The organism is Bradyrhizobium sp. 1(2017), from assembly GCF_011602485.2.
GTDB lineage: Bacteria > Pseudomonadota > Alphaproteobacteria > Rhizobiales > Xanthobacteraceae > Bradyrhizobium.
The window spans coordinates 6,465,171-6,520,215 of record NZ_CP050022.2; the positions used below are offsets into that span (position 1 = coordinate 6,465,171).

Below are 55,045 nucleotides of genomic sequence, written 5' to 3' on the forward strand. Positions count from 1 at the left end.
ACACCAATTAAACCGGAGGATCCCATGAACATCCGCTCCAACCCCGACAAGACTGTCCCCGCCGTCACCACCGGCCCGCTCCCCTCCTCGCGAAAAATCTTCGCCTCGCCTGACGCCGCGCCCGACCTGCGCGTCCCCCTGCGCGAGATCATCCTCTCCGAAGGCGCGGGCGAGCCGAACCTGCCGGTCTACGACACCTCGGGCCCCTACACCGATCCGTCCGTGACCATCGACGTCAACGCCGGCCTCGCCCGGAGCCGCAAGCAATGGGTGCTGGAGCGCGGCGGCGTCGAGGAATATGACGGACGCCAGATCAAGCCGGAGGACAATGGCAGCGTCTCCACCGACAAGGCCGCGCGCGCCTTCTCGGCCTATCACAAGCCGCTGCGTGGCCTCGACGGCCACAAGATCACCCAGCTCGAATTCGCCCGCGCCGGCATCGTCACCAAGGAGATGATCTACGTCGCGGCCCGCGAGAACCTCGGCCGCAAGCAGCAGCTCGAGCGCGCGGAAGCCGCCCTCGCCGACGGGGAAAGTTTTGGCGCCGCCGTGCCCGCCTTCATCACGCCTGAGTTCGTCCGCGACGAGATCGCGCGCGGCCGCGCCATCATCCCCTCCAACATCAACCACAGTGAGCTCGAGCCGATGATCATCGGCCGCAACTTCCTGACCAAGATCAACGCCAATATCGGCAACTCGGCGGTGACGTCGTCGGTCGAGGAAGAGGTCGAGAAGATGGTGTGGGCGATCCGCTGGGGCGCCGACACCGTGATGGACCTCTCGACGGGCCGCAACATCCACACCACGCGCGAGTGGATCCTGCGCAACTCCCCGGTGCCAATCGGCACCGTGCCGATCTACCAGGCGCTGGAGAAGTGCAACGGCGATCCCGTCAAGCTGACCTGGGAGCTCTACAAAGACACCCTGATCGAGCAGTGCGAGCAGGGCGTCGACTATTTCACCATCCACGCCGGCGTGCGCCTGCAATACATCCACCTCACCGCGAGCCGCGTCACCGGCATCGTCTCGCGCGGCGGCTCGATCATGGCGAAGTGGTGCCTGGCGCATCACAAGGAGAGCTTCCTCTACACCCATTTCGACGAGATCTGCGACCTCATGCGCAAGTATGACGTCTCGTTCTCGCTCGGCGACGGCCTGCGCCCGGGCTCGATCGCCGACGCCAACGACCGCGCGCAATTTGCCGAACTCGAAACCCTCGGCGAGCTGACAAAAATCGCGTGGGACAAGGGCTGCCAGGTCATGATCGAAGGCCCCGGCCACGTGCCGATGCACAAGATCAAGATCAACATGGACAAGCAGCTCAAGGAATGCGGCGAAGCGCCGTTCTACACGCTTGGACCGCTGACCACCGACATCGCGCCGGGCTATGACCACATCACCTCAGGCATCGGCGCCGCCATGATCGGCTGGTTCGGCTGCGCCATGCTCTGCTACGTCACGCCGAAGGAGCATCTCGGCCTGCCCGACCGCAACGACGTCAAGACCGGCGTCATCACCTACAAGATCGCCGCCCACGCCTCCGACCTCGCCAAGGGCCACCCCGCCGCGCAACTGCGCGACGACGCCCTCTCCCGTGCCCGCTTCGAATTCCGCTGGACCGACCAGTTCAACCTCGGCCTCGATCCGGACACCGCAAAAAGCTTCCACGACGAGACCCTGCCCAAGGAAGCCCACAAGGTCGCGCATTTCTGCTCGATGTGCGGCCCAAAGTTCTGCTCGATGAAGATCACGCAGGACGTGCGGGATTACGCCGCGACGCTGAACGATCCGAACTCGGTTGGCATGTCGATGAGCGGGACGGCCGAGGACGGAATGGCGAAGATGAGCGCGAAGTTCAAGGAGATGGGGAGCAGCGTTTATCTCGATGCGGAGAAGGTGAAGGAGAGCAATCGGGTTTTGTGACCTGCCGGCAGCAACACTTCAACCTCAAAAGGGGCGATCGAGCGATCGCCCCTTTTTCATTGCACCCATAACTATGTTCGCACTATGGTTGTAGACGCTATGTGAGAAATTGCCGTTAGAGATGCTTTAGGGGCGGGGACCGGGATGGCTGGCGTAATTTATATTCTCACGAATGTAGCGATGCCTGGCATCATCAAGATCGGCATAACCGAAGGTGACATTGCGGATCGAGTCAGGGGCTTAGATAACACCTCCGTACCCCTGCCATTTGAATGCTTTTATGCAGCTCAAGTCGCTGAACCTTGGAAGGTGGAGAAAGCGATACACGAGGCTTTCGGCGACAATCGCATTCGTAAGAGTCGTGAGTTCTTTCGAATTTCACCAGACAAGCCCAAAGCGGTCGTTGAGCTACTCTGCCAAAAGAACGTAACTCCCGGGCAAGAGATCCTGAGTGAGGCCGACGATCAAGAGGCATTGAACGAAGAACGAAAACGCAGGGCCAATTTCCGTTTCTCTTTAATAGGCATCAAGCCCGGCACAGAATTACAATCGGTTTTTGACGATAACATCACTTGCAGAGTGAAGAACGATCGCTGGGTCGAATTTCGTGGCGAGGAACACAGCCTCTCAAGCTCTGCGCTAATAGTTGCTCACGAAAAGGGACTCGGATGGGCAGCCATACAGGGACCGCAGTACTGGAAACACAACGGCAAGACTCTTGCAGAACTGCGCGAGGAAACGGCGCAAGAGGATTAAGGACAACGTTCAGGAGTGGACCGCCGAGCATCGGAGAAGCGATGACAACCGTAGAGGCCCTTGCGCTGGGGACAAAGTACGTAGTACTTCCTCTTGCGAGTGCGGCCTTTTGGGGCTGCGATAAAAGGATGGATCGAGAATCGACGCTTCCTAAAGCTTGAGGCTTCCCGAAATATCGCTGGGCGCTCGCGAGGAGAGCTAAGGTATATCAAGCCGAGATGGCCTGCAGAATAGATCGAGATAGAGTTTTACCGGTGTCGGTTTTGACATTTGGCTCATTGGCTGGATTCGAAGTTCATCAGAGGGGTGGTGCGCTCTGGAGACAACAAAGAAGAGGATTTGTTCATTCGAGGTGGCTTCTACTAACCTGACCAACTTCTGCTGGACTATCAAATCACGCAGAACAACAGGAGACAATTCGGGAGTGTGGTCCTAAAGTTGGACGCAAGTGGTAGGACTTTGGTTGGGAGTTTCATTGGTCATTACGACGAGCCTTTGGGGGGCATATTGTCTCTTCAGAAAATGGCCTGAGATTTGGGTCGCCCGGATGAACGGACTACGCGCTGTGGATGATTGATCGGTCTACCTCCCCCCACCGCCTCCCCGACCAGCTCCGTCCCGACCTCCGCCTCGTCTTCGTCGGCACCGCCGCCTCGACGCGTTCGGCCGAGGTCGGGCACTATTACGCGCATCCCGGCAATCGGTTCTGGCGTGCGATCCATGAGGCCGGGATCACGCCGCGGCGGTATCAGCCGAGCGAGTTCGCATCGCTGATCGAGCTCGGGATCGGCTTCACCGATCTCTCCAAGACGGGCGTCGGGATGGATCACCAGATCGTGGCGGAGACGATCGACGTATCAGGCTTCAGGGCGAAGATCGACAAGTACCGGCCGCGGACGATTGCGTTCACGAGCAAGAAGGCGGCGAGCTTGTTTTATGGCCGGCCGTCGAGCGGGATTTCGCTGGGGCGGCAGAAGCGCGACGATTGTCCGGCGGAGATATTCGTGCTGCCGTCGCCCTCGGGTGCGGCGTCGGGGCAGTGGACGCTGGAGCCGTGGCGGGAGCTGGCGGCGTGGATCGCGGCGTAGCACACTCGCCGCCCCGCACTCCGTCGTCGTCCTGGCGAAAGCCAGGACCCATTACCACCACGGGGCATTTGGCGAAGATTGATAACGCCGATCCTGCACGACAACTGCTCCCTGGGGTAATGGGTCCTGGCTTTTCGCCAGGACGACACCGCTGATAACTCGTAGCCCGGATGAGCGAAGCGATATCCGGGGTCGGCGGTTGACCCGCATATCGCTTCGCTCATGCGGGCTACAGGTCCTGCGAAGCCGCCTGTCGGAATCCACCCCCGCCGTTCGTCCTCCGGACAAACCGCGACCACCCGGAGCCGCCGATGCCCACCATCACCGCCTTCGAAAACTCCCCCGACCGCGGCCGGGGGCAGGCGCGCGACATGCGGGTGCGCTGGGCGCTGGAGGAGGCCGGGCAGCCCTATGACGTCCGCCTCGTCTCCTTCGCCGCGATGAAGGCGCCCGCGCATCTCGCGCTGCATCCGTTCGGGCAGATTCCGACCTATGAGGACGGCGACCTCGCTTTGTTCGAGTCCGGCGCGATCGTGCTCCACATCGCCGAACGTCATGCCGGGCTGCTGCCAGCCGAGCCGAACGCACGGAGCCGCGCCATCGCGTGGATGTTCGCCGCGCTGAGCACGGTGGAGCCGCCGATCGTCGAGCTGACGATGGCGTTGCTGTTCGAGCGCGACAGGAGCTGGCACAAACAGCGCCTGCCCATGCTGCAGGAGCGCGTCCGCATCAGGCTCGGCGAATTGTCCCGCCACATCAGTGGTGCCGACTGGCTCGATGGCGCGTTCAGTGCCGGCGATCTCATGATGGTGACGGTGCTGCGGCGGCTGAACACGTCGGGGCTGCTGGACGAGCATCCCACGATCGCCGCCTACGTCGCACGCGGCGAGGCACGGCCGGCCTTCAGGCGGGCCTTCGATGCGCAGCTGGCGGTGTTCGACACGGCGTCGCGTTCGTAGGGAGCCGGGCCACACCCTCGGCGGTCGTCCCGGCCTAGTGCGCAATTGCGCACGGGAGCCGGGACCCATAACCTCAGGGAGAAGTTTGGCGAAGACTCGTCGTTCGGTACTGCGCCCGCGTGCAACAGATAGATCACGCGGTATGGGTCCCGGCTTTCGTCGGGACGACACCGTGGACTTGACGAACCCTGCTGCCCATTGCGCCGGTCGCGCCACCCCTGCATTCTAGGCTCCGCCAACAGAGGAGCCCGCCCATGCTGACCCTCTATTCCTACCCGCAATTGTTCGGCGTCGCCGACAACAACGGCTACGGCCTCAAGGTCTATGCCTTCCTCAGACTCGCGGGCGTGCCGTTCGTGCATGAGCACGTCTTCGATGCCTCCGCCGCGCCGCGCGGGCAGCTGCCTTACATCGTCGACGACGGCGAAACCGTCGGCGACAGCGAGACCATCATCGCCTACGCGACCACGAAATATCGCCTCACGATCGATGCCGGCCTGTCACCGGACCAGCGCCGCACCAACCATTTCGTCACGCGCATGCTGGACGATCTCTACTGGGTGATGTCCTATTCGCGCTGGAAGGACGAGCGCTTCTATCCGGCGTTCCGCGACGGCTTCATCGCGCAGCATCCGCAGATCGACGCTGATGGCTTCGAGAAGGCCAAGGCCTACAACGCGCAGCGCTATCACTACCAGGGCATCGGCCGCTACACGCCCGAGCAGGCTTACGCGCGGGGGCTCGCTGACTTACAGGTGCTCGCGGAAATCGTGCCCGCGCAGGGCTTCGTCCATGGCGCGGCGCCGACCAGCTGTGATGCCGGCATCTACGGCTTCGTCGCCAACATCTATTTCTTTCCGATCCCGACGCCGCTGAAGGCGTTCGTCGATGCGCACGCAAACCTCGTCGCGCATTGCGAGCGGATTCATGCAGCGGTCGGCGGGAAATAGGGTGGGTTTGACAGGCTATCGCCCAAAATCAGCCCCAGAGTTTCCATGCCTTAGTCTTGCTTTGGTCAAAGCTGCACGAGGGAGTGGGCAATGCGGAAGTCGGACGACCAACCTCATTCAGCGTCAACCCGGGCAGGAGGCGCAGATGCAGTCCACGCTGGAAATGCAGTCCACCCCCGACGTCAAGCCAGCCGATCCACCCGCCGTCGATCCGGGGCCCTCCACGCAGAGATCGAAACTGTCCGAGCCGGACAAGGAGCTGGTTGCACGCGCCGATGAAAGGCTCGCGCATGCCTATCAACAGATCGCGCTCGCCGATGAACAACTCGCACGTATGAACCAGCAGATGTCCAGATTGGGGCCTGAGCCGGGCCGCCAGCCCAACCGCCGCTCCTCCCGGCACCGGTCGATGCTGCGCGGTTTGATCGGGCTCTCGTTGGCAGCGTGCATCTTCAGCGCTGCCTTTGCCTCGCAGTTCGCCGGCGAAGCGACCCAGCAGATGATTTCCCGCTGGGCTCCGCCAGCGGTTTCGGCGTCCGTGCTGCCGAACGAAACAACGCAGCCCTCCATCCAGCCGGACGCGCCTTCCGTTCGGTTGGCTGCGGCTGACGCGCCCCTTCCGCAAGCCCTGCCTGCGGCTCAGACGACACAGCAGGAGACGGTGCCAACCGCTGCCGCGATACCGGCCGAGCTGACACAGTTGCTCGAGACGATGTCGCGCGATCTCGCCAGCGTGCTGCAAAAGATCGACGAGCTCAAAGCCAGCCAGGACCAGCTGGCCCGCGACCAGGCGAATACCGCCGAGCAGGTCAAGGCCAATCAGGAACAGGTGGCGCGTCTCGTTGCCACGCGCGCCGAGCAGCGAGCGGCGACCGTGACACCCTTGCCACGGCCAGTGACCGCCCCTGCGCGCACGCCAACGCCGCCGACGCAGGCCAGAGCGCAGCGGGAGGCGCCAGTGCAATTGCGGCCGCAGGTGCGGTAGCAAGGTTCGCGCTACGCACCGGCAGGCTTCGCCGCACGCTACCGCATCGTGATCGCAAGGCCGCTGAGATCGGCATTCGCCATCAGGCCGACCTGGTGGCCGGTCAGCTCAAGCACGGCGCCCTTCTGGTTGGTCAGCACGATGGCGCGGGCGCCGCGGCCGACGGCAAGGCCGGCGCCGGCCGCGCCATAGACGCCGGCAACATCGGAGGGGCGGTTGATGTTGGAGACGCGGCCGCGCAGCACGGTCTTGGAGCCGCCGAAGACGAGGCCGTAGTCGAGCCCACCGGTCGAGAGCGCATAGGAGCGGCCGCGGAAGTTCAGCACGCCCGAGCCGCCGGAACCGCCGATGATCCAGCCCGCCTTGTAGATCGTCAGCGTCACGAAGCCGCCGTCGGCCTGCGCCGCGGTCGAGAGGCCGGCCAAAGCGGCGATGGCCACAAACGCGGCGCGGAAGGTGGATGCGAACTTCATGGGGCGTCTCCGGGGGCTATTTTTCAAGGCAGGATTCGAATCAGACGCGGCGAATCTATCCGATCGATCGCGGCGGCAACATGATGGAAGCGCCGCGCATGACGCGCAACTGCGCGCAGCGGGCGCACCTCGCCCCCCCTGCGGAGCCGAGCAAGCGCCTCGTCCTTCGGGATGGGCCGCGGGGAGCTTTCCGCGATTGCGCTGCGCGCGGGGCCGGGGCGAACCAGTCGCCGCTCCCGCCCATCACCATTCTGCCAGTGTTTTGCCCGACGGGTCAACATTTAATTCTGATTTTCAGAACACATTGACACGCCGCGCCTTTTCTACTGTGCATGGGGTTGTTTTCGCACTTTTTGTTTTGAGTGCCGCTTCGCCTGCCGCTACGCTCGTGCATCAGCGACCGTCTCCGAGGTGATCCCATGCCGATCCAGCATTTCGCGCCCCCACCGCACATCAAGGCACCGCCGCTGTCTTTTGCCACCCGCGTCGGCGACCTCCTGTTCGTCTCAGGCATACCCGGCTTCGACGCCCATGGCGCGCTGCCCGAAGGCTTCGAGACTCAGTTCGCCAATGTCGTCGTCAACATCCGGCGCGTGCTGGACGAGGCGGGCGCGACGTTCCGCGACCTCGTCAAGGTCAACGTGCTCCTGACCCGCGCCTCCGATGTCGCCGCCATGAACGCGCTCTATGCCGGCGCCTTTGGCCCGGCGCCCTACCCCGCGCGCACGACTTGCGTGGTGCAGGCGCTGCCCGATCCGAGGATGCTGATCGAGATCGAGGCGGTGGCGTCGCTCTCAAAGTGAGCCACGCCGAATGCTTGTGACTTGTCGGGCACGCGGCCAAACCAAGTGCACCGCTGCATCTGACATGTCCGTGAACGGCCGCTCCCCCCGGCTTGCAAAGGACCTGCTTTTACCGCACGAATTTTCGCATCCCACATCCCCTCAAGGAGATACTTCATGCGTCGCGTTCTCGCCCTCTGTGCCGTTGCCGGCATCGCCAGTTCCGTGTTTGCCGTGCCCGCCTCGGCGCAGGTCGGCTATTACGTGATCCGCTGGGACAACACCGGCATCTGCCAGGTCTGGAACGAGGACCTGAAGTACAAGCCGTTCCAGTTTGGGGTGTCGACCTACAAGGTGGTCAGCAAGCCGCTCCCGACCTTCCAGCAGGCCTCCGATCTGCAGATCAAGCTGCGCTCCGAGCGCCGCTGCACGCTCTGAGCGCTGCACCACGAATTGGGTTCGAAGGGCGGGTCGCGCGGGCGATCCGCCCTTTCCTTTTGCGATGGCCCCCGGCGTTTTCCGGCCGAAATCACGCATTTTCCGCGCGCGTTCTTTGAACCTCGGCGGCCGGCGGAACTACTCACATCTTGTCCGGGGCGCCTGCCAAGCGCGTCCCGCACCAGCCCTCCCCATCATTGGCGGGAGGCGCATCCCATCTTTCATTTGAGGAGCTGATCATGCGTCGTATTTCCATGCTGTGCGCTGCCGCGGGCCTTGCCGTCACTGCGTTCGTCGCAGCGAGCCCCGCCGAAGCCAGCTATCACCTGATCCGCTGGCAGGACAGCGGCTTCTGCCAGATCTGGGACGAGAGCATCCCGACGACGCCGTGGCCGGCCGGCTATCATCGCGCCAGCGCGAGCGTGCCGACATTCATCGACGCCCTCGCGGTGAAGGACGCCGCGCTCAAGAGCGGCGGCTGCACCTGGTAAGATTTCGATCGGCGGACGAAGAGCCGGGCAAGGACGCTTGGCGTCCTTGCCCGGTTTGTTTTTGCGTTGCGTGAACGAGAGCTGAGGCGCGCTCACGCGTCCTTGTGCGCGCCGGGATGGATCAGGATATCGCGCGCGGCGGCGAGGTCGATGAAGGCTTCCGCGCTGCCGCCGTGATCGGGATGCATGCCCTTGGCGGCCCGGCGATAGGCCTGGTTGATGTCCTCGCAGGTGAGCTGCACGGCGAGCGGCAGGCCGAGCACCTTGCGGGCGCGATCCTCGCTCGACAGCTTCTTCGGCATGGCATTGCGGCGTCCGAAGCGCGGCGCGCTCAGGTCATGAATGACCTCGAGCACCACGCCGACGCGGCGCTGCGCCGCCAGCGTGACGCTGTGATCGTCATTGTCTACGGCCTGTCGCAGCACCGGAAGCGCCTGCTCCGCCGCCTGGCGCAGCGTGACGTCCATGCTCATCCGCACGATCTCGGCGACGATCCGGCCGGCCTCGGCCCAGTCGGCCGATTGCGCCGCCCGCTGGCGTTCGAGTGCGAGTTTCCAGGTTTCGAGCCGTTCCATCATGCGCGCAACGTTTAGCAATGAGGATCAGTATGCCAAGGCCGCCGTTTCCGACCCCTTAATTTCGAGTTAGCCTTTCATGAAACTTCGCAACGAAATCGGGAGGAAATTGTCATGGCATTGCTCGCAAACCACATCGCCGTCGTCACCGGCGCCGGCTCCGGCATCGGCCGGGCGATTGCGGCCGGCTACGCGCGGGAAGGTGCGCAAGTGGTGTTGCTGGACGTCAATGCCGAGACCGTCGCGGAGGCCGCCGGGGAGATCCGCAAGGCCGGCGGCAAGGCCGAGAGCTTCGCGCTCGACGTGACCCGGCGCGAGGACTGCTTCGCGCTGGCCAAGCAGGTCGCGGACAAGGTCGGGCAGGTCTCGATCCTCGTCAACAATGCCGGCATCACCCGCCGCAACGCCTTCACCGCCGAGACCGAGACGGTGGCGAAGGACTGGAACGACATCATCTCGCTCAATCTCAACGGCGTCTTCAACATGACGCAGGCGTTCCTCGCACCGTTGCGCGCGAGCAAAGGCCGCATCGTCAATATCGGCTCGATCCAGTCCTTCGTGCATCTGCGCACGCCGAGCTCGGCGGCCTACACCACTTCGAAACACGGCGTGCTCGGCTTCACCAAAGCGCTGGCGGTCGAGCTCGGCAAGGAAGGCGTGCGCGTCAACGCAATCGGACCCGGCTTTATCGAGACCAACATCAACGCCAATGTGCGCGCGACCAATCCGGCGCTGGTGCAGGCCTTCGTCGATCACACCCCGCTCGCCCGCACCGGCAAGCCCGAGGACATCGTGGGGCCCGCGATCTTCCTCGCATCGGATCTGTCGGCCTATGTCACGGGGACGATCGTGATGGTGGACGGCGGATACCGGACGGTCTGATCAGCGCGAGACAGGTCCGCATCACTTCGCATCCTCCGCCAATCGCGGCAGCTTCGCGGCATTCTCGGGGTCAATTGGTGCGATCGCCCGCGATTAACCTTTCGTTAACCAAACCCGCCCACCGTGGATCTACGGCTTGGGGGTCGTTTGTTCTCGATCCGCTTCCAACGGTGGAAGCGGGCGTTGGTCGGGGAGTATATTGATGACCACTGTTCATGTCGCTGCGCCCGAGCAGGGCGCCCAATTCCTTGCACCCAACCAGATCGTTCCGTTGCTGATCGGCGCAACCGTCGACGAGGTCGAGCGTGAGCTCGTGCTCCAGACGCTGGCACGCTGCGACGGCAACCGCACGCGCGCCTCGCGCGTGCTCGGCCTGTCGGTGCGCACGCTGCGCAACAAGATCCGGATCTATGCCGCGTCCGGAATCGAAGTGCCCGCCTATCAGGATTAGCGCGCGCGACGACGTGCCGATTGATGTTGATCATTCGCGGCGCGATGCGCCGGCGGAATTGCTGCTGTCGTCAAACGCCGCTAAGTAGCTTGCTTCCGTGACAGGGAGCGGTGGCGTGGCAGACGATCAGGGACGACGGCAGGGACCTCAGGGACCGCGCGGGCGGCCGGGCGAGCCGGGACGGCCGGGGCCGCAGGGTCATCCGGGCCGGCGCGGCCCCGACGGCGCGCGCGGCAAGCCGGGTCCGCAGGGCAAGCCCGGGCCGGCCGGAAAGGCAGGACCTCAAGGCAAGTCCGGTCCGCAAGGCAAGCCGGGCGAAGCCGGCCCCCGCGGGGCCGTCGGCGCGCAGGGACCTGCCGGATCGCAAGGGCCGGCAGGACCGCAAGGCCCGCGCGGCGAGCCGGGACCTGCCGGTCAGCTGCCGTCGATCGATCAGGTGCTGCCGTGGCTGGACCAGTTGTTCGACGCCTGGGACGAACGCCGCCGCCAGCGCGAACGTGAGGCCGCCGAGCGCGAGGCGCTGGAGGCTGCCGTGCAGGAAACTGACGAGCCGGTCGTCGATGACGAGAGCGACGACGACGACGGCGGCGATATCAGGAAAAAGAAGAAAAAGAAGAAGCACGGCAAGGATTAGCGCGGCTTCGTGAGCTGAGTCCCAGCTCTGCCGTCGCACCGCTATTGGGCTGCGCCGGGACCGGGACACGAAGCCTCGGTCTAGGAAGCCGCCGAGGAATCATCCTTGCGCGGCAGCATGCCCATGCGCTCGAACTGCCAGCGCATGGCGCGGTACCAGAGATAGCCCACCAACGTGCCGAGCAGCGTCAGGATGACGAGGTTGACGCTGCTGGAAGATCCGCTCCACCACATCATCCAGGCGATCCACAGCACCGTGAAGGTGACGGCACCTGCTTTCAGAGGAAGAAGGGGGCGGCTCATGTTCCTGCTCCGGGCTGTCAATCCCGGTGAGCATCATCGCACGGTCAGCCGGCCTCTTCCGTGAGCCAGATCACGCAATGGGCCATCGCAAAAGCTAACCGAACCGCAGCCGCGAGCGCTCCTTGGCCTTTTCCGCCTCGATTTCACGGTCGCGCGCCGGCGCATGGGTGTGCAGCGAGGCCAGCAGCTTTCGCGCGGCCTCCGACACCTCGGCCACCGCACGCTCGAACACCTCCTCATTGGCCTGCGACGGCTTGTTGAAGCCCGACAGCTTGCGCACGAATTGAAGTGCGGAAGCATGAATCTCGTCCTCCGTCGCCGGCGGCTCGAAGTTGAACAGCGTCTTGATGTTGCGGCACATGCAGTCTCTCCGGATATGTCCCAAGGACGATCGGCGGCGACGAAATCCTACATCCTTCCCCGCGCTTCTGTTAAGTTCCGCGGCAACGCGGCCGCCGAACACGAGCCGCATCGGGGAGAGGACCATGAGAGCTTCTTGCGCGGCACTGTCGGCCGTCCTGCTATCCATCGCGACGTCGGCATGGGCAGCCGATTATCCGGCGCCGAAGCAGGGCGACTGGACCGCCAAGGACTTCAAGTTCCACACCGGCGAGGTCATGCCGGAACTGCGGCTGCACTACACCACCGTGGGGGAGCCCTCGGGCCAGCCGGTGCTTGTGCTGCACGGAACAGGCGGCTCGGGCGCGAGCATGCTGACGCCCGCCTTTGGCGGCGAGCTGTTCGGCGCCGGGCAACCGCTCGACGCCTCGAAATACTACATCATCATTCCCGACAATATCGGCCACGGCAAATCGTCGAAACCGTCCGACGGCATGAAGACGAGCTTCCCGAAATACAATTACGACGACATGGTCGAGGCGCAGTATCGCCTGGTGACGGAAGGGCTCGGCATCAAGCATCTGCGGCTCATCATCGGCAATTCGATGGGCGGCATGCACACCTGGCTGTGGGGCGAGAAATATCCGAAGGCGATGGATGCGCTGGTCCCGATGGCCTCGCAACCGACCGAGATGGCATCGCGCAACTGGATGCTGCGGCGGATCATGCTCGACACCATCCGCAACGATCCCGACTACAATAACGGCGATTACACCAGCCAGCCGCGCACGATGAAATACGCCATCACCGCCTATGGCATCGCCAGTATCGGCGGCACGCTGGCCTATCAGTCGCAGGCGCCGACGGCGGCGAAGGCCGACAAGATCGTGGACGACCGGCTGGCGATGCCGATCACGGCGGATGCCAACGACTTCGTCTATCAGTGGGAGTCCTCGCACGACTACAATGCCGGCGAGAGGCTGGAGGCAATCGAAGCGCCGCTGCTGCTGATCAATTCCGCCGACGACGAGCGCAACCCGCCCGAGACAGGCGTCACGGACGCCGCGATGAAGCGGGTCAAGAACGGGCGCCTCTTCCTGATCCCCGCGAGCACCGAGACGCGCGGCCACGGCACCACCGGCAATGCAAGATTCTACAGCGGGCAGGTCCGGCAATTGCTGCAAACCGCGCCGCAGCGGACGATGTAAGACGCGCCGCGAAACAGCATGTCGAAGGCGCGCTTTCGCAAGACCGCGCTCGCGCTTCCAGGCGCCATCGAAGGCGCGCATCACGGCCATGCCGACTTCCGCGTCGGCAAGCGTGTGTTCGCGACGCTGGGCTATCCCGATCACGAATGGGGCATGGTGAAGCTCACTCCGGATCAGCAGACCCTGCTCGTCGATGCGGAGCCGGAGATGTTTCGTCCGGTGCCCGGCGCCTGGGGCAAGAGCGGCAGCACGAATGTGAGGCTGGCGAAGATCGATCCGGAGACCTTGCGGAGCGCGCTCGAGATGGCTTGGCGCAATGTCGCGCCGAAATCGCTGCTCGCATCGCTCGATACGCGATAGCGAATACCGCAACGCATCAGATACGGCGCCCTTCGCGCCGCATATTATTTGAGCATGCAATGTGCTGACAGCTCGGGCTTAATCGCATCAACGATACGAATCGAGACGCGACGGAGGATCGCATGCACAGACTCGTACTGTGCGTTTGGCTGGCCGCGATGACCGCGCTGACGAGCGCCGCGTTCGCGTTCGACAACGGGCAATATGATCACGTCCCGCCCGACATTCGCGCCTGGTTCAAGAGCGTGATCGCGCCGAACGGCGTTCCCTGCTGCGACGTTTCCGACGGCCATCGCACCGAATACGACGTGCGCGGCGGCGCATATTGGGTACCGATCGAGGGACAATGGATGGAGGTGCCCGAGCGCTCCATCATCCGCGATCGCGGCAATCCTGTCGGCCAGGCCGTGGTGTGGTACGTCCACCACCGGGGCGCCATCATCATCAGCTGCTTCGTGCCGGCGGATGCGGTGTAGAGCATGATCCGGAAAGTGTGCAGCGGTTCTCCGAAGGATCATGTTCAAAAGATCAAACATCATGGATTTCGTTGGCTGAAGGCGCATGATCGGGTAGCTTGAGGCCATGCTGATACGGAGGCACGCCGTTGACCGATCTTAGCGCCGAAGACCTCGCCGCCATCTATGCCAAGCCGACCCCGCGCGTGATCGCGAAGGCACGGCCCGCGATCGATGCACATGCGAAGAAGTTCATCGAGATGTCGCCGTTCTGCGTGCTCGCGACGTCGGGCGCGGACGGCAGCGTCGACGCGTCGCCGCGCGGCGGCGGCATCGGGTTCGTCCATGTCAGCGGCCCCAACCAGCTGTTGATGCCCGATCGCTCCGGCAACAACCGGATCGACAGCTTTCGGAACGTCGTCGAAGGCTCGGGCTTCGTGCACCTGTTGTTCTTCGTGCCGGGGATCGACGAGACGCTGCGCGTCGGCGGACGCGGCACGCTGTCGGTCGCCCCCGATCTGCTCGCCTCGATGGTGGAGTTCGGCAAGCCGCCGCGCGCGGTGCTGAACGTCGCGGTCAGCGAAGTCTATTTTCACTGCGGCAAGGCACTGATGCGCTCGAAACTATGGTCGCCCGAGAAAGTGCAGCGCTCGGTGATGCCGAGCATCAGCGAGGTCATCCACGATCAGACCAGCCTCGGCGAGCCCGAGAGCCAGGAGATCGTGGAGGAACGCTACAAGACGCAGCTGTAGGCCGTGCTGCGACTACGGCCGTCGTCCAGGCGAAGGCCGGGACCCATAACCACTAACTTCGGTTTGGCGAAGACTCGTGGTTAGCAGCCGTGTGCCACACTTCTCGCTCGGAGTATGGGTCCCGGCCTTCGCCGGGACGACACGGGAATATGCGGCTAATGTCGGAGCCTAATGCCCCTCGCCTTCGAGACCGCCGACGTGCTTCTGGGTGTAGAGCTCGAGGCCGATGCGACCGATCAAGTCGAGCTGGGTTTCGAGGAAGTCGATATGGTGCTCCTCGTCGCTCATCAGCTTCTCGAACAGGTCACGCGTGACGTAGTCCTTGGCGCCGTGGCAGTAGGTCGCCGCTTCCTGATAGAGCGCCCGCGCGCTCATCTCGGCGGCGAGGTCGCATTCGATGATCTCCTTGACGTTCTGGCCGATACGCAGGGGATCGAGCACCTGCATGTTCGGGAAGCCGTCGAGGAACAGGATGCGCGCGGTGAGCTTGTCGGCGTGCTCCATCTCCTCGATGGATTCCTTGCGCCAGACCTTGGCCATCTCCAGCAGGCCCCAATTGTCGAGGAAACGGTAGTGGAGCCAGTACTGGTTGATCGCAGTCAGCTCGTGACGCAGCGCCTTGTTGAGATAGTCGATGACTTTTGCGTCGCCCTGCATGGTTCACTCCAGCTCTTGCAGTCCAAATCGGCCCTAAACCGAGTTTAGAACGCTTCTAAATGAGATTGCAGGTGAGGGCAACCGGCCACGGAGCCGCAGCCGGGGAAAAACCTTAGCCGACCGTCGGGAGGGTTCAGCAAGCCGCGAGTGCGAACTGAGCGGGTTCGGAGATCTCGTCGTTGGCGGCCACAGTGTGGCTGTGCGGACAGCCGGCACAGCAGGACTGGGCGCAGGGGCCCAGCGCTTCGTCGATGATGGTCTTGATGGTCCGGGCACAGCGGCCGCACTCGGCGCTGCAGCCGAGGCATCCATAGACCTGCTTGGCATGGCGCACGGCGTCGTCGGACTCGGCGACGGCGGCGCGAATGTCGTCATCGCTCAGCACGTTACAGGAACAAACGATCATGGAAGCGGCAGGCCCTTCGGTGATGCGCCATCATCGATATTTAAGCGGCCGGCCGGATGCAAAAGGAAAAACCGGTATTTCAAGCTATTCCAAACTAGCCTGGAAACAGCCTAGAACGGCTCTAAAGTAGGCCATTGAGCTGGATCAAGATCGCGGCGGATCTAGTCGCCACCACCGCCTCCGCCACCATCACCGCCCCCTCCGCAATCCCCGCCGCTGCTGCCGCCATCGCTGCTGGAACAGCTGCCATTGTCAGTCGAGCTCCCGGAACCGCTGCTTGAAAACCAGCTTCCCAGCGAGACGCCGTCGCTCGTCCCGGAACTGCTGGCGCTGCCGCTACTTCCGCCGTCGCTGCCGGCCATCGCGCGGGAGCGCCGGCCGCGGTTCTGGAGATGTGTGATCCAGCCGTAGCCGATCGCGAAAACGATACCAGCAGCAATCAGAGCATTGACCATCGCGTTGCCCATCATCGTCTCCCGGTGGAGCTGCGGTCCTATATCATTTGGTCGCCCCCGGCAGAGGGGCCGTTCATTGATCATTCAAGCGAAGTATGGAACCTTGCGTCCCAAAGAGTTCCGCATGTTTGTGCGAAAGGTCGAGCCGCCCATGAAGAAGTCGCTCCTGGCAGTCGCTGCCATCGTTACCCTGGCCCTGACGGCCGGGACCCCGGCCCATGCCCAACGCGGCGTCGCCGCAGGCGTGGCGGCCGGGATCATCGGCGGCGCCATTGTCGGTGGCGCGCTGGCCTCTCCGTATTATTACGGACCCGGCCCGGGCTATTACGAGCCGGGCTACTATCCGCCGCGCTACTACGCGCCCGGTCCGGGCTATGTCTCCGACGACTATTACGGCGGCTGCGTCTGGCAGAAGCAACGCTTCTGGGACGGTTATGCCTGGCGCGTTCGCCGCGTCAGAGTCTGCGGCTGAGGCGCCGTAAACCGGTTCACTACGGATGCGCCGTTCATCTCCGGGCCCGAAAAAGACCGCTTTTTCTCGTCACAGCTCCGTGTGCGTTTACCGTGGATTGACCATTTGCGCGCTTCCTAGCCCAACGGCCATTTCCATCAGAGTGTGCGTGAACCTTTGAAAAACCCGGCCACCCTCACGAGGGGAGCCCCTTCTCCCAGGAGAGCCAAGAGCATGAAGAAGACTTTAGTTGCTGCCCTCACGGTCGCGACGGTTGCCGGTTCGCTGGTGACCGCCAGCCCGTCCGCGAAGGCCCATGACGGCCTCGGCGCCGGCCTCGCAGCCGGCCTGATCGGCGGTGCGATCGTCGGCGGCGCCATCGCGTCGAGCCGCCCCGCCTATGGCGGCCCGGTTTACGTGGCCGAGCCCCCGCCGCCGGCGCCCTGCTATTGGCGCCGTGAGCGGTATTGGGACGGCTACGGCTGGGTCAGCCGCCCGATTCGCGTCTGCTACTGATCCGATCGCTGCGCGCGCATCCGCGCCACGATCGAAGCCCGGCCGAGACCATCGGCCGGGCTTTTCTTTTGGCCGAAGAGACCCGCTATCGCGCAGCCTGGATCGAGCGCAGCACCTCTTCGCTGGGCCAGCAATCGACCTTGAGGCCGGCCGACTTCTGGTAGGCGCCGAGCGCGGCGCGGGTCTGCATGCCCGCCTTGCCGTCGATCTTGTCCTTGTAGAGCCCGACGCGCGTGAGTCCGCGCTGCATGGTCTCAACGTCTGTCGTGCGCAGTTGCTTCGAAGCCGACCAGGGCGTTGCGAAAGGCAGCGGGCTGGTCATGCGGTCGCTGAGATGGCCGACGAACAGCACGTAGAGATCGGAGAAATTGTATTCCTTGATGACGAAGTAGTTTTTCGTGGTCAGGAACGACGGACCATAAATGCCCTCGGGCTGCAGCAACGAGGCCGGCTGCGCCTGCTCGGCGGCGCTGAGCCTCTGCCCACGCACCGGCACAAAACCTTCGCGCAGCCACTGGCTGATCGGCTTCGTCACCTCGGGCACGCCGGTGGTGCAATCGACCTTGGCCGGCGCCTGCACCTCGTAGGCCCAGCGCACACCGCTTTGCCAACCCTTGTTGACGAGTTGCTGCGCGGCAGAGGCCAGCGCATCCGGCACCGAACGCCAGATGTCGATGCGGCCGTCGCCGTCGAAGTCGACACCATGCTTGTAATATTCGGACGGAAGGAACTGCGTCAGCCCGGTCGCGCCGGCCCAGGAGGAGCGCATGTCCTTGCGCGTAACCACGCCGTCGCCAAGGAGCTTCAGCGAAAGGATGAACTCGTTGCGATACTGATCCTTGCGGCGGCCGACATAGGCCTGCGTCGCCAGCACGCGGACGAGATCGTAAGGCAGCGTGTAGCGACCATAGTCCGTCTCGCGGCCCCAGATCGCGAGCATGACGGTCGCCGGCACGCCGGACTTCTTCTCGATCTCGTTCAGCGAGGCGCGATATTTTTGCAGCAGCCGCTGCCCCTCGCCTGCGAGCCGCGCGATCGAGGATTCCCTGACGTAGTCGGCCGGCACCTGCACGAACTCGGCCTGCGACGGCGCGCCGGTGGCAGGGCGGCCCGGCAGCAGCAGATCGGGCAGCTTGTAGTCAGGCTCGAGTCCGCGCGTCTCTCGCTCGAACGTCGCTCGCGACACGCCCGCCGCCTGCGCCTCCGGCCAGAGCGACGCGATGAATTGCGTGAAGGCGGCGTCGGCGGCGCCGGCGGACGAGCAGCCGCAGGTGACCACGATCACCGCAGCGATGAGCGCCCGCCGCATCATGCCGGGATCACCGCGTCAGCTTCTTGTACTTCACGCGGTGCGGAATGATGCTGTCCTGGCCGAGCCGGCGCATCTTGTCCTTCTCGTAATCCTGGAAGTTGCCCTCGAACCATTCGACGTGGCTGTCGCCTTCGAACGCCAGGATGTGGGTCGCGATGCGGTCGAGGAACCAGCGATCGTGGCTGATGATGACGGCGCAGCCGGCGAAATCCTCCAGCGCCTCTTCGAGCGCGCGCAGCGTGTCGACATCGAGGTCGTTGGTGGGTTCGTCGAGCAGAAGGACGTTGGCGCCCGACTTCAGCATCTTGGCGAGATGGACGCGGTTGCGTTCACCGCCGGAGAGCGCACCGACCTTCTTCTGCTGGTCGGCGCCCTTGAAGTTGAACGACGAGCAATAGCCGCGCGAGTTCACTTCCTTCTTGCCGAGCAGGATCAGTTCGTTGCCGCCGGAGATCTCCTCCCACACGTTCTTGTTGCCGTCGAGCGCGTCGCGCGACTGGTCGACATAGCCGAGATGCACGGTCTCGCCGACCGTGATCGTGCCCTTGTCCGGCGTCTCCTGCTTCGTGATCATCTTGAACAGCGTGGTCTTGCCGGCGCCGTTGGCGCCGATCACGCCGACGATGCCGCCGGGCGGCAGCTTGAAGGTGAGATCGTCGATCAAAAGGCGATCGCCATAGCCTTTGCTGAGCGTTTCGAAATCGACCACATTGGCGCCGAGGCGCTCGGCGACTGGGATGATGATCTGCGCGGTCTGGGTCTGCTTCTCGCTCGCCTGCTTGAGCAACTCCTCATAGCGCTGGTAGCGCGCCTTCGACTTGGCCTGACGCGCCTTCGGCGAGGACGCGACCCATTCCTGCTCGCGCGCGATGGTCTTCTGATGCGCGGCGTCCTCGCGGCCCTCCTGCTCGAGGCGCTTCTGCTTCTGCACCAGCCAGGACGAGTAGTTGCCCTCGTAGGGAATGCCCTTGCCGCGATCGAGCTCGAGGATCCAGCTCGTGACGTTGTCGAGGAAGTAGCGATCGTGGGTGACGATCAGGATTGCGCCGGGATAGTTGCGCAAATGGCCTTCGAGCCACGACACGGATTCAGCATCGAGATGGTTGGTCGGCTCGTCCAGCAGCAGCAGTTCGGGCTGGTCGAGCAGAAGCCGGCACAGCGCGACGCGGCGGCGCTCGCCGCCGGAGAGTTTCGTGACGTCGGCATCGTCGGGCGGACAGCGCAGCGCGTCCATGGCCTGGTCGACCTTGCTGTCGAGATCCCAGAGGCCCTGGGCCTCGATCTCGTCCTGAAGCTTGGTCATCTCGTCGGCGGTTTCCTCGGAGTAGTTCATCGCCAGTTCGTTGTAGCGATCGAGGATCGCCTTCTGCTTGGCGACGCCCAGCATGACGTTCTCGCGCACGGAGAGCGCAGGATCGAGATGCGGTTCCTGCTCGAGATAGCCGACGCGGGCGCCTTGGGCGACCCAGGCCTCGCCGTTATATTCCTTGTCGAGGCCGGCCATGATCTTGAGGAGCGTCGACTTGCCCGAGCCGTTGACGCCGAGCACGCCGATCTTGGCGTCCGGGTAGAAGCTCAAGTGAATGTTATCGAGCACCTTCCGGGTCGGGTAGCTCTTGGTCAGGCCCTGCATGAAATAGATGAACTGGCGCGCCATCGGTCCCGTGAAACCTTCAATTTGAGGAGATTTGCTTAGCCAGCGATGTAGCGATCCCGCCCCCAAAGGGCAACGTTTTCCCTCCGTTCACCACGGATGAATACGGTCCGGATACCATCCGGCCCCCCGATCCGGACAATTGAAACTATCTTTTAATAAATCAGGCCAAAGCTCGGTTTCGCGCGGAAACAGCGCCACCCGCTCAGAATGATCGGGCAGCACGGCGAGACAGCGTCATGGCCATGATCGAAACCAACTCCCTTCCTGTGCCGGCAGAAGCCGGACACGTCTCCGGATTCGTCTCGGAAATCCAGAGCTTCTGGAAGCGCTTCTTCGCCACGGCGTTCAACCCGTACCGGCCCGAACTGCACTACATGCGCGGCCCCGGCCCGGCCTGGCGCGCCAAGCACGGCATGGATGCGCCGTTCCGCCTGAAGCCCCGCTACCTCTAAGCCCCCGCCTCCTGTCGGATTTTTGAAGACCCAAGCTGCTTGCGCGCAGGCGTGATTGCGCGCAACCATGGCCCGGTTCCGGACGATGGCGCCTTCGCCTGGCACCGTCACCTCTCGCCATGGATGAACGCTGATGACGCGGCTGCGCTGTGCAATTCTCGACGACTATTTCAACCTCGCCCTCGATGTTGCCGACTGGCCGAAACTGTCCGACCGCGTCGACGTCGCCGTGTTCAGCCATCCTTTCGCCTCGGAGCAGGCCGCAGCAAGTGCGCTGGCCGATTTCGAGATCGTCTGTGCGATGCGCGAGCGCACCCCGTTCCCGAAGAGCCTGCTCAATGGCTTGCCGAAGCTGAAGCTGCTGCTCACCTCCGGCATGCGCAACGCCGCGATCGACATGGAAGCCGCCAAGGCGCGTGGCGTCACCATCGGCGGCACGCAATACTCGCGCGACCCGACCGCCCCGCTCACCATGGGCCTGATCCTGGAGCTGACCCGCGGCATCGGCCGCGAGAATGCGCGCATGCACGCCGGCGAGCCCTGGCAAACCTTTGCCGGCGTCGAGATCGAGGGACTGACGCTCGGCATCGTCGGGCTCGGCAAGCTCGGCAGCAAGATGGCCGGGATCGCCAAGGCGTTCGGCATGAACGTGATCGCCTGGAGCCCGAATCTGACGCCGGAGAAATGCGCCGCGGCCGGCGTCGGCTACGCCACCAAGGACGAGCTGTTCGCAAAAGCCGACATCGTCACCATCCACGTCGTGCTGAGCGAGCGCTCGCGCGGACTGGTTGGCCGCGCCGATCTCGCGCGGATGAAGCCAACCGCCTTTCTCGTCAACACCGCGCGCGGGCCGATCGTGGACGAGCAGGCGCTGCTCGAGGCCTTGCAGCAGAGGAAGATCGCAGGCGCCGGCATCGACGTTTTCTCGGTCGAGCCGCTGCCGGTCGACCATCCCTTCCGCAAGCTCGACAATCTCGTGCTGACGCCGCATCTCGGCTACGCGACCTCGGACGGCCTGCGCATCCATTACGGCCAGATGGTCGAGGCGATCGATGCCTTCATCAAGGGCGGCGAGCTGCCGCGGAGGCTGACCTGAACGACAAAGGGCGTGCCGACGGCACGCCCTTCTTCAGTCTGAATATTTTCGACCCGCTCAGCGCACGGTGACCGGCGCGGGCAGCGGCGGCACCACGGTCGGCTGCGTGCCTGGCACGGGGCCAGCCTGCGCCGCCATCGGAGCCGGACCGGCAGCACCGGAGGTCGGCGCGGCGGAGGCGGTCGCCGTTCCCGGCGGCGGACCGCCCGGCATCACCACCACGCGGGTGCCGACCTTGACGCGATCGAACAGGTCGGAGACGTCCTCGTTCAGCATGCCGATGCAGCCGGACGACACGAACTTGCCGATCGTCGAGGGCTGGTTGGTGCCGTGGATGCGGTAGACGGTCGAGCCGAGATACATCGCGCGGGCACCGAGCGGATTGCCGGGGCCGCCGGCCATGAAGCGCGGCAGATAGGGCTGGCGCTCGATCATCTCGGTCGGCGGATGCCAATCCGGCCATTCGGCCTTGCGGGTGATCTTCTGCACGCCGGTCCAGGTGAAGCCGTCGCGGCCGACGCGGACGCCGTAGCGGATCGCACGGCCGCCTCCGAGCACGTAATAGAGGTAGGTGTTCGGCGTATCGACCACGAGGGTGCCGGCGGGCTCCTTGGTCTGGAACGCGACTTCCTGGCGGCGCAGGTTCTGCGGCAATTGCGCGGGAGCCGCATCGGGCTGCTCCTCGGGCGGCAGCGAAGCGATCGTCATCGGCCGGCCATCGGCACCGACGGGCGGCTGCCCGGCTTGGACCGTTCCGGTCGCGGCGGGACCGCCGATGGCTTCCGGCGGACGCAGGCCGTCATTGGCCGGCGCCTGGCCCTGACCGGGACGATTGGCGTAGATCACCGGCGGCGGACCGGCGGGCCGGCCGTAGCGGGGATCGTCGGGCGACATCACGGGGCCTTGCGGTGCGGCCGAATAGACCGGCGGAGCGCCAGCCGGGCGGCCATAGCGCGGATCATCCGGCGACATCACGGGGCCCTGCGGCGGGGCCGCCGAATAGACCGGAGGAGCACCCATCGGGCGGCCATAGCGCGGATCGTCGACCGGGCCGGGCGGCGGCAGCGAGGCCTGCGGCATCGCGTCGTCGTCATCCTCCAGCGCGTCAAAATTCGGCGTGCGGTCGCCGGGCCGATATTCAGCCGGGGCGCCATAGCCGGGTGCCTGCTGGACTGGATAGCTCTGAGCCTGTGCGAGCGAGGTTCCCGCCGCAGCGACTGTCGCGGCAGCGCATATCGTCAGAAAATGTTTGATCATCATCGCTCTTTTATAGTCCCCAAGCCCGTCCGGACCGTTAACGGCCAGATGACCGAAGATAGCGGCACATTCAAGACATATCAGGCCTGCTTGCGCCGGATTTGCCGATTTGTGATCCGCAAAACTACCGTTGCCCCGTTGCATCACGGGGTGGAAATCGCCTCGCTCCGTCAGTTGCCGGAGTCTTCGGCCCGAATTTTTGGGAACGCAGGAGGGGCGTTGCGATATGGTCGAATCAGCCTGATTCGCCACCGCTTCGAGCTCCGATCACCGCGTGGCGAACGCGGCAATCAGTAACGTCACCGCGTTCAGATGGCTCATGGGCCCTGGCCACCTCGCCGCCGGGGCGGAAATTCGTAACCCGTCCGATGCTTCCCGGCTTTCGCTTCCTGTTTGCCGCGATCCTGCTGTCAACCTCCATCCTGGTGTTCGGCCTAGGGGCCGCCGCGCTGCTGCGGGCGAGCCATGAGCAGTATGTCAGCAACCCCTCCTGGCGGAACGGCCCGAAGGAGCAGGTGTTTGCGCAAGCCCCCGAGCCGACCCAGCCGGTGCTCGCAGTGTTGCGGGCGGAGCCGATCGAGCCTGCGGTCGCCGAGCCGGAGCCGTCGCTGCGCGACCAGATGCCGACCATTGCGCTGCCGGTGAGCGAGCCGGAGCAGGTCGCCGCGGTGGCGAGCGAGGCCGAAGCTCAGCCCCCCGTCGTTGCTCCGCCGGCTGAGGTCCAGGCCGTCGAACCCGCCACGCCCGAACCAGCCGTGGAGGTCGCGGCAGCGCCCGCCGACACACTCACCCCTGCCGACACCACGGCCACGATCCCCGAAGCCAAGCCGGCCAGCGAGCCCGCGCCGGCCGACCTCGATGCCGCCCTCGCCTCCTCGGCGCTCGACGTCGCCTCCGCGAAGCTGGCCGCGCTGAACGATCCGGTGGCGACGTCGGTGAATGACACGGCCGCGAAAGCCAAGACCGACGTCAAGACTGACGTCATGACCGACAACAAGGCAACCAAGCCCAAGGCGAAGGCCAAGAAGCGGCAGCGCGTGGTGCGGCGTCCGCCGCCTCAGCGGTTGCAGCAACAGCTCGATCCGTTCGGTCAGCCGACCTTCGCGACGACGACCACGCGCACGCGGTGATGCACCTTCTTCGCCCCTCCCCGCTTGCGGGGAGAGGGAGCTCGCTGCGGTGACGAGGCTACGCCGGCCCGGTCGCGATCGGCGGGCCCTTCTCCTGGCCCCATTCCGACCATGAGCCGTCATAGAGCGCGGTGTCGGTGATCCCGAGGCGATAGAGCGCGAGCGTCAGCACGCCGGCCGACACGCCCGAGCCGCAGCTCGTCACGATCGGCGCCTCTAACTTGACGCCGGCGCCGGTGAAGGCGGCGCGGAGATCGTCGAGCGGCTTCATCGTGCCGGTCGCGGCATCGAACAGCAGATTGTAGGGCACGTTGCGGGCGCCTGGGATGTGTCCGGAGCGGATGCCCGGCCTCGGCTCCGGCGCGCGGCCTTCGAAACGGTCGGCGGCGCGCGCGTCGATCACCTGCTCGGCCCGGCTTTCGACGTTGGCGACGAGCTGCTGCATGCTGCGCACGCGCTTGGCATCGTAGCTCGCCTTGAAGCTCGCCGGCTTGGGTTTCACCTCGCCGCTTTCGACGGGGCGCCCCTCGGCACGCCATTTCTTCAGCCCGCCATTGAGGATGCGCACGTTGTTGTGGCCGAAGGCCAGGAACATCCACCAAGCGCGGGGAGCTGCGACCCAGCCGCCGGCATCGTAGAGCACGACGGTGTCGCTATTTCCGATGCCGAGATTGCCGATGTCGCGGCCGAACTGCTCGGCGCTCGGATACATGTGCGGCAGCGGGTTGGAATGGTCCGACACCGCATCGACGTCGAAGAAGGCCGCGCCCGGCAGATGCGCGGCGAGATAGTCGTCCTTCGGCAGCGGCAGCACGCCCGGCAGCTTGAAGCTGGCGTCGAGGATCTTGACGTTGGCGTCCTTGATGTGGGCGGCGAGCCATTCGGTGGAGACGAGGGGGTCGGTAGTCATCGGTGTTTCCTTGTGGTCATTCCGGGGCGCCCGGAGGGCGAGCCCGCAATCCATCGCGCGGCTGAGAAGGTGGATGAATGGATTCCGGGTTCGCGCTTCGCGCGCCCCGGAATGACGAAGAGAGAGTTACCCCTTCTTCTTCGGCACCCACTGTTCCGTCGGACCGCCGGCATCGCGCCAGGCGGCGTAGCCGCCGGCGATGTGAGCGACGGGCTTCAGGCCCATGTCCTGCGCGGTCTTGGCGGCGAGCGCGGAGCGGAGGCCCCCGGCGCAGTGGAAGACGAACTTCTTGTCCTCCTGGAAGATCGGCTTGGCATAGGGGCTCTGCGGGTCGATCCAGAATTCGAGCATGCCGCGGGTGCAGGCGAACGCGCCCGGGATGCGGCCGTCGCGCTCGATCTCGCGGGGATCGCGGATGTCGACGATGACGACGTCGCCGTTCTTGGAGATCTCGATGGCGTCCCTGGCGTTGAGCGTCTCGATTTCGGCATTGGCCTCGTCGATCAGCGCCTTGATGCCGCGGGTGATGGTCTGGGGCATGTGGTTCTCCCTCTTGTCTTGCTCGTCGTTCCGGGGCGATGCGAAGCATCGAACCTGAAACCTCGATCGTCGTACACCATCTCGAGATTCCGGATCGGCCGCTTTGCGGCCGTCCGGAATGACGGCTACAGCGCTAGTGCGTCAACTCCTTCATCGCGCCCTCGAGTCCCTCGATCGTGATCGGGTACATCCGGTTGGCGAAGATGCGCTTGATGATGGTGGTCGATTCCGAATAGTCCCAATGCTTCTGCTGCACCGGGTTCAGCCACACCGCGTGCGGATAGGTGCGGATGATGCGATCGAGCCAGACCGAGCCCGGCTCCTCGTTGACGTGCTCGACCGAGCCGCCGGGCACCATGATCTCGTAGGGCGACATCGAGGCGTCGCCGACGAACACGACCTTGTAGTCGTGCGGGTATTTGTGCAGCACATCCCAGGTCGGCGTGCGATCGGTGAAGCGGCGCTTGTTCTGCTTCCACACACCCTCATAGAGGCAGTTGTGGAAGTAGAAATACTCCATGTGCTTGAACTCGCTCTTCGCCGCCGAGAACAGCTCCTCGACCTGCTCGATATGCGCGTCCATCGAGCCACCGATGTCGAAGAACACCAGAAGCTTCACCGCATTTCGCCGCTCAGGCCGCATGTGCACGTCGAGATAGCCGTGATTGGCGGTCTCGCGGATCGTGGTGTCGAGGTCAAGCTCATCGGGCGCGCCAGTGCGCGCGAATTTGCGCAGGCGGCGCAGCGCCACCTTGATGTTGCGGATGCCGAGCTCGACATTGCCGTCGAGATCCTTGAACTCGCGCTTGTCCCACACCTTCACGGCGCGGTTGTTGCGGTTCTTCTCCTGGCCGATGCGCACGCCCTCGGGGTTGTAACCGTGGGCGCCGAATGGCGAGGTGCCGGCGGTGCCGATCCACTTCGAGCCGCCCTGGTGCCGTCCCTTCTGCTCCTCGAGGCGCTTCTTGAGCGTCTCCATGAGCTTGTCCCAGCCCATGGCCTCGATCTGCTTCTTCTCTTCTTCCGTCAGGTACTTTTCGGCGAGCTTCTTCAGCCACTCCTCGGGGATCTCCGCCTTGTCCATGGCTTCGAGCAGGCTTTCCAGCCCCTTGAACACCGTGCCGAAGACGCGATCGAACTTGTCGAGATTGCGCTCGTCCTTCACCAGCGAGGCGCGGGACAGATAATAGAAATTCTCGACCGTGTAGTCCGCAAGGTCGGCGTCGAGCGCCTCCATCAGCGTGAGGTATTCGCGCAGCGTCACGGGGACCTGCGCGTCGCGCAGAGAGGTGAAGAATTGCAGGAACATAGGTGACAGATTGCCCGTCGGGTGGCTGACGTCAAGGGGCGGAAGCCCCCGCTCCGCACTGGACCGAGAGGCATTTTGCTCTAGAATTGATGCCATACGGGGTTGTTTTGGGGACGTTTGCAATGGGAATTCTCGCAGCGCTCATCATCGGCGCCATCGCAGGCTGGCTTGCGGGCAAGATTGTTCACGGGGCGGGATTTGGGCTGGTCGGCAACATCGTCGTCGGCATCATCGGTGCGCTGGTTGCGAGCTGGATCCTGCCTCAGCTGCACATCCAGCTGGCAACGGGCACGATCGGCGCCATCGTCGATGCCACGATCGGCGCGGTGATTGTGCTCGTCATCCTTTCGCTGATAAAACGGGTCTGAAAGCCTGACCGAACCAGGAACGGCCGCCATGCGCGGCCGTTCCCTTGTCGCGACCGGAGCTTGCGCTCCGCGCCGACGATCACCTAAGGACACGCAATGAAATTTACCGGCACCAAGGACTATGTTGCGACCGACGATCTCAAGGTTGCCGTCAACGCCTCGATCGTGTTGGAGCGCCCGCTGCTCATCAAGGGCGAGCCCGGCACCGGCAAGACGGTGCTGGCGGAGGAAGTGGCGAAGGCGCTGAACGCGCCGCTTCTGACCTGGCACATCAAGTCCACCACCAAGGCGCAGCAGGGCCTCTACGAATACGACGCGGTCTCGCGCCTCCGCGATAGCCAGCTCGGCGACGCCCGCGTGTCCGACATCAGGAACTACATCAAGCGCGGCAAGCTGTGGGAAGCCTTCACGGCCGAGCAGCGCCCGGTGCTCTTGATCGACGAGATCGACAAGGCCGACATCGAATTCCCGAACGACCTCCTGCTCGAGCTCGACCGCATGGAATTCCACGTCTACGAAACCGGCGAGACGATCAAGGCGAAGCAGCGCCCGATCATGATGATCACGTCCAACAACGAGAAGGAGCTGCCGGACGCCTTCCTGCGCCGCTGCTTCTTCCACTACATCAAGTTTCCCGATGCCGACACCATGCATCGCATCGTCGACGTCCACTTCCCCGGCATCAAGAAGCGCCTGGTGGAAGAGGCGCTGCGCATCTTCTTCGAGGTGCGCGAGGTGCCCGGCCTGAAGAAGAAGCCGTCCACGTCGGAGCTCCTGGACTGGCTCAAGCTGCTGCTCAACGAGGACATGAGCGCCGAGCAGCTTAGGGAACGCGACCCGCGCAAGCTGATCCCGCCGCTGCATGGCGCGCTGCTCAAGAACGAGCAGGACGTGCATTTATTCGAGCGGCTGGCGTTTTTGAGCCGACGGGAAGTGTAGGGCTCTCGTGTCCCGGACGCGCTGCAGTGTGAAACGCTGCTGCGCAGAGCCGGGGCCCGAGAGCAAGATGCGACGCACCGCTCTCTCCACGTCATTGCGAGGAGCGTAGCGACAAAGCAATCCAGAATCCCTCCGCGGAAAGACTCTGGATTGCTTCGCTGCGCTCGCAATGACGGAGTTTGAGGCGACAGCCTCGCTCTTCCAATTCGCATTTTGCAGACACACTCTCGCATCCTCGCGGCGCATTTCGCCCGAGCTTTGCTTCATTCCATTGCCCCCGAGGAAAGAGGGCGCAGGGAAGGCCGGGTGCCGGCTGGCACCCGCGGTCTGCTGCGCGAATGTAGCGCAGAAAAACCGCACAACAGCATACAGGTGAAGCCCAACACACGGCCTTCCCTGCGCGATGGTCGGACGGCTTATGCCGTGCTCTCCCGGGAGCCGAATTCCCTCAGGCCTCCCTCACTCTCACGGAATTCGCCGGCACCGCGCCGGTTGACGCCAGTGCCGCATCCGCAAGAGCTTGACCGTAGCAACGACGGCCAGGACCACACGGTTTTGCCGTACGCTTTCAGCGCCGTCCGTCCGCACGAAGCCTGAGGGCTCACGGAGAGCAATCCGCCCTGCCCGGACATCTCGCGCCCGACGCTGCCGCGTCCACCGCAACCCGGCCCGCGTTTCGAACGACTCGCGAACCGCCCCTCTTCGTCGGGCCGGGCTGCTTTGATCTATGCCGCAATTCCGAATTTCGGTAAAGTGGAATATTTTTGCGAGAGGGGATTGACGAGGGCGACACAGCAGATCTCGTAGGGTGGTTAGCCGGAGGCGTAACCCACCACTTTTATCGCGGCACGAGAAGAGGTGGGTTACGCTTCGCTAACTCACCTTACACAGCTGAATCTACGCCACCGCCGCGTCCGGTATCCGCACGGATTCCATCGGCGCCTTGCCGCGGATCAGGTCCGAGGCACGGTCGGCGATCATCATGGTGGAAGCATTGAGGTTCGCCGAGACCATGCGTGGCATCACCGAGGCGTCGATGACGCGGAGACCCTCCAACCCGTGGACGCGGAGCTGGTCGTCGACGACGGCCCAGCTCGAATTCGCCGGGCCCATGCGGCAGGTGCAGCCGGGGTGGAAGGTGGTGGTGCCGCGCTCGGTGGCGGCGTGGAGGAATTCGTCGTCGGTGTTGACGTTGGGACCGGGGAAATCCTCGTAGGCGTAATAGGGCGACAGCGGCGCGGACTTCAACAGATTGCGCGCGAGCTTCATGCCGCCGACGATGACACGGCGGTCGAGCTCGGCATCGAGATAGTTGGTCTGGATGATCGGCGGCGCGAACGGATCATTGGAGCGGATGTGGACATATCCGCGGCTCTCGGGACGCTGCTGCCAGGAGGCGACGGTCATTCCGGGCTCATCCTCGAGCTGGCCCTGCACGCCTTCCTTGTAGCTCGCCGGCGTGAAGGTGAGCTGGAGGTCGGACGAGTCGGCGCTCTCGCCGGAATGCCAGAAGCAATAGACCATCGTCGGCGACAGCGAGAGCAGGCCGCGGCGCGCGGTCGCCCATTTCAGCGCCTCGATCCACAGCGAGAGGCCGCGGCGAAGCTCGTTGATGGTCTTGATGTCCTTGACGCGGGCCACCGTGCGCGGCGCGTAGTGGTCCTGAAGGCCTTCGCCGACCGGGAGGGCGTGACGCACCGCGATGCCGTGCTGCTGCAACAGATCGGGCGAGCCGACGCCGGAGAGCTGCAGGAGCTGCGGCGAATTATAAGTGCCGCCGGACAGGATCACTTCCTTGTTGGCGCGCACCTCGACAGGACGACCGCCGCGGCCGCCCTTCATGCAGCGCACGCCGACGGCGCGCTTGCCCTCGAAGATGATCTCGGTGGCGTGCGCATGGGTGTGGACATGCACGTTGGGCCGCTTCATCGCGGGCTTGAGGAACGCGGTGGAGCCGGAGACGCGCAGGCCCTTGTCGATGGTGCGCTGGCAGTAGGAGACGCCTTCCTGGGTCTTGCCGTTGTAGTCCGGGTTGCGGGGAATGCCGAGCGAGACCGCGCCTTCCATGAAGGCTTCGCAGAGCGGATCGCGCCAGTCCATGGTGGTGACGATGAGGTTGCCGTCACGGCCGCGGAAAGTGTTGTCGCCCTCGCCGACCCGCTTCTCCAGGCGCTTGAAGTAAGGCAGCACGTCGGCATAGCCCCAGCCGCGGTTGCCCATCTGCGCCCAGGTGTCGAAATCCATGCGCTGGCCGCGGTTGTAGATGTGACCGTTGATCGAGGACGAGCCGCCGAGCGTCTTGCCGCGCGGAGCGTATATGCTGCGCCCGCCGGTCCAGGGCCCGACCTCCTGCTGGTAGGCCCAGTTGATGCTCTTCATATGGAAGGTCTTGATGAAGCCCGCCGGCAGATGGATGTAAGGGTGCCAGTCGGACGGACCCGCTTCGAGCACGCAGACGCTGGTGTTGGGATCTTCGCTGAGCCTGGAGGTGAGGATGCACCCGGCAGAGCCCGCGCCGATGATCACATAATCGAATCTGTCCATGGTGCCTCGGCCGCCCCTAGCGCGGCTTGTCGTTGAGTTGATATTCGAGATGCGCCTTCACGGTCGGCCATTCGGCGGCGGTGATGCTGTACACGACCGTGTCGCGCAGCGTTCCGTTCGGCGCGACCTGGTGGCTGCGCAGGATGCCATCCTGCTTGGCACCCAGACGCTCGATGGCGTTGCGGCTCTGAAGGTTGAAGAAGTGCGTGCGGAATTCGACCGCAATGCAGTTCAGCGTCCCGAAGGCGTGGGTCAGCAGCAGCAGCTTGCACTGGGTATTGAGCGGCCCGCGCTGCGCGCTCTTGCCGTACCAGGTCGAACCGATCTCGACGCGACGGTTGGCGGCATCGATGTTCATGTAGGTGGTCTGGCCGACGATCCTGCCGCCGGCGTCAAACACGGTGAACGGCAGCATCGAGCCCGCGGCCTGCAGGCCGAGGCGGCGGTCTATCTCCTTGGCGACGTTCTCCGGCGTCGGGATCAGGGTGTACCAGATCTTGTAGAGATCACCGTCCTTGACGGCCTCCACCAGCCCCTCGCGGTGCTCCTTCGACAGCGGCTCGAGACGGGCGTGCTGTCCCCGCAGGGTGATGGGATCGGGCCAGGGCATTTGAAGTCTCTCCTACGTCATTGCGAGGAGCGAAGCGACGAAGCAATCCAGACCATCTCCGCGGAGGCATTCCTGGATTGCTTCGCTTCGCTCGCAATGACGGTAATTAGCACCGTTTATTTGTTTAGGAAATTGAGGGGCAAACCGCCGCGGGGCCAGTCCATGGCGATCAGCTCGCCTTTGCCCGACAGCGTGATATAGGCGGTCTTCAGCTCGGGGCCGCCGAAGGCGATGTTGGTGGTGACGCGATCGCCGGTCGGCACCTGCTCCACCAGCGTACCGTCGGGCGCGATCACCGAGATGCAGCCTGAGACGAGGGTGGCGACACAGACATTGCCGTTCGCCTCCACCGCGAGCGAATCGAACATCTGGTAGCCGCCGAGGCCGCAGATCGGCTTGCCCCGCTCGCCGCGATAGATCACCTCGCGCGGCTTCAGCGTGCCGGGCGCGGAGAGCTCGTAGGCCCAAAGCCGGCCTGTCGGCGTCTCCGCGATATAGACGGTGTTCTCGTCCGGCGAGAGCCCGATGCCGTTGGCCGGCAGCACGCCGTGCAGGACCTCGACGATCTCCGTCATGCCGGGCTTGAGATAGTACATGCCGCCGACGTCCATTTCGCGCGCGCGGCGTTTGCCGAGCTCGGAGAACCACAGGCCGCCGTGCTTGTCGAAGACGAGATCGTTCGGCCCGCGCAGATCGTGCGCGCCGCTTTTGCTCACGACGGTCTCGACCTTGCCGGATTGCAAATCGACGCGCTGGATCGAGCCGCCGCGATAATCGTCCGGTTGCGGACCCGGCATGATCATCTTGCCGGCCGGAAGCCAGGAGAAGCCGCCATTGTTGCAGATGTACATCTTGCCGTCCGGCCCGAGGGCGGCGCCGTTGGGTCCTCCCGGTACCTTCGCGACGATCTCCTTGCGGCCGTCAGGATAAACACGCGTCAGGCGCTGGCCGCGGATTTCCACCAGCACGACGGAGCCGTCCGGCATCACGACCGGCCCTTCGGGAAATTCGAGGTCGGTGGCGAGAACGCGGATATTGGACATGTGGGACCCTCCCGGCTGCTTGTTATGACTTGCACGGGATGTCCGGCGCGGGCCCCGCAGGCAAGATTTGCCTGCGGTTATGACAAAGTCACCGGGGCTTGCCAAGCAAGCGGGATGGTATGCCAGCGTTGCGCTGCAGAGCGCGATGAGGGTCATCGCGCTCTGCGTCATCGTTTGAGCATGATCCTTTCGGAAAACCGCTGCACACTTTTCGCGAACGCGGCCCTTCGGGTCCGGATCATGCTACTGCCTCACCGGCAGCCAGATCTCGAAGCCGCCATTGCCGGTTGCAGGATCGAACGTCACATCGTAGCGCTCGAAGTTCGGCGCGTCCGCGGCCTTGAAGCCGGATGCCGGCAGCCACTGATTCCAGATCGTGTTCACGGTGCGTCGGATCGACGCGATGTGATCCTTGTGCGTGAAGACGGCATAGTGCTGCTCGGGAATGCGGATGCGACTGAAGCGGCGCGGCAGGTCGGAGAAATCGGTGACTTCGGCTCCGGCGATGTAGTCGAAATTGCCGGCATCGTCGCCGTTGCAGCAGATCCCGTAGGCGACGTTGCCGACGCGCGCGGGAACGTCGGCGATCTCCCGATGGAAGCGTTGCCACAGACCTGGGATCATCGCGCCGTTGTCACAGGAGATGCGCTCGCCGGGACCGGCGACGAGGAAGGCCTTCGCCATTTCGAAACGCGGCGGTGGAAGGTGGTCGAGCATGGTGGAGTCCATGAGGATCGGCTCCTGAAGCTTGAGGTGGCTTACGCACGTTGCCGCCCTCACCGCTTCGGGCGTGGTGCCGAAATGGTCGCGGAACGCGCGGGTGAAGGCTTCGTGCGAGCCGTAGTCGGCCTCCAGCGCCAGCGACAGGATGTCGGGTGCGCCCTTTGCCAGGCTGCGCGCCGCCTCCGTCAGCCGTCGCGCGCGCACGTAACGCATCACGGGAAGACCGGTGGCGGCAGCAAACGCGCGCACAATATGGAACCGCGACACGCCGGATATCTCCGCGATCTCGTCGAGCGTCATCGGCTCGGCCAGATGGCTCTCGATATACCAGAGCGCGCGTTGGGCTGGATTCACGGCCATCGTCCCTATTTCGAAGCACGGCAAGGATACGCCGGCCATCCCCCTTCGCTTGACCGGCGTTGCTGTCCTCGCGCGAGGATAGTCCCGGAATGGCCACTGGCAACCTCCTCGCGTTCGCGGCTACACTGCCGGGAGCTTATGAACCGCTCACAAGAAAGCACGGGGGGAACCGCGTCATGGAAATCACCGATGTGCGGGCGCACCATATCCGCATCCCCTATGACGCCGGCGTCGCCAGCTTTCGCCAGGGCGCATCCGCGATCTCTGCGCTCGACATGGTGCTGGTCGAGGTCACGACCGATGCCGGTCTGACCGGCTGGGGCGATGCCTTCGCCTATGTCTGCCCCCGCACCGCGCACAGCGCGGTCGAGGAGATGATCGCGCCACAGGCGCGTGGGCTGAAGGTGCCTGATGCGGCCGGAATCCCGGGAGTGATGGAGCAGATCCAGCGCAATCTGCATCTGTTCGGCCGCTACGGCGTCACCATGTTCGCGATCTCCGCACTCGACATCGCATTGTGGGACCTTGCCGCGAAGATCGAGGGCGTCCCGTTGCACCGCCTGCTCGGCGAGACCAGGCGCACGGCCATTCCGGCCTATGCAAGCCTGCTGCGGATCGGCTCGCCCGACAACATCGCGAGCGAATGCAGGAAGGCGCTCGCGCTCGGCTATGGCGCGATCAAGCTGCACGAGACCACGGCACCGGCCGTGTTTGCCGCGCGCGAGGCGATCGGCCCCAGCATTCCGCTGATGGTCGACATGAACTGTCCGCTGACGGCGGGGCAGGCGATCGCCTTCGCGCAGACATGTGCGGATGCGCAGCCGATGTTCCTGGAGGAGCCGGTGTGGCCGCCGGAAGATTTTGCCGCGCTCGCCGACGTCCGCAGCAAGGGCGGGCTCGGCATTGCCGCCGGCGAGAACGCATGCACGGAGTATCAATTCCGCCAGATGATGGAAGCGGGTGCGGTCAGCCACGCCCAACCCTCGGTCACCAAGGTCGGCGGCATCACGGAGTTCTTGAAGGTCGCTGCGCTGGCGGACCGGCTCGGCGTCAAGGTCGTGCCGCACTCGCCCTATTTCGGTCCGGGCCTGCTGGCGACGCTGCACTTGCTTGCGACACGCGAGGATGGACTCGTCGAGATGTTCTATCTCAAGCGCGAGGCCTGCCTCTGGGGCGGCCGCGCCGATGTCGATGCGACCGGCCATGTCGCAGTGCCCACAGATCCCGGACTAGGCTACGAGCCCGATCGCGGCGTGATGGAGCGATATGGCGTCGCGTGATCGCGGCGCCTATTTCGAATCCTTCGCTGCCGGCGCGTCCTGCTTCTTCTTCGGATCCTCCGCCGTCTTCGCTTGCGTGGCCTGGAGGTCGGCGAGCGTCTTCTGCAAGCCGGCCACCGTCGTCTTCAAGGCGTCGATCTGGCGATTGGCCGCATCCAGCTTCTGCTGCTGATCGAGCGTGAGCTTGGTGATGGTCTTCTGGAGGAAATCGACATTGGACTGGAGACAGCTCGTGCGCCGCTCCATGGTCTTCTCGACGGTGCAAATCTCGATGCCGGGCACGTCCTGCGCGTGCGCCGGCACGGTCGCCAGCGTGGCGGGCAGCAACATCGCGAAACAAACGCCGGCGCTTCGAAACAGCATGCAGGTTCCTCGTCAAATGGATCACGGCAATGTGCGCTGTTTAAGCGCAGTCGCGTGAGGCTACCACACTCGTACCGCATTCTCGCGTTGAGCTTGCACCTGTTCCCTCGGACGGGGAACGATGATCGGCACACGGAAAGAAGTGGGCGCTCTTTCCGCGGCTTTGTTTAGGGGAGATTTTTGGAATGGCAACGCGCGATAGACGTCTGGCGGAATTCGATGGCGCCGGCGAGCCACCACCGGGCCTTGCGGTCGAAGTGCTGTGCGAAGACCACAGCGGCACGTACCAGCTGCCGTTCGCCTGCCGTTATGTGGAGGGCCGCTGGCGGAACCACGAGGCCGGCATCGCGGTCGAAGCAACCGTCATCGGCTGGCGCATGCCGCGCGTGAAGCATTCGGGCGTGGCCTGAGCCTCTGCGGCTGTTTCAAAACGCGACGGGGCCGCGCTCCATCTTAACCTTCGGAACGCGGCCCGAACGAATCACGTCCGAATCGGCCGTACGGCGTCGTACGCAGCTGTTCACGACTAGATGTCGCTGGCTCGGCGCCCGAGCGCACAATATCTGCGCAGCGCAGGATCGGATCTGGGCCGGAGATGGGCGGCAAAAGTTAACAGCATCAAAGACATGGGCGGGGCTCGCTTTGCGCTTGCCCGATGACAGTCCCCAGCCGCCGAAACGAGCAGGATGGCGCGAGCTGCCTAATATTCGACCTCGAGCTCCTCGATCTCGGCCGGCTCTTCCCGGGCCGCCGCGATCCATTCCTGCATCTCGGGCATGGCCATGATGGTGTCGGCGTAAGCCTTCAGCGGCGGCGCGAGCTTGACGTCATAGGTGACGAAGCGCGTCACCACGGGAGCGTACATCGCGTCCGCCATGGTGCGCTTGTCGCCGAACAGGAAGGGGCCGCCCGATTTCTCCAGGCAATCGCGCCAGATGAACAAGACGCGGTCGATGTCGGCCTGCGCGCGCGACCAGATCTTGAAGCCCGGGAAGTGACCCTTCAGGTTGACCGGCAGCGAGGCCCGCAGCGTCGTGAAGCCGGAATGGATTTCGCCCGAGATCGAGCGGCAATGCGCGCGCTGGATGCGGTCGGCCGGCAGGAGCCCGGCCTCCGGCATCGCCTCGTTGAGATATTCGGCGATCGCCAGCGTATCCCAGATCACGGCACCCTCGTGCCGCAGGCACGGCACCAGGATCGAGGACGACAGCAAAAGGATCTCGGCGCGCGCGGACGCGTCGTCAGGCGCGGTGACGATCTCCTCGAAATCGAGGCCGGAGAATTTTGTCAGCAGCCAGCCACGCAGCGACCAGGACGAGTAGTTCTTGCTGCTGATGGTCAGTGTCGCCTTCGCCATATCGCCCCTTCCCTCGCGCCTGAATTCCTGACGCCACCGTGCCGGTAGGCGCGGGCCCAAAGTTCATGCCCGTAGTCCACAGCAAGCGACATGCCAGTTCTCGGGGCGAATTGACTCGAATCTGGCGTCGTTATTGCATGAGGCTTGGGGTCAGGGTGGGCGTTTCAGTAATGATGTCGATGTACTATCAGGCCTTTCAGAACCACATGGATCTGACGGAGCCATGGCGGGCGGGGGCTTCGTCTGCCCTCAGATACCTCAACCTGGTGCCCCAGGGCATGTCGCATCAGGTGGTCGGCCGGCTCTCGGCCGCGCTGGAGCTGATCTCGCGCTCCACCCTCACCTATGACCGTCCGGCCTACGGCATCGACAGCGTGATGGTCGGCAACCGCGAAATCGCCGTCACCGAGGAGATCGCCTACGCAACACCGTTCGGCTCGCTGCTGCACTTTCGCAAGGACGGCGTGGGCGAGCAGCCGCGCATGCTGCTGGTGGCGCCGATGTCCGGCCATTTCGCGACGCTTCTGCGTGGCACCGTGCAGACGCTGCTCCAGGACCACGACGTCTACATCACCGACTGGCACAATCCACGCGACATTCCCCGCAGCGAAGGCCGCTTCGGGCTCGACGACTACACCGAGCATCTGATCGACTTCCTCGGACAGCTCGGCCCGCGCCCGCATATGGTCGCGATCTGCCAGCCGTCGGTGTCGGCGCTCGCGGCCGCCGCGATCATGTGCGAGGACAACCATCCCTCACGCCCGGCGACGCTGACGCTGATGGCGGGCCCGATCGACACGAGGATCCAGCCGACCAGGGTCAACGATTTCGCCAAGAGCAAGCCGATCGAATGGTTCGAGCGCAACTTGATCAACTACGTGCCGGTGCAATGCCGCGGCGCCTTGCGCAAGGTCTATCCGGGCTTCGTGCAGCTCACCGCCTTCGTCTCGATGAACCTGGAGCGGCACATCAAGCAGCATCTCGACCTCGCCAATCACATCGCCAAGGGCGAGAAGGACAAGGCCGCGACGATCAAGACCTTCTACGACGAATATTTCGCCGTGATGGACCTGCCGGCCGAGTTCTACATCGAGACCGTGCGCGACGTGTTCCAGGAGCACCTCTTGCCGCAGGGCCGACTGATGCATCGCGGCCGCCCCGTGAACACCAAAGCTGTCAGCCGCATGGGGCTGATGACCGTCGAGGGCGAGAAGGACGACATCTGCTCGATCGGCCAGACGCTCGCCGCGCAAGACCTCTGCACCGGCGTGCGCGCCTATCGCCGCGTCCACCACATGCAGGCCGGCGTCGGCCATTACGGCGTGTTCTCGGGCAAGCGCTGGAACAACGAGATCTATCCACTGCTGCGGGATTTCGTGCACGTCAATTCGTGATCGTCATTCCCTGACCAGCAAAGGGAGTCGCGGCCGAAAAGTCGCCGTCGACGTGGTACGCCCCGCGCCGACGGCGTTCTATCGTGTGAATTCAGTTGGCCTTGACCACCTGCGGCACCTTCCAGCTTCCATCGATGATCGAAGGCGGAGTGTCCTTCGGCCAGTACATCCGCAGCATCAGGACGAAGTCGCCCTTCGGCGCCGGCAGCCAGTTGGCTACTTTGTCCGCGCCCGGGGACTCGTTTTGGAAGTAGAGGGTCAGCGAGCCGTCGGCATTGAACTTCGGATTATCGCGCATGCTGACGGTGAACCTGTTCAGCGGATTGGGAACGAACCACCAGCCCTGATCGATCATGTACATGGTGAAGGACCAGAAGCCGTTGACGGGCGGTGTCTCGCCCTTCTGGAAGGTCAAGGTGTACTTGTTCGCACCACTCAGCTTCTGCCCGGCCGAATCCTTTTCGGTATTCGGGTAGACGGCGTCACGCTCCTGGTTAGCGGGCCAGCCGAAGGCCGCCACCACTGCTCGCTTCATGTAGTCGGAGGGGCCATAGGTACCGAGACCTTTCGTGATCGACCAGCCGTCGACCACGCCGCCCAGGTTCTCCTTGTTGGCCTCGATCTTTTTCAGAGCTGTCTGGGGAATGTCCTTCAGCGCTTGCTGCACGGCTGGATCAAGCTTGCTCATCTCGAACGGTTTGCCGGGCACGATGCCGAGCTTCGCCATGCTCGCGAGCATCGGCGCATCCGCCGCCGGCGCTGGCGCCGCCGCAGCCATCAGTTGGGCCATGAGATTGAAGTATCCCTCCGTCCCCATGCCGAGAATGACCGTCTGCGGCTTGTCGCTCATGCTGAAGCCGGGATTGGGATTCACCGGCGGCGCCACCGGACTGTATGGCTTGCCCCAGGCGGCCAGCGGCGTGATCTTGTATTGCGCCTGCAGTGCATTGACGGCCTTGTAGTCAGCTTCGGTACCATCGGCATAGGTGCGGCCGAGGATGACCATGTAGCGTGTCGCCATCGGGACGTGCTTCATGTCCGCCGGCACCTCCCCCTTCCAGCCCGGAGCAGTGAACAGGTAGTTGGCGGCCTTTCCGTTGGCTGTCCGCTTGCTCGGCGAGTGCTCGGAATCCGACATCCAGAGATCAGTGATCTCGAAGAGGTAGAAGCGGTCGCCCATATCGGGATGACTGAACACCTGCGGCTCGGCGAGATCGAGCCAGGCAACCGAATAGAGCGTGTCGGCATTGGGCGCGGAAACGCCGCGATAATCCGCCGGCGGATAACGGGGAACGTTGACGAATTGCCCGGTCGGGCTTGTGAAGCCCTCTACCTTCGGCACGTTGCTCATCTGCACCCGCGTAACTTCGGTTGTAACGAGTGAGTAGCCATAGACGTAGGCATCCTCTGCAATCTTTTGTGCTTCAGTCGGCGATATGGATTGCGCGTTTGCGGATGGGATCGCCGTAAAGCAAGCCAGGCCGATAGCAAGGACTAGACGTCGATAAATTGCGTGCATGAAGTCCACCTTTTTACTGGAGAAGCTCCGTTGCAGATAATGAGATGAGGCGTCGAAATAGATGCATCAAACAAGAACTCCACCGAGCAGATTCCATTGATTCAGATCAAAGAACGTCCGGTGCGGGACTTGGCCGTGTAAAAACGGCGACCGTTTCCGCGCAGCTGGTTGATGTCCGGAGGGCAAGGGCAGGCGCAAATTTCGTTGATTACGCGGCCCAGAGAAACGTCACGCGCCTACCGCTCCTGCTTGAGCAGCTCTTTCGCCTGCACGACTTCGGAAAGATCTCGCTCCACATCGAATTCGGCGAGCACGGGGGCGAGCACTTCAGATGCCGCACCCGCTCGACCATTCGTCTTGTGCAGGCGCGCTAGTCCAAGGGCGCTGCGCAGCGCGAACGTCTTCGTCTGCTGCCCTCGCGCGATCTCCAGGGATCGCGTGAGGGCATTCTCGGCGCCGGAATCATCCGGAGAGACCAGGCGCAACAAGAGTTCACCGCGGACGCGGTGCAATTCGGCATCAAGCCAATGCTGACCGGTCTGTCCGGTCCGGGCGATCAATTCGTTCAGGATGTCCAGTCCGGTTTCGACTTGGCCCACCTCTGCATTCGCCACGGCAACATGCATCCCCCAAAACGGCTCGCAGAGGTAGCAATCGTTCTCCTGCAGCAAGGTCCAGCCGTGACGCATGTCCGCCAGTCCGGCTATTCGATCGCCGGCACGCCACCTGGCCAGGCCATTCAAGTAGGTGCCCGCAGCCACGTACAGTGGCATCGTGTGGTCGCGCGCGAGACCAAGCGCCAGGATCGTCTCTGTCTGCTGCAGCATGCCCCCGCATACCCCGTCGAACACGGCGCGATGAACCAGCGCATTGGCTTGGGAAAGCACCCGCTTTTCGCCCGAGGCACCCACCGCTTCGGCGGCAAGCCTGCGCGCACGAGCAGTGATACCGAGCGGCCAGAGCACCAGAGCAAGGAATCTCATGATCACGAACGGCAGATCCAGCGTCGAAGCCCGGAATGCCGCGGGATCCGGCTCGGCACCGTAGATCGCCAGCGCCTGCTCAAGATGCGTCCTTGCGTTCAAATAGTCGCCCCCGAACCAGCAGGTGACGCCGCCCGTCCAATGGGCGACGACGGCGGCCACGGGTGAGTCCGATCGCCGGTCGGCGGCGCTCCTGATGGCATCCGCCAGCTCCCGCATCGGAGCGAGCTCGCCGTGCGTCAGGCAGGCGTTGAAGAGTCCGGAATGAACAGGCGCGAGTTCAACGGGATCATCGATGTCGGCTGCGAACTGGCGCGCCCGCGTCCATGCTGCGATCGTTTCGGGAGCGCTGTGCCCGCGGCTGCCTCTTAATGCACGGCCATACGAGATCTGAAGGTGCAGCCTGCTCGTCATCCGGCGGGGATCGTCAGGGAGTTCGTCAACCGTCGCAATGGCCTTGCCGAGATGGGCAACCGCCTCGGAATAGGCAGAGCGTTTCAGCGCCTGCTGACCCGCCTTGCGCCACCATTCGAGGGCGACCTCGCTCAGCCCCGCTTCGGTGAAGTGGTGCGCCAGAACTTCCGGCTCGGTCTCGGCGATGACGGGAAACCTCTCGCGCAGGACCTCGCCAATTCGCGTGTGAAGCAGCTGCCGTTTGCTCTTGAGCAGACTCTCGTAGGCCGCTTCCTGAACAAGGGCGTGCCTGAAACTGTAGTTTGCCTCGGGCGGAGCTCCGCGGCGAAGCAGCAGTTCGGCCTCTTCGAGTTGCGCTAGCGCAGCGCTCAGCGTCAGATCATCGCGTCCCGCCACGTATTTCAGCAGTGCATATGAGAAGTCGCGGCCGATGGCGGCGCCTATCTGCGCCACCTCCTTGACGGGAGCGAGCCGGTCGAGCCGCGCCATCAGCGAATCCTGCAGCGTGGCGGGAATAGCAAGCGGCGGAAGCGGACTAGTCAGGCGATAGCGTCCGGCATCTTCGACGAGCAGGCCGGACTCCAGCACCATCTTGGTCAATTCCTCGACGAATAGCGGGACGCCATCCGTCTTGTCGATGATCTGCTGCATCATCTCGCGCGGCAGCTGGCGACCGACCGCCACCTGTTCGACCAGCGCGCGCGTGTCCTGCCGATCGAGCCGGTCGAGCCGCAACAGGCTGACATTCGCAAGGCCCGACCAAGACGGCTCGAACTCTGGCCGGGAGGTCGTAAGTACGAGTATCGGCAGTCCCCTGATCCGATCGACGGCGAGGTCGAACAGTTCAAGTGTTGTGGCATCGGCCCAATGCATGTCCTCGCAGATGATCAGCAAAGGTTGATTGCGCGCCAGCCCCTCGAGCTGATCGAGAAGGACAGCAAATGTCTGTCGACGCTGCTGCGCCGGGCTCAGAGCGAGCGGTGGACAGCGGTTTCCGGGTGGAATCGAAAGGAGAGCCGCAATGAGCTGGGTCGCTTGAGCGACCTGCTGTGTTCCGAGCGCCAGCATCGCCTCGAGCTTATCGAGCTTTTGCCCGGGCGTGTCGTGCGAGCGGATACCGGCGGCGCGTTCGAGCTGCGCGACAAACGGATGAAGCGCACTGTTGGTATGGTAAGGCGAACATTGATATCGCACCCGGCGGTGCGCCCCCAATGCGGGGCTTTCGGAGAGCGTTGCGACTATGCGCGACTTGCCGATGCCCGCTTCACCAGAAATCAGTACCATCCGGCCCTGGCCCTGCCATGCCTCCCGCTGGCGCGAGAGGATGAATTCGATCTCGCTCTTGCGGCCGACAAAGCCGATCGAGCGCGCGGCGCGGACTGCCTCGAAGCGGCTCTCGGATGCGGCCGCGCCTTCTACCGCCCAGACTGCGATGGGTTCTGCTATTCCCTTGACCTCCCGGCGACCGAGATTGCGAAGGGTGAAGAGATCGCCAAGCAGCCGGCGCGTCGACGAAGCAACGACCACGACACCCGGTTCCGCCAGGCTCTGGAGCCGAGCAGCGAGGTTTGGTGTATCGCCGATGGTTGCGTGCTCCTCCGACGCATCTCCGCTTATGAGGTCGCCGACCACCACAAGTCCGGTCGCGATTGCGATCCGCAGTTCGGCCCGTTCGCCGGCGCCTGTCTTGAGCTGGCGAATCGCGGCGATGGTATCAAGGCCCGCGCGCACCGCGCGTTCCGCATCGTCTTCGTGGGCACGGGGATAACCGAAATAGACGAGTATTCCGTCACCGACGAACCGAGCTATCCTGCCATCATAAGCCGTAACAACGCTCGCGCAGGCAGCACGGTACGCCCGGATCACCTCCCACATATCCTCGGGATCGAGACGCGCCGAGAGCGCGGTCGAGCCGACCAAATCGCAAAACATGACGGTGAGGTGGCGCCGCTCGGCGTCGTGAGGGGGAGCGGGCGATGCGATCAACGCGGCCGGATCGAGGTCGGCGATGGCACGCAGCATTTTGCGGCGGTGACCGAGCAGGACTCCGAGCTTGTCAAAGTCCTCGTCCATCAACTCGGGGAGGACGCCCACGTCGATCCCGTTTTGGGCAAAACGCTCGGCGTATTGTCCAAGCCCCAACTTCTCGAGCCACTCCGCGATCTGCATGGCTCCACCGATCTTGTGGCTAGCGGTTAGCAGAATGTTGGACCACGGCCGCGCGGAGACAATATCCCAACGTCACCACGATGGCACGTCTTGTCTGTTGTACGAAAACTTAGGTTACTAGGTACCGGCACGGTTCGTGCCAGGACACTGATCGATGCGAACGACTGCACCACCAAACATCGCAGACGCGCAGCGTTGGACGGCTGAGGTTGCGATGAGACTGTCACTGCTCACTCCAGACCCGAAGCCGAACCAGCACGGCGGCCTGTGCTCACGTACGTGCAAGCAGACGATTTTCCGTGAGCGTGCTTCCTTCATTGCTCGTTCGTGGGTGCATCTTGGCTGCGAGCCATCGTGCCCGCCGCAACTTGAAGCGAAGAACCCACCACCCAGCAGCCGGCAACAAAGCCTATCAGGCCGTTGGGCAGATTTTGATCAAGGACAAGGATGCTGACGGACAGAGTAGCCGCAATCGCCGCGCCGAACGTTCCGGCCGCACTCATGATCTCAGCCGGCTCGGAGCCGTTCCATTCTTCCGAAATGCTCGATGACGAATTCCGTGCGACTTTGCCGGACAAATCAATACCGACATAATAGCTCAGAGCTCCATAGACCATTGTTATCAGCACGATCCAGCCGCTTTCAAACAGCCCGCCTTTCTGACGCAGCAGGGTCGCACCCACATAGAGGCCGCAGGAGGCCCCAACGGCCGCCAGCCCAATTCTTTCAAGGATATGGGCCGACTTGATCAGACTGGAACGGGCGATCCGAACACTGCCGACGCGCCTTGCTAAGGAAAAGGTGTTGGAAATTGCGCTGCTTATCTTCATTGGGGGCTCCTTCTGAGTAAGTAGCAGCCGACCGGCCGCTCCCGAATAGAGCTGCCAGGACGCGTTTCTCGATGCCCTTGATTCCAATTTCTGAAAAAGCTGTGCTGAGTGATGGGACTGGCTTTGCTCGTCAGCAAGGCGAGGAGCCAATCCAAAGCTGCGAGCACGCGGCTGCGCAGGCATTGCATCTCACCCGCGTTCGTCAGTTAGATCCGGGTGCGGCAATTTCTTGCGGCAGTGGTAGTTCAGAAAGAAAGTGATCGAGTATGAAGCGGTTCACATACCGCTTTTTCCCGACACTGCATCCGGTCACGATTTCCGGAGGACGCGCGAAGCTCGCAGTCAGGCCGATCACTCCTCGCCTCACACCTGCACCACGTGGCCAGGCTATCCAGGATCTGCCCCCGGATGGTGACGCAGCGGCGGAAGAAGGTTTTCCGCGTCAACTCATCCTGCGCCGCAGCGTCGCCGAAGGCGTTTCACCAAATTTTGCGCGATAGGCACCGGCCATGCGGCCGAGATGGGTGAAGCCGAGATCGAATGCGATCTCCGTGATGGAGGCGTCGGGCGCGGCCTGCGCGAGGCGGGCATTCAGTCCGGCGAGGCGCATGTCGAGCAGCATCTGCGAGATCGACAGGCCAAAGTGACGGCGGAAGCCAAGTTGCAGCGCACGGATGCCGATGCCGGATGCGCAGGCGAGCTGAACGAGGTCGAGCGGCTCGTCGGCATTGTCGGCCAGGTAATCCCGCGCCGCGCGGAGCGCACGCGGCAGACGCTCGGCGCGGCCGGAGAACGTTTGAATTGCATCCGACAGGCCGTGGCGTTGGCCGTTGAGGAGGTGATCGAGCAAGACCTCGCGCCAATCGGCCATCGCGACCGGCGACAGCCGGCCGGAAGGTCCGAGCCGTTCGGCCAGCGTCATCAACCCGGCAAGGCTCGTCCGCAAGGCCCGCCCGGAGGGCGCATCCAGGTCGATCTCCGGATCGAACTCGACCACCCCGGCCGCCCTGCCCGACAGCGCCGCGGCGCGCTGCTCGACCATGCGGCGATCGAGCAGCAGGATCGCCTGTGCACAATCGCTCCACATCATCCGGGTGGGGATCGTCGGCGACAGCAGCGACGCGGTCCGGTCCGGCGCGACATCGAGCTCGCAGGCCCCCGCACGAATGCGGGCGGTGCCGGTGAGCGGGATCTGCACCAGGAAGAAGCGATCGAGACAGCCGGGATCGATGCTGACCGATCCGCCATAGGCGACGTAGTTGACGGAAAAACCGTCGAACGCCGCGCAATTGTGCCGGGCGGAAAAGCCGGCTGCGCGCGCCTGTGCCGGCTTCAGATCATGCGGGCAGAAGATGCGCCCGATCTGCTCGGCCGCATCGTCGACATCATCCGTGGTGACGCGGGCGAAGTCCGCAAGCCGTTCGGCTGCGGACGCGCTTGCGCTCATTTCCAGCTCGGCTGCGGACATCGTCGACCATGCTTCGCGCCCGGAATTGCTTTAAGCCTATAATAGTTCCGGGGGGCCGGAAAGGGCCGCAGCTGCAAAATCATCGTGCTGCAGGGCAACAGCGGGGTGCGGATTCGTTTAGCGGATAGACAGGCGGCCCGTTACGGGCCGATGCTCCATCCCCGCCGGAATCCAGAGGAGGCGAGCATGACTGCACTCGAAAAGGGCATTACCGCAAACGGCACGGGCTATGGCGGCAAGAGCTGGAACATCCTGGGCCAGGTCTATTTCCCCAAGGCCGTCACCGATTCCACCTTCGCGTTCGAGACTAACAGCGATCCCGGCCAGTTCGTGCCGGTGCATATCCACCCAACCCAGGACGAGTTCATCCTGGTGCAGGAGGGCACGCTCGATCTCAAGCTCGACGGCAAATGGGTCAAGGCCCATGCCGGCGATCTCGTGCGCATGCCGCGCGGCATTCCGCACGGCTATTTCAACAAGTCCGACAAGCCGTGCCGCGCGCTGTTCTGGGTCTCGCCGATGCAGAAGCTGGAGGCGCTGTTCAACCAGCTCCACAATCTGACCGACCCCGCCGAGGTCGTGCGCATCTCGGCGCTGCATGAGGTCGATTTCCTGCCGCCCGAGGCCAACGAGTAAGCGACCGTCTCCTCGTCCACCTTCATCTGCTGGCAGCTCCGGCGGCCGCCTTGTGGCCGATCGCGGTTGCTTGCGTACGAAACACATTGATTGCGAGCCATCCCATGGTCAGTCCCAAGCATGTCTGCGTGATCGGCGCCGGCGTCTCCGGCCTTGCCGCCGCAAGGGCGTTCTCCGCCCGCGGCCACCGCGTCACCATCGTCGAGCGCAGCGGCGATCTCGGCGGCGTCTGGGAGCCGGCGCGCTCCTATCCTGACGTGCAGACGCAGAGCCCGAAGGAGCTTTACCGCTACACCGACCGCGCCATGCCGGATGCCTATCCGGAATGGCCGACCGGGCCGCAGGTCCATGCCTATCTCGCCGACTACGCCAGGGGCTTCGGTCTCGACCGCATGCTGCGCCTCGACACGGCAGTCTCCGGCATGGCGCGGCGCACCGACGGCAGGCCCGGCTGGACGCTCGCGCTGAAGGGAAAGGACGGCGCGACCACGAACGAGGACTTCGATTTCGTGGCGGTCTGCACCGGCCAGTTCAACGAGCCGCGCGAGCTGCATTGCCCGGGCGAAGAAGGCTTTGTGGCCCAGGGCGGCCAGATCCTGCATTCGTCGAAATACAATGACGCCGCCCTGGCAAAGGGACGCCGCGTCGTCGTGCTCGGCGGATCGAAATCCGCGACCGACATCGCCGTGAACGCGGTCAAGGCGGGCGCGCGCGAGGTGACGATCGTGATGCGCGAGCCGGTCTGGCGCATTCCCTATTTCATCGGCGGGCTCGTGAACTTCAAGCGCATCCTCTACATCCGCGCGCAGGAAGAGATGTTTCCGGGCTGGGGCATCGGGACGATGGCGCGGCTCGCCCATCGCCTCGCCGCGCCACTGGTCTGGGCGAACTGGCGCGGCCTGGAGAGCCTGCTCAAGACGCAGCTCAAGCTTGGCCGCTGCAACATGGTGCCGAAAGAGCGGATCGAGGACGGCGTCAACTGCTCGGTGCCGATCGCAACGCCGGGCTTCTATCCGATGGTCGCCGACGGCCGCATCAAGGCCGTGTTCGGCACGTTCGACCATTATGAAGGCGACGGCATCGTGATGAGCGGCGGCGAGCGCATCGGCGCCGACCTCGCCGTGCTCGCGATCGGCTACAAGCTCGGCGTGCCGTTCCTGCCCGCGGCTTACCAGCAGAAACTGGTGGATGCCGACGGGCAGTACCGGCTCTATCGCCTGATCGCCAATCCCGATCTGCCCGAGCTCGGCTTTGTCGGCTTCAATTCGTCGTTCTGCACCGTGCTCTGCGCCGATCTCGCCGCGAACTGGCTGGTGCGCTATGCCGACGGCCAGCTCGCCAATCAGCCGACGGCGCAACAGATGCGCGACAACATCGAGATGATGCTGCACTTCAAGCGCGTCGAACGGCCGGCTGCGGGCGTCTATGGCGGCCTGTGCGTTGCCCCCTACCACTACCGCCATTTCGACGAGCTGATGGCCGACATCGGCGCGAAGAACCAGAAGCGCGGCGGGCTTGCCGGGCGCTTCTCGCCGCCGGATGCGGATGCCTATGCGAAGTTCCTGGCCACGGCGCCGGATTACCGGGCGGCGTGAGGCGAAGATTCGCGGCTGAGCGGGATTTGCGTCTCGCCAGCCTGTGCCTCCGATGTTTACGATCTCCCGGGCCACCGAATCGACAGGAACCGGCCATGGGATTGAGACGTCTTGCCGCCGCAGCGGTGCTCGCCTTCCTTGTCACCACACCCGCCGTCGGGCAGCAACGCGAGCTTACCCCCCAGCAAGCAGCGGCGCTCGCCGCCTATGATCGCGCGCTCACCGATTTCAAATCCATCCTGGCCGAGCGACGGCGCCAGATCGATGCGAAAGAGCCCCTGCCGAACCTGCCGGGGCAAGCGCTGTACCTGGCGCGCGTTGCCGTCATCAGCTCCTACAAGGATCTCACAGACGCCGTTCCTTCCCGAATTGGAAAGCCCAACAAGTTCGAAATTCCGCCGGCCTATTTCGATGCCGCCATCGAGCCGCTGATCGACGAATACGCGGCGCTGTTCGAGATCATGGAGGCGCCACCCGCCGGTGCGCAGAAATCGCCGACGCCGTTCAAGGACGTCGTCGATCTTGCCATTGCGATTGCACGCGCCAAGGGGCTGGCACCGGATCACGCCGAAATTGCAGGACGCATCAGCCTCGGGCTGTACTTTGCGGAAACCAACGGCAAGCAGAACGTCCGCAATGCGCGCTCGAATACTTACATGGGCAGCTTCCAGACCGGCCCCTCCGAAGACCGCAACGGCCGCAGGAAATGGGAGAAGATCAAGGGCGATATCGCAGCGATCGATCCCGAACTGAGCGCGCGCGACGACAAGGAAGAGGCGCGGGCCCGCGGCACCGATCACCGCTTCAACCACTGGACCAATGTCCGTAACGGCCTGATGAACGCGCACGCAGACATTTTCCGGGAGATCCCGGGAATCGTGAAGACGCTGCCCGACCCGATCGACCAGATGAAGCTGTTCGAGTTGATCCAGATCGTTCCGACCCCGACCAGGTCTGCGCTCAGATCGGGCGATCTCCTGAACTACAGGGTGTCCAACCCCACCATCATGAAGCACCTGCGCAACAACAGCATCTTCGCCTTCGGACAGGCCGACCGCGCGCGGACCTCGGCAAGCTTCCGGGAGATCCTTGCCGCGATGTGGCTGTTCAACCGGAAGTTCGAGAAAGCGATGGCGAAATATGCGGAGATCAGGACGCGCTGAGACGCCGGTCGCGACGTCTACCGGACGTCGTAGGCTCTCGGTCCCCCGGCTTGTCGCAACCCCTGCGTTCCCTGCCCTACTCCGTCCGGATCGGCGAGTCCTTCAAGCCATTATTGTCATAGGCCTTGCGCAGCAAGCCGTTGGTCGTAGCGTCCGTCATGAATTTTGTGACGAACGCCGATGCCTGGCTGTGACCGAGCGGCACGGCGACGGCGGTCACCGTCTTCTTGAAGGTCTCGTTCAGCACGCGCGTCCCTGGAATTTTCTGCGCCATCTTGTTGAGCTGATCGCGTGATAGCGCGAAGGCGTCGATCTCACCGCTCTTCAGCAGGCCGAAGATTTCATCGTATGTCTGATAGCCGGTCACTTTCGCATTCTTCAGATGTGCGATGGCACCGCGCATGGTGGTGGTGGCGTTGACGGCCGCGACCTTGATACCGGGCTGGTCGAGCGTGGCGAAATTGGTGATGCTCGACCCGGGCTTGACGATGTAGGTGGCATCGGCGACCTCGTAGATCGGGCCGAACAGCATCTTGGTCTCGCGCTCGGGATCCCTCGGAAGCCAGGTGACGTCCCAAGTCCCTTTCGACGCCGCGTCGGTGATCTGCCCGGAATTCTGGTGCACGATGTATTCAACGGGTACGCCGAGCTGCGCGGCCATTTCCTCGCCGAGATCGACGGGGACACCGGCATAGCCGGTCTCGGTCTTGGTCGACCAGAACGCACCGCCCGCGGGGCTGATTGCGATCGCGACCCTCAGCTTGCCGGTCGGCGCGATCTCGTCTTTCAGGCCATCGGCTAGCGCGGGCATGGCGACCGCCGCGGCGAGAACGAGGCCGGCGAGAACCGACCGGAATGGCGTTGGCATGTCATGCTCTCCTCACCTTTTCTTCTTCTGACGCATCGCTTCGATCACACGGCCTTTGACACAATTCTGGTCGATCGCGCGCTCGATGGAAAGCCATCTGGCATGACAAATCCGTCAAAGGGCACGCCGCCGTTTGCAGTGCAAGCCCTCTGACTGCCATGGCTATGGTGTTCCACGACCGGACATTTGTTGATAGCCTGCCGCACCGAAGGACAGCAACCGGGGGCCACCGAATGACGCGCGCGAATCCCGCATCTCTCGCACGACGTAACGAAGCGTGGAGACATGCCGGACGGGCCCTGGCACGAGGCCTGGCGACGACAGCCGCCGTAATCGCGCTCGCCGGCTGCGAGGACAAGAACACGTTCGTGGCTCCGCCGCCGCCCAAGGTGGACGTGGCAACGCCGATCCAGCGCGCAGTGACGCGCTACGTCGAGGCGACCGGCAACACCGCGCCGGTCAAGAGCGTCGATCTCGTGGCGCGCGTGCAGGGTTTCCTGCAATCGATCGACTACCAGGACGGAAGCTTCGTCAAGCAAGGCACCCAGCTTTTCCTGATCGAGCCGGAGACCTACAAGCTCAAGCTCGAGCAGGCACAGGCCGCCGAGGTCGGCGCGCAGGCCACGCTCAAGCAGGCCGAAGCCGATTTCAAGCGGCAGGCCGAGCTCGTGCAGCGCCAGGCGGTCTCGCAGTCCACCCTCGACACCTCGACGTCGAACCGCGACAACGCCCAGGCCAGTCTCCAGCAGGCCCAGGTCAATACCAGGCTCGCCGAGGTCAATTACGGCTACACCAAGGTCAGCGCGCCGTTTGACGGCATTGTAAGCGCGCACCTCGTCTCGATCGGGGAACTCGTCGGCGTCTCCTCCCCGACCCAGCTCGCAACCATCGTCGCGCTGAACCCGATCTGGGTGAACTTCACGGTCAACGAGCAGGACGTCCTGCGCATCCGCGCTGAAGCGGCCCGCCGCGGGCTGACCGTCGCCGACCTCAAGCAATTGCCGGTCCAGGTGGGCCTCCAGACCGAGACCGGCTATCCGCATGAAGGCCATCTCGACTACGTCTCGCCGACCATCAATACATCGACAGGTACGCTCGCGGTGCGCGGCGTCCTGCCCAACGACAAGCGCGTGCTGCTGCCCGGCTATTTCGTCCGGGTACGGGTGCCGTTCGACCAGGACAAGAACGCCCTGCTCGTCCCCGACACTGCGCTCGGCAGCGACCAGGGCGGCCGCTATCTCCTCGTCGCCAATAGCGACAATGTCGTCGAGCAGCGCAAGGTGCAGGTCGGACCGACCGACAACGGCCTGCGCGTGATCGAAAGCGGGCTGAAGCCGGACGATCGGGTGGTGATCGCGGGACTCTTGCGCGTGATCCCGGGCCAGAAGATCGATCCGCAGGTGACGAAGATCGAACAGCCCCAGGCGTCTGCCAAGTAAGGAGCGGACGCCATGATCTCAAAGTTCTTCATCGAGCGGCCGGTCCTCTCGAACGTCATCGCGCTCTTGATGATCCTGATCGGCGGCGTCGCGCTGTTCAACCTAGCGATCGCGCAATATCCCGACGTGGTGCCGCCGACGGTGCAGGTCACCACGCGCTATCCGGGCGCCAGCGCCAAGACCGTGATCGACACGGTCGCCTTGCCGATCGAGCAGCAGGTCAACGGCGTCGAGGACATGCTCTACATGCAGTCCTACAGCGCCTCCGACGGCACCTACACGCTGACCGTGACCTTCAAGATCGGCACCGACCTCAACTTCGCACAGGTGCTGGTGCAGAACCGCGTCTCCAGCGCGCTCTCGCAACTGCCGACCTCGGTGCAGAACCAGGGCGTGACCGTGCAGAAGCGGTCGACCTCGATCCTGCTGTTCGTGACGCTGACCTCGCCGGACTCCCGGTTCGACAGTCTCTATTTGAGCAACTACGCCACCATCAACATCCGCGACGAGCTCTCGCGCCTGCCCGGCGTCGGCAACGTCACGGTGTTCGGTGCCGGCCAGTATTCGATGCGGGTGTGGCTCGACCCCAACAAGCTGCAGGTTCGTGGCCTGGTGCCGCAGGACGTCATCAACGCAATCCAGCAGCAGAGCCAGCAGGTCTCCGCCGGCCAGGTCGGCGCGCCGCCGACGCCGCCGGGTCAGGCGTTCCAATACACGCTCAACGTCAACGGACGGCTCGACGACACCACCCAGTTCGAGAACATCATCGTCAAGACAGGCACCAGCGGCGACGTCACGCGGGTACGCGACGTCGGCTGGGTCGAACTCGGCGCGCAAACCTACAGCCAGATCTTCTCGCTCAACAAGCAGCCCGCCGTCGGCATCGGTGTGTTCCAGTCGCCGGGCGCCAACGCGCTCCAGGTCGAACAGGCCGTCGAGAAGAAGATGGTGGAGCTCGCCAAGCGCTTCCCCGAAGGCATCAAATACGACACGCCGTTCGACACCACCAAGTTCGTCGAGGCCTCGGTGCACGAGGTCTACATGACGCTGATCGAGGCCGGCCTGCTGGTGCTGGTCGTGATCCTGGTGTTCCTGCAGGACTGGCGCGCAATGCTGGTGCCCGCCACGACCGTGCCGGTCACGATCATCGGCGCGTTCGCCGCCATGGCGGCGCTCGGCTTCACCATCAACATGTCGACGCTGTTTGCGATCGTGCTCGCGATCGGCATCGTGGTCGACGACGCCATCGTCGTGGTCGAAGGTGCCGCCCACAACATCGAGCAGGGCATGAATGGCCACGACGCCGCGATCAGGGCGATGGACCAGCTGTTCGCGCCGATCGTCGGCATCACCCTGGTGCTGATCTCGGTGTTCCTGCCGGCCTCTTTCCTCGCAGGGCTAACCGGACGCATCTATTCGCAATTCGCCCTCGTCATCGCCGCGACTGCGCTCTTGTCCGCCATCAACGCGGCCACCTTGAAGCCGACGCAGTGCGCGCTCTGGCTGCGGCCGACGGTGCCGCCGGAGCAGCGCAATTTCTTCTACAGAGGCTTCAACGCGGTCTATAACCGCGTCGAGCGCGGCTACACGAGGCTGATCACCTTCCTCGTGAAGCACGCCACCGTCTCGGTCGCGTTCGCGCTGCTGGTCATCGGAGCCAGCGGCTACGGCCTGTCGCGGGTGCCGACCGGCTTCCTGCCGATCGAGGATCAGGGCTATCTGATCGCCGCCGTGCAGCTGCCCGACGGCGCCGCACTGGAGCGGACGCAAGCCGTGCTCGACAAAGCGAGCGGGCTGATCAAGGACACGCCCGGCGTGGCGCAGGTCATTACCATCGCCGGCATCTCCGCACTCGACAACAGCGCCAGCCTCGCCAATGCCGGCGTCGCCTACATCATCCTGAAGGACTGGGACGCGCGCAAAGGGCCCGGCGAGGATCTTCGCTCGCTGGTCTTTGGGCTGAACGACAAGCTCGCAACCATCATGGAGGCGCGCACGCTGGTGCTGCCGCCACCGCCGATCCAGGGCATCGGCAACGCCGCCGGTTTCTCGATGCAGGTCGAACTGCGCGACGGCAACAGCGATTTCGCCAAGCTTCAGGCCATCACCGGCGCGATGGTCAGCAACGCCGAGAGCCAGAGCGCGCTGCAGCGCGTTTCATCCTCGTTCCGCTCCTCGGTACCGCAGTACAACGTCGAGATCGACCGCATCAAGACCCAGACGCTGCACGTGACGACCGATCAGGTGTTCGCGGCGCTGTCGACCTATCTCGGCTCGTCCTACGTCAACCAGTTCAACAAGTTCGGCCGCGTGTTCCAGGTCTACACGCAGGCCGACCCGGCCTTCCGCGTCACCGAGCGCGACATCGCCAACATGCAGGTGCGCAACTCGAACGGCGACATGATCCCGATCGGCACCGTCGCCACGATCACGCCGGCCACCGGCCCGTCGCTGATCAGTCTCTACAATCTCTATCCCTCCTCCACCATCGTCGGACTGCCGGCGCAGGGTTATTCGTCAGGTCAATCGCTGAAGCTGATGGAGGAGATCGGAGACAAGACGCTGCCGCCGGGCACAGGCTACGAATGGACCGCGATGTCGTACCAGGAGAAGGCCGTCTCGAACCAGATCTACTGGGTGTTCGGCCTCGCCATGCTGCTGGTCTATCTCGTGCTCGCCGGCCAATATGAGAGCTGGTACGCGCCGATCTCCGTGATCCTCGCGGTGCCGCTGTCGCTGCTCGGGCCGATGCTGATCCTCAGCGCCCTCAAGATCGACAACAACCTCTATTGCCAGATCGGCTTGATCCTGCTCATCGCGCTGTCGGCCAAGAACGCGATCCTGATCGTCGAGGTCGGGCTCGAGCTGCACGGCCGCGACGGCAAGCCGATCATCGAATCCGCCATCGAAGCGGCGCGCGCCCGCTTCCGCCCGATCCTGATGACCTCGTTCGCCTTCATCCTCGGCGTGGTGCCGCTGGTGCTGGCGACCGGCGCCGGCGCCAGCGCGCGCAAGTCGATCGGCATCACCGTGTTCTCGGGCATGCTGGCCTCGACCTGCCTCGCAGTGCTGTTCGTGCCGGCCTTCTTCGTGGTGGTGCAGCGCTTCGAGAACTGGCGCGCGTCGAAGAAGGCACCGAAGGCGAAGCCGGTGGCGGAGGTGAAGCCTTAACCCTGCTCGGCCGGCGCCCGGCGCGCCTCGCCACTCGCGACCAGGACCACCGAGACCTTCGACTGCCTCAGCACCGCATCGGCGACGCCGCCGAAGGAGAGATGGTCGGCCTGGATCCGGTCCACGCCCATGACCACGAGGTCGATGTCGGTGGCGTCGATCTCGCGCAGGATCGCCGCTTCCGGCGCGCGGTTCACGCGCAGCGTCGTGGTGATGTCGACGTCGTAGCGGGCGGCGAGATCGCTGGTGTCCTTGAGGATGCCTGACTCCTGGCTCGATCCGCGCGACGTGCCGCGCTGTGCGCCCTTGTCGCGCGTCGTCGCCACATAGATCACCCGAAGCGAGCCTGAGCCGGCCTGCGCCAGCGCCACCGCGACCTCGGCGCCCCGCTTGGAGACGCCGCTGCCGGACACTGGAACGAGGATGTTGAGCGCATCGGGCACCGGCTGCTTCAGGTGCTTGCCCTTGGCAGCCACGATCGCGAGCGGCCCCTCGAACCTGGCGGCGATATCCTCGATCCTGCGATCGAAACGGTCCTTGGCGGCAGCGACCTTGCCGATGCCGACGACCAGGAGATCGAAGCCCTTGCGCGCTTCGTCGGCAATGGTCTCGCCGAGCTCGGCGCGCCTGGTGCGGGTGACGACATCGACGTTGCCGGCATCCCCGTCGCTGTTGGCGGAGACGGTTTCGGCTGCCTTCTTCACCACGGCTTCGTGGCTCTCCTCCTCGTCGCGATCCTTGTCCTGCTCCTTGGCGCGCTCACCGATATGCAACACCGTGATCGGCAGACCGCGCATGCCGGCGATCAGGCCGGCGACGTGCGCGGCAAAGGTGGCGTTGACGCTCTCGTCCACGGCG

General features: G+C 64.1%; 56 protein-coding genes (1 of these 56 running past the window's edge). 31 read left to right on the plus strand and 25 right to left on the minus strand.

Features of this window, described 5'->3' with window-relative positions; translation table 11 throughout:
* The first annotated feature begins 24 nt into the window (after positions 1–24).
* The 6 genes from thiC to HAP40_RS30725 all read left to right on the plus strand — a co-directional run bounded on the left by thiC (position 25) and on the right by HAP40_RS30725 (position 6,661).
* A complete protein-coding gene (gene thiC / locus HAP40_RS30700) occupies positions 25–1,923 on the plus strand; it encodes a phosphomethylpyrimidine synthase ThiC (RefSeq protein ID WP_166814211.1) in 1,899 nt (632 codons plus the stop codon).
* A gap of 144 nt (positions 1,924–2,067) precedes the next feature.
* Entirely contained in the window at positions 2,068–2,679 is a 612-nt protein-coding gene (locus tag HAP40_RS30705; protein ID WP_166814209.1) for a GIY-YIG nuclease family protein, read from the plus strand.
* 569 nt (positions 2,680–3,248) lie between these two features.
* Positions 3,249–3,767 (plus strand): mismatch-specific DNA-glycosylase, encoded by a 519-nt coding sequence (locus HAP40_RS30710; RefSeq protein ID WP_166814207.1) that lies wholly within the window; start codon positions 3,249–3,251, stop codon positions 3,765–3,767.
* Positions 3,768–4,078: 311 nt separating this feature from the next.
* Positions 4,079–4,726, plus strand: coding sequence for a glutathione S-transferase family protein (locus HAP40_RS30715; RefSeq protein WP_166814205.1), 648 nt, complete (start codon positions 4,079–4,081; stop codon positions 4,724–4,726).
* A gap of 254 nt (positions 4,727–4,980) precedes the next feature.
* The gene (locus HAP40_RS30720; protein WP_166814203.1) at positions 4,981–5,676 is read left to right on the plus strand and encodes a glutathione S-transferase family protein; all 696 of its coding nucleotides are present in this window, start codon (positions 4,981–4,983) and stop codon (positions 5,674–5,676) included.
* A 145-nt stretch (positions 5,677–5,821) separates the two neighbouring features.
* A complete protein-coding gene (locus HAP40_RS30725; protein WP_166814201.1) occupies positions 5,822–6,661 on the plus strand; it encodes a DUF3450 domain-containing protein in 840 nt (279 codons plus the stop codon).
* Positions 6,662–6,699: 38 nt separating this feature from the next.
* Here HAP40_RS30725 and HAP40_RS30730 read toward each other — a convergent pair whose 3' ends face one another.
* Complete coding sequence (locus HAP40_RS30730) at positions 6,700–7,134, minus strand: hypothetical protein (RefSeq protein ID WP_166814199.1); 435 nt, start codon at positions 7,132–7,134, stop codon at positions 6,700–6,702.
* Positions 7,135–7,553: 419 nt separating this feature from the next.
* On the opposite strand from HAP40_RS30730, the gene HAP40_RS30735 reads away from it, so the two are divergent.
* From HAP40_RS30735 to HAP40_RS30745, 3 genes are all read left to right on the plus strand, one after another.
* Positions 7,554–7,937, plus strand: coding sequence for a RidA family protein (locus HAP40_RS30735; RefSeq protein ID WP_166814197.1), 384 nt, complete (start codon positions 7,554–7,556; stop codon positions 7,935–7,937).
* A gap of 156 nt (positions 7,938–8,093) precedes the next feature.
* Positions 8,094–8,354 carry a hypothetical protein gene (locus HAP40_RS30740; RefSeq protein ID WP_166814195.1) on the plus strand — a complete coding sequence of 87 codons (261 nt, stop codon included), beginning with the start codon at positions 8,094–8,096 and terminating at the stop codon, positions 8,352–8,354.
* A gap of 239 nt (positions 8,355–8,593) precedes the next feature.
* Positions 8,594–8,845, plus strand: a complete 252-nt coding sequence (locus HAP40_RS30745) for a hypothetical protein (RefSeq protein WP_166814193.1) — start codon at positions 8,594–8,596, stop codon at positions 8,843–8,845.
* Between the two features lie 92 nt (positions 8,846–8,937).
* Here HAP40_RS30745 and HAP40_RS30750 read toward each other — a convergent pair whose 3' ends face one another.
* Positions 8,938–9,423: a J domain-containing protein gene (locus HAP40_RS30750; protein WP_166814191.1), complete on the minus strand. Its 486-nt coding sequence runs from the start codon at positions 9,421–9,423 to the stop codon at positions 8,938–8,940.
* A gap of 111 nt (positions 9,424–9,534) precedes the next feature.
* Here HAP40_RS30750 and HAP40_RS30755 point away from each other — a divergent pair, with 111 nt between their 5' ends.
* The 3 genes from HAP40_RS30755 (at position 9,535) to HAP40_RS30765 (ending at position 11,387) form a co-directional block, all read left to right on the plus strand.
* Positions 9,535–10,302, plus strand: a complete 768-nt coding sequence (locus tag HAP40_RS30755) for an SDR family NAD(P)-dependent oxidoreductase (RefSeq protein ID WP_166814189.1) — start codon at positions 9,535–9,537, stop codon at positions 10,300–10,302.
* 202 nt (positions 10,303–10,504) lie between these two features.
* Positions 10,505–10,753 (plus strand): helix-turn-helix domain-containing protein, encoded by a 249-nt coding sequence (locus HAP40_RS30760; RefSeq protein ID WP_166814187.1) that lies wholly within the window; start codon positions 10,505–10,507, stop codon positions 10,751–10,753.
* 115 nt (positions 10,754–10,868) lie between these two features.
* Positions 10,869–11,387 carry a collagen-like protein gene (locus HAP40_RS30765; protein ID WP_166814185.1) on the plus strand — a complete coding sequence of 173 codons (519 nt, stop codon included), beginning with the start codon at positions 10,869–10,871 and terminating at the stop codon, positions 11,385–11,387.
* Positions 11,388–11,467: 80 nt separating this feature from the next.
* Here HAP40_RS30765 and HAP40_RS30770 read toward each other — a convergent pair whose 3' ends face one another.
* Together HAP40_RS30770 and HAP40_RS30775 are read right to left on the minus strand one after the other, a co-directional pair.
* A complete protein-coding gene (locus HAP40_RS30770) occupies positions 11,468–11,689 on the minus strand; it encodes a hypothetical protein (RefSeq protein ID WP_166814183.1) in 222 nt (73 codons plus the stop codon).
* 94 nt (positions 11,690–11,783) lie between these two features.
* Positions 11,784–12,050, minus strand: coding sequence for a DUF2277 domain-containing protein (locus tag HAP40_RS30775; RefSeq protein ID WP_166814181.1), 267 nt, complete (start codon positions 12,048–12,050; stop codon positions 11,784–11,786).
* A gap of 124 nt (positions 12,051–12,174) precedes the next feature.
* On the opposite strand from HAP40_RS30775, the gene HAP40_RS30780 reads away from it, so the two are divergent.
* From HAP40_RS30780 to HAP40_RS30795, 4 genes are all read left to right on the plus strand, one after another.
* Positions 12,175–13,236: an alpha/beta fold hydrolase gene (locus HAP40_RS30780; protein ID WP_166814179.1), complete on the plus strand. Its 1,062-nt coding sequence runs from the start codon at positions 12,175–12,177 to the stop codon at positions 13,234–13,236.
* An 18-nt stretch (positions 13,237–13,254) separates the two neighbouring features.
* A complete protein-coding gene (locus HAP40_RS30785) occupies positions 13,255–13,596 on the plus strand; it encodes an MmcQ/YjbR family DNA-binding protein (RefSeq protein WP_166814177.1) in 342 nt (113 codons plus the stop codon).
* 122 nt (positions 13,597–13,718) lie between these two features.
* Positions 13,719–14,072, plus strand: coding sequence for a hypothetical protein (locus tag HAP40_RS30790; RefSeq protein ID WP_166814175.1), 354 nt, complete (start codon positions 13,719–13,721; stop codon positions 14,070–14,072).
* A 128-nt stretch (positions 14,073–14,200) separates the two neighbouring features.
* Positions 14,201–14,803 carry an MSMEG_1061 family FMN-dependent PPOX-type flavoprotein gene (locus tag HAP40_RS30795; RefSeq protein WP_166814173.1) on the plus strand — a complete coding sequence of 201 codons (603 nt, stop codon included), beginning with the start codon at positions 14,201–14,203 and terminating at the stop codon, positions 14,801–14,803.
* Positions 14,804–14,971: 168 nt separating this feature from the next.
* On the opposite strand, the gene bfr is transcribed toward HAP40_RS30795, so the two are convergent.
* From bfr to HAP40_RS30810, 3 genes are all read right to left on the minus strand, one after another.
* Positions 14,972–15,460: a bacterioferritin gene (gene bfr, locus HAP40_RS30800; protein ID WP_166814171.1), complete on the minus strand. Its 489-nt coding sequence runs from the start codon at positions 15,458–15,460 to the stop codon at positions 14,972–14,974.
* A 133-nt stretch (positions 15,461–15,593) separates the two neighbouring features.
* Positions 15,594–15,866: a (2Fe-2S)-binding protein gene (locus HAP40_RS30805; protein WP_166814169.1), complete on the minus strand. Its 273-nt coding sequence runs from the start codon at positions 15,864–15,866 to the stop codon at positions 15,594–15,596.
* 161 nt (positions 15,867–16,027) lie between these two features.
* The gene (locus HAP40_RS30810) at positions 16,028–16,336 is read right to left on the minus strand and encodes a hypothetical protein (RefSeq protein ID WP_166814167.1); all 309 of its coding nucleotides are present in this window, start codon (positions 16,334–16,336) and stop codon (positions 16,028–16,030) included.
* Positions 16,337–16,472: 136 nt separating this feature from the next.
* Between HAP40_RS30810 and HAP40_RS30815 the strand changes: the two genes are divergently transcribed.
* Both HAP40_RS30815 and HAP40_RS30820 read left to right on the plus strand, forming a co-directional pair.
* On the plus strand, positions 16,473–16,793 hold the full coding sequence (locus tag HAP40_RS30815; protein ID WP_166819274.1) for a hypothetical protein: 321 nt from the start codon (positions 16,473–16,475) through the stop codon (positions 16,791–16,793).
* 213 nt (positions 16,794–17,006) lie between these two features.
* Complete coding sequence (locus HAP40_RS30820) at positions 17,007–17,288, plus strand: hypothetical protein (protein ID WP_166814165.1); 282 nt, start codon at positions 17,007–17,009, stop codon at positions 17,286–17,288.
* Positions 17,289–17,373: 85 nt separating this feature from the next.
* On the opposite strand, the gene HAP40_RS30825 is transcribed toward HAP40_RS30820, so the two are convergent.
* Positions 17,374–18,600: a lytic murein transglycosylase gene (locus HAP40_RS30825; protein WP_166814163.1), complete on the minus strand. Its 1,227-nt coding sequence runs from the start codon at positions 18,598–18,600 to the stop codon at positions 17,374–17,376.
* Positions 18,601–18,607: 7 nt separating this feature from the next.
* Entirely contained in the window at positions 18,608–20,257 is a 1,650-nt protein-coding gene (gene ettA, locus HAP40_RS30830) for an energy-dependent translational throttle protein EttA (RefSeq protein WP_166814161.1), read from the minus strand.
* Between the two features lie 236 nt (positions 20,258–20,493).
* Here ettA and HAP40_RS30835 point away from each other — a divergent pair, with 236 nt between their 5' ends.
* Complete coding sequence (locus HAP40_RS30835; protein WP_166814159.1) at positions 20,494–20,709, plus strand: hypothetical protein; 216 nt, start codon at positions 20,494–20,496, stop codon at positions 20,707–20,709.
* Between the two features lie 133 nt (positions 20,710–20,842).
* Complete coding sequence (locus HAP40_RS30840) at positions 20,843–21,805, plus strand: D-2-hydroxyacid dehydrogenase family protein (protein WP_166814157.1); 963 nt, start codon at positions 20,843–20,845, stop codon at positions 21,803–21,805.
* A 57-nt stretch (positions 21,806–21,862) separates the two neighbouring features.
* On the opposite strand, the gene HAP40_RS30845 is transcribed toward HAP40_RS30840, so the two are convergent.
* On the minus strand, positions 21,863–23,062 hold the full coding sequence (locus HAP40_RS30845) for a L,D-transpeptidase (protein ID WP_166814155.1): 1,200 nt from the start codon (positions 23,060–23,062) through the stop codon (positions 21,863–21,865).
* A 368-nt stretch (positions 23,063–23,430) separates the two neighbouring features.
* On the opposite strand from HAP40_RS30845, the gene HAP40_RS30850 reads away from it, so the two are divergent.
* Complete coding sequence (locus tag HAP40_RS30850) at positions 23,431–24,192, plus strand: hypothetical protein (RefSeq protein WP_166814153.1); 762 nt, start codon at positions 23,431–23,433, stop codon at positions 24,190–24,192.
* A gap of 58 nt (positions 24,193–24,250) precedes the next feature.
* Here HAP40_RS30850 and sseA read toward each other — a convergent pair whose 3' ends face one another.
* The 3 genes from sseA to HAP40_RS30865 form a co-directional block, all read right to left on the minus strand.
* Positions 24,251–25,102, minus strand: coding sequence for a 3-mercaptopyruvate sulfurtransferase (gene sseA, locus HAP40_RS30855; RefSeq protein ID WP_166814151.1), 852 nt, complete (start codon positions 25,100–25,102; stop codon positions 24,251–24,253).
* Positions 25,103–25,228: 126 nt separating this feature from the next.
* Positions 25,229–25,642, minus strand: coding sequence for a rhodanese-like domain-containing protein (locus HAP40_RS30860; RefSeq protein WP_166814149.1), 414 nt, complete (start codon positions 25,640–25,642; stop codon positions 25,229–25,231).
* A 133-nt stretch (positions 25,643–25,775) separates the two neighbouring features.
* On the minus strand, positions 25,776–26,951 hold the full coding sequence (locus tag HAP40_RS30865) for a vWA domain-containing protein (protein ID WP_061879466.1): 1,176 nt from the start codon (positions 26,949–26,951) through the stop codon (positions 25,776–25,778).
* 122 nt (positions 26,952–27,073) lie between these two features.
* On the opposite strand from HAP40_RS30865, the gene HAP40_RS30870 reads away from it, so the two are divergent.
* Positions 27,074–27,319: a GlsB/YeaQ/YmgE family stress response membrane protein gene (locus HAP40_RS30870; RefSeq protein WP_061849457.1), complete on the plus strand. Its 246-nt coding sequence runs from the start codon at positions 27,074–27,076 to the stop codon at positions 27,317–27,319.
* Between the two features lie 96 nt (positions 27,320–27,415).
* On the plus strand, positions 27,416–28,258 hold the full coding sequence (locus HAP40_RS30875; protein ID WP_060735146.1) for an AAA family ATPase: 843 nt from the start codon (positions 27,416–27,418) through the stop codon (positions 28,256–28,258).
* An 897-nt stretch (positions 28,259–29,155) separates the two neighbouring features.
* Here HAP40_RS30875 and HAP40_RS30880 read toward each other — a convergent pair.
* From HAP40_RS30880 to HAP40_RS30895, 4 genes are all read right to left on the minus strand, one after another.
* On the minus strand, positions 29,156–30,802 hold the full coding sequence (locus tag HAP40_RS30880) for a GMC family oxidoreductase (protein ID WP_166814147.1): 1,647 nt from the start codon (positions 30,800–30,802) through the stop codon (positions 29,156–29,158).
* A 16-nt stretch (positions 30,803–30,818) separates the two neighbouring features.
* Positions 30,819–31,412, minus strand: a complete 594-nt coding sequence (locus tag HAP40_RS30885; RefSeq protein ID WP_166814145.1) for a GNAT family N-acetyltransferase — start codon at positions 31,410–31,412, stop codon at positions 30,819–30,821.
* A gap of 116 nt (positions 31,413–31,528) precedes the next feature.
* Entirely contained in the window at positions 31,529–32,455 is a 927-nt protein-coding gene (locus HAP40_RS30890) for an SMP-30/gluconolactonase/LRE family protein (RefSeq protein WP_166814143.1), read from the minus strand.
* A gap of 243 nt (positions 32,456–32,698) precedes the next feature.
* Complete coding sequence (locus HAP40_RS30895; protein ID WP_166814141.1) at positions 32,699–33,532, minus strand: AraC family transcriptional regulator; 834 nt, start codon at positions 33,530–33,532, stop codon at positions 32,699–32,701.
* A gap of 182 nt (positions 33,533–33,714) precedes the next feature.
* Here HAP40_RS30895 and HAP40_RS30900 point away from each other — a divergent pair, with 182 nt between their 5' ends.
* A complete protein-coding gene (locus HAP40_RS30900; protein WP_166814139.1) occupies positions 33,715–34,818 on the plus strand; it encodes a mandelate racemase/muconate lactonizing enzyme family protein in 1,104 nt (367 codons plus the stop codon).
* A gap of 9 nt (positions 34,819–34,827) precedes the next feature.
* On the opposite strand, the gene HAP40_RS30905 is transcribed toward HAP40_RS30900, so the two are convergent.
* Positions 34,828–35,181, minus strand: coding sequence for a hypothetical protein (locus HAP40_RS30905; protein WP_166814137.1), 354 nt, complete (start codon positions 35,179–35,181; stop codon positions 34,828–34,830).
* Positions 35,182–35,366: 185 nt separating this feature from the next.
* Between HAP40_RS30905 and HAP40_RS30910 the strand changes: the two genes are divergently transcribed.
* Complete coding sequence (locus HAP40_RS30910) at positions 35,367–35,591, plus strand: hypothetical protein (RefSeq protein WP_166814135.1); 225 nt, start codon at positions 35,367–35,369, stop codon at positions 35,589–35,591.
* A 290-nt stretch (positions 35,592–35,881) separates the two neighbouring features.
* On the opposite strand, the gene HAP40_RS30915 is transcribed toward HAP40_RS30910, so the two are convergent.
* Entirely contained in the window at positions 35,882–36,538 is a 657-nt protein-coding gene (locus HAP40_RS30915; RefSeq protein WP_166814133.1) for a glutathione S-transferase family protein, read from the minus strand.
* A gap of 170 nt (positions 36,539–36,708) precedes the next feature.
* Here HAP40_RS30915 and HAP40_RS30920 point away from each other — a divergent pair, with 170 nt between their 5' ends.
* Complete coding sequence (locus HAP40_RS30920) at positions 36,709–37,932, plus strand: polyhydroxyalkanoate depolymerase (protein ID WP_208024921.1); 1,224 nt, start codon at positions 36,709–36,711, stop codon at positions 37,930–37,932.
* 91 nt (positions 37,933–38,023) lie between these two features.
* Here HAP40_RS30920 and HAP40_RS30925 read toward each other — a convergent pair whose 3' ends face one another.
* From HAP40_RS30925 to HAP40_RS30940, 4 genes are all read right to left on the minus strand, one after another.
* Positions 38,024–39,451: a DUF1254 domain-containing protein gene (locus tag HAP40_RS30925; protein WP_166819272.1), complete on the minus strand. Its 1,428-nt coding sequence runs from the start codon at positions 39,449–39,451 to the stop codon at positions 38,024–38,026.
* A gap of 236 nt (positions 39,452–39,687) precedes the next feature.
* On the minus strand, positions 39,688–43,017 hold the full coding sequence (locus HAP40_RS30930) for an adenylate/guanylate cyclase domain-containing protein (RefSeq protein ID WP_166814131.1): 3,330 nt from the start codon (positions 43,015–43,017) through the stop codon (positions 39,688–39,690).
* Between the two features lie 314 nt (positions 43,018–43,331).
* A complete protein-coding gene (locus tag HAP40_RS30935; protein WP_166814129.1) occupies positions 43,332–43,847 on the minus strand; it encodes a hypothetical protein in 516 nt (171 codons plus the stop codon).
* 442 nt (positions 43,848–44,289) lie between these two features.
* Entirely contained in the window at positions 44,290–45,315 is a 1,026-nt protein-coding gene (locus HAP40_RS30940) for an AraC family transcriptional regulator (RefSeq protein WP_166814127.1), read from the minus strand.
* Positions 45,316–45,501: 186 nt separating this feature from the next.
* Here HAP40_RS30940 and HAP40_RS30945 point away from each other — a divergent pair, with 186 nt between their 5' ends.
* The 3 genes from HAP40_RS30945 to HAP40_RS30955 all read left to right on the plus strand — a co-directional run bounded on the left by HAP40_RS30945 (position 45,502) and on the right by HAP40_RS30955 (position 48,709).
* Positions 45,502–45,951, plus strand: coding sequence for a cupin domain-containing protein (locus HAP40_RS30945; RefSeq protein WP_166814125.1), 450 nt, complete (start codon positions 45,502–45,504; stop codon positions 45,949–45,951).
* 104 nt (positions 45,952–46,055) lie between these two features.
* A complete protein-coding gene (locus HAP40_RS30950; protein WP_166814123.1) occupies positions 46,056–47,546 on the plus strand; it encodes a flavin-containing monooxygenase in 1,491 nt (496 codons plus the stop codon).
* A 95-nt stretch (positions 47,547–47,641) separates the two neighbouring features.
* Complete coding sequence (locus HAP40_RS30955; protein WP_166814121.1) at positions 47,642–48,709, plus strand: hypothetical protein; 1,068 nt, start codon at positions 47,642–47,644, stop codon at positions 48,707–48,709.
* Between the two features lie 76 nt (positions 48,710–48,785).
* Here HAP40_RS30955 and HAP40_RS30960 read toward each other — a convergent pair whose 3' ends face one another.
* Positions 48,786–49,577 (minus strand): ABC transporter substrate-binding protein, encoded by a 792-nt coding sequence (locus HAP40_RS30960; RefSeq protein ID WP_166814119.1) that lies wholly within the window; start codon positions 49,575–49,577, stop codon positions 48,786–48,788.
* A 233-nt stretch (positions 49,578–49,810) separates the two neighbouring features.
* On the opposite strand from HAP40_RS30960, the gene HAP40_RS30965 reads away from it, so the two are divergent.
* Positions 49,811–51,016 (plus strand): efflux RND transporter periplasmic adaptor subunit, encoded by a 1,206-nt coding sequence (locus tag HAP40_RS30965; RefSeq protein ID WP_166814118.1) that lies wholly within the window; start codon positions 49,811–49,813, stop codon positions 51,014–51,016.
* A 12-nt stretch (positions 51,017–51,028) separates the two neighbouring features.
* Positions 51,029–54,187, plus strand: a complete 3,159-nt coding sequence (locus HAP40_RS30970; RefSeq protein WP_166814116.1) for an efflux RND transporter permease subunit — start codon at positions 51,029–51,031, stop codon at positions 54,185–54,187.
* Here HAP40_RS30970 and HAP40_RS30975 read toward each other — a convergent pair.
* Positions 54,184–55,045 carry the end of a cation:proton antiporter gene (locus tag HAP40_RS30975; RefSeq protein WP_166814114.1) on the minus strand. The gene runs 1,406 nt beyond the window's last position, so 862 of the gene's 2,268 nt are visible here — the last part of the coding sequence; its start codon lies beyond the right edge, outside the window — the gene reads right to left on this strand; its stop codon occupies positions 54,184–54,186. The two genes, HAP40_RS30970 and HAP40_RS30975, sit on opposite strands and share 4 nt — an antisense overlap.

Coding starts and splice junctions, on each gene's coding strand:
- thiC (WP_166814211.1), top strand. CDS start 25: ATGAACATCCGCTCCAACCCCGACAAGACTGTCCCCGCCGTCACCACC.
- HAP40_RS30705 (WP_166814209.1), top strand. CDS start 2,068: ATGGCTGGCGTAATTTATATTCTCACGAATGTAGCGATGCCTGGCATC.
- HAP40_RS30710 (WP_166814207.1), top strand. CDS start 3,249: ATGATTGATCGGTCTACCTCCCCCCACCGCCTCCCCGACCAGCTCCGT.
- HAP40_RS30715 (WP_166814205.1), top strand. CDS start 4,079: ATGCCCACCATCACCGCCTTCGAAAACTCCCCCGACCGCGGCCGGGGG.
- HAP40_RS30720 (WP_166814203.1), top strand. CDS start 4,981: ATGCTGACCCTCTATTCCTACCCGCAATTGTTCGGCGTCGCCGACAAC.
- HAP40_RS30725 (WP_166814201.1), top strand. CDS start 5,822: ATGCAGTCCACGCTGGAAATGCAGTCCACCCCCGACGTCAAGCCAGCC.
- HAP40_RS30730 (WP_166814199.1), bottom strand. CDS start 7,134: ATGAAGTTCGCATCCACCTTCCGCGCCGCGTTTGTGGCCATCGCCGCT.
- HAP40_RS30735 (WP_166814197.1), top strand. CDS start 7,554: ATGCCGATCCAGCATTTCGCGCCCCCACCGCACATCAAGGCACCGCCG.
- HAP40_RS30740 (WP_166814195.1), top strand. CDS start 8,094: ATGCGTCGCGTTCTCGCCCTCTGTGCCGTTGCCGGCATCGCCAGTTCC.
- HAP40_RS30745 (WP_166814193.1), top strand. CDS start 8,594: ATGCGTCGTATTTCCATGCTGTGCGCTGCCGCGGGCCTTGCCGTCACT.
- HAP40_RS30750 (WP_166814191.1), bottom strand. CDS start 9,423: ATGATGGAACGGCTCGAAACCTGGAAACTCGCACTCGAACGCCAGCGG.
- HAP40_RS30755 (WP_166814189.1), top strand. CDS start 9,535: ATGGCATTGCTCGCAAACCACATCGCCGTCGTCACCGGCGCCGGCTCC.
- HAP40_RS30760 (WP_166814187.1), top strand. CDS start 10,505: ATGACCACTGTTCATGTCGCTGCGCCCGAGCAGGGCGCCCAATTCCTT.
- HAP40_RS30770 (WP_166814183.1), bottom strand. CDS start 11,689: ATGAGCCGCCCCCTTCTTCCTCTGAAAGCAGGTGCCGTCACCTTCACG.
- HAP40_RS30775 (WP_166814181.1), bottom strand. CDS start 12,050: ATGTGCCGCAACATCAAGACGCTGTTCAACTTCGAGCCGCCGGCGACG.
- HAP40_RS30780 (WP_166814179.1), top strand. CDS start 12,175: ATGAGAGCTTCTTGCGCGGCACTGTCGGCCGTCCTGCTATCCATCGCG.
- HAP40_RS30785 (WP_166814177.1), top strand. CDS start 13,255: ATGTCGAAGGCGCGCTTTCGCAAGACCGCGCTCGCGCTTCCAGGCGCC.
- HAP40_RS30790 (WP_166814175.1), top strand. CDS start 13,719: ATGCACAGACTCGTACTGTGCGTTTGGCTGGCCGCGATGACCGCGCTG.
- bfr (WP_166814171.1), bottom strand. CDS start 15,460: ATGCAGGGCGACGCAAAAGTCATCGACTATCTCAACAAGGCGCTGCGT.
- HAP40_RS30805 (WP_166814169.1), bottom strand. CDS start 15,866: ATGATCGTTTGTTCCTGTAACGTGCTGAGCGATGACGACATTCGCGCC.
- HAP40_RS30810 (WP_166814167.1), bottom strand. CDS start 16,336: ATGATGGGCAACGCGATGGTCAATGCTCTGATTGCTGCTGGTATCGTT.
- HAP40_RS30815 (WP_166819274.1), top strand. CDS start 16,473: ATGAAGAAGTCGCTCCTGGCAGTCGCTGCCATCGTTACCCTGGCCCTG.
- HAP40_RS30820 (WP_166814165.1), top strand. CDS start 17,007: ATGAAGAAGACTTTAGTTGCTGCCCTCACGGTCGCGACGGTTGCCGGT.
- HAP40_RS30825 (WP_166814163.1), bottom strand. CDS start 18,600: ATGATGCGGCGGGCGCTCATCGCTGCGGTGATCGTGGTCACCTGCGGC.
- ettA (WP_166814161.1), bottom strand. CDS start 20,257: ATGGCGCGCCAGTTCATCTATTTCATGCAGGGCCTGACCAAGAGCTAC.
- HAP40_RS30835 (WP_166814159.1), top strand. CDS start 20,494: ATGGCCATGATCGAAACCAACTCCCTTCCTGTGCCGGCAGAAGCCGGA.
- HAP40_RS30840 (WP_166814157.1), top strand. CDS start 20,843: ATGACGCGGCTGCGCTGTGCAATTCTCGACGACTATTTCAACCTCGCC.
- HAP40_RS30845 (WP_166814155.1), bottom strand. CDS start 23,062: ATGATCAAACATTTTCTGACGATATGCGCTGCCGCGACAGTCGCTGCG.
- HAP40_RS30850 (WP_166814153.1), top strand. CDS start 23,431: ATGCTTCCCGGCTTTCGCTTCCTGTTTGCCGCGATCCTGCTGTCAACC.
- sseA (WP_166814151.1), bottom strand. CDS start 25,102: ATGACTACCGACCCCCTCGTCTCCACCGAATGGCTCGCCGCCCACATC.
- HAP40_RS30860 (WP_166814149.1), bottom strand. CDS start 25,642: ATGCCCCAGACCATCACCCGCGGCATCAAGGCGCTGATCGACGAGGCC.
- HAP40_RS30865 (WP_061879466.1), bottom strand. CDS start 26,951: ATGTTCCTGCAATTCTTCACCTCTCTGCGCGACGCGCAGGTCCCCGTG.
- HAP40_RS30870 (WP_061849457.1), top strand. CDS start 27,074: ATGGGAATTCTCGCAGCGCTCATCATCGGCGCCATCGCAGGCTGGCTT.
- HAP40_RS30875 (WP_060735146.1), top strand. CDS start 27,416: ATGAAATTTACCGGCACCAAGGACTATGTTGCGACCGACGATCTCAAG.
- HAP40_RS30880 (WP_166814147.1), bottom strand. CDS start 30,802: ATGGACAGATTCGATTATGTGATCATCGGCGCGGGCTCTGCCGGGTGC.
- HAP40_RS30885 (WP_166814145.1), bottom strand. CDS start 31,412: ATGCCCTGGCCCGATCCCATCACCCTGCGGGGACAGCACGCCCGTCTC.
- HAP40_RS30890 (WP_166814143.1), bottom strand. CDS start 32,455: ATGTCCAATATCCGCGTTCTCGCCACCGACCTCGAATTTCCCGAAGGG.
- HAP40_RS30900 (WP_166814139.1), top strand. CDS start 33,715: ATGGAAATCACCGATGTGCGGGCGCACCATATCCGCATCCCCTATGAC.
- HAP40_RS30905 (WP_166814137.1), bottom strand. CDS start 35,181: ATGCTGTTTCGAAGCGCCGGCGTTTGTTTCGCGATGTTGCTGCCCGCC.
- HAP40_RS30910 (WP_166814135.1), top strand. CDS start 35,367: ATGGCAACGCGCGATAGACGTCTGGCGGAATTCGATGGCGCCGGCGAG.
- HAP40_RS30915 (WP_166814133.1), bottom strand. CDS start 36,538: ATGGCGAAGGCGACACTGACCATCAGCAGCAAGAACTACTCGTCCTGG.
- HAP40_RS30920 (WP_208024921.1), top strand. CDS start 36,709: ATGATGTCGATGTACTATCAGGCCTTTCAGAACCACATGGATCTGACG.
- HAP40_RS30925 (WP_166819272.1), bottom strand. CDS start 39,451: ATGCACGCAATTTATCGACGTCTAGTCCTTGCTATCGGCCTGGCTTGC.
- HAP40_RS30930 (WP_166814131.1), bottom strand. CDS start 43,017: ATGCAGATCGCGGAGTGGCTCGAGAAGTTGGGGCTTGGACAATACGCC.
- HAP40_RS30935 (WP_166814129.1), bottom strand. CDS start 43,847: ATGAAGATAAGCAGCGCAATTTCCAACACCTTTTCCTTAGCAAGGCGC.
- HAP40_RS30940 (WP_166814127.1), bottom strand. CDS start 45,315: ATGTCCGCAGCCGAGCTGGAAATGAGCGCAAGCGCGTCCGCAGCCGAA.
- HAP40_RS30945 (WP_166814125.1), top strand. CDS start 45,502: ATGACTGCACTCGAAAAGGGCATTACCGCAAACGGCACGGGCTATGGC.
- HAP40_RS30950 (WP_166814123.1), top strand. CDS start 46,056: ATGGTCAGTCCCAAGCATGTCTGCGTGATCGGCGCCGGCGTCTCCGGC.
- HAP40_RS30955 (WP_166814121.1), top strand. CDS start 47,642: ATGGGATTGAGACGTCTTGCCGCCGCAGCGGTGCTCGCCTTCCTTGTC.
- HAP40_RS30960 (WP_166814119.1), bottom strand. CDS start 49,577: ATGCCAACGCCATTCCGGTCGGTTCTCGCCGGCCTCGTTCTCGCCGCG.
- HAP40_RS30965 (WP_166814118.1), top strand. CDS start 49,811: ATGACGCGCGCGAATCCCGCATCTCTCGCACGACGTAACGAAGCGTGG.
- HAP40_RS30970 (WP_166814116.1), top strand. CDS start 51,029: ATGATCTCAAAGTTCTTCATCGAGCGGCCGGTCCTCTCGAACGTCATC.